Origin of the sequence: Leucothrix arctica (genome assembly GCF_003172895.1) — a bacterium.
GTDB lineage: Bacteria > Pseudomonadota > Gammaproteobacteria > Thiotrichales > Thiotrichaceae > Leucothrix > Leucothrix arctica.
The window spans coordinates 170,732-228,402 of record NZ_QGKL01000039.1; the positions used below are offsets into that span (position 1 = coordinate 170,732).

Below are 57,671 nucleotides of genomic sequence, written 5' to 3' on the forward strand. Positions count from 1 at the left end.
ATGTGGTTGAAGACGTTTATCTTCGCGCTGAAGGGATGCCTAATATCAAAGTTGACGGTATTGATTGCCACATTGGTTCTCAGTTGACAGAAGTTGCGCCATTTTTAGACGCGTTAGATCGTGTACTTGATCTTGCTGATCGCTTGAAAGAGAAGGGTGTTGAGATACATCATCTTGATCTAGGTGGCGGATTAGGTGTGCGTTATAAAGATGAAACGCCACCACTGCCTGCTGAATACATGCAGAAGATGATGGAAAACACACGTCTAAAAGACTACCAAGTATTGATTGAGCCAGGTCGTGCGATTGCGGCTAACTCTGCGATTTTGGTGTCTCGTGTTGAGTACTTGAAGCCGGGTGAAGAGAAGAGCTTCGCGATTATTGATGCAGCGATGAATGACTTGATTCGTCCATCACTTTACCAAGCTTGGCAGAATATTATTCCAGTAGTTGAAGTCGCGGAAGATGCAGCAACGTCTTGCTACGACGTGGTTGGCCCAATCTGTGAGACAGGTGACTTCTTGGGTAAAGATCGTGACTTGAGTCTGAAGCAAGGTGACTTGGTAGCAATTCGCTCATCAGGTGCTTATGGTTTCACTATGGCTTCAAACTACAACACTCGTCCACGTGCCTGTGAAGTGTTGGTTGATGGCGATCAGGTGCACCAGATTCGTCGTCGCGAGACGATAGAAGAGTTATTTGCTGGCGAAACATTACTACCTTAATTTAGTTGCCTTTTATTGGTACAAACCTGTTTAACAAGAAGATCAAGTCATGAAGCTAAAACGAGAAACGTTAGAACTTGGAAGTAATATTCAACATGCCGTGATTTGGTTGCATGGCTTAGGTGCGGATGGGAATGATTTTGTGCCTATCGTGCCTGAGTTGGGTTTGCCAAAAGATGCAGGTGTGCGGTTTATATTTCCACACGCGCCATCACGTCCAGTGACCTTAAACAACGGCATGTCTATGCCAGCTTGGTATGACATTATTTCGCTAGACCGAACCAAAAATGTTGAGATGGATGACCTTTTGGCGACTGTTGATTGGATCAGTGTTTTGATCGATGAGCAGGTTGCGTTAGGTATTGATCCTGAGAATATTATTTTGGCGGGCTTCTCTCAGGGTGGAGTGCTTGCACTGCATACTGCGCTGCGTTATTCAAAACGTTTGGGCGGTATTGTGGCGCTGTCTACATACTTCCCGTTTGCAGACGAGACAATTGCAGAAATGCCTAAGGGATATGAGCAGATCCCTGTGTTTACTGCACATGGTACGCATGACCCTGTTATTCCTGTGACATGGTGGCATGATTATGCGCCTAAGTTGGAAGAACAGGGTTTTTCTGTTGTTGCAAAGAGTTATCCTATGGAGCACTCAGTGCATCCGCAGGAGATTGTGGATTTGGGTGCTTGGTTTAAAGACCAATTGTAAGCTCGTTAATTGTACAAGTTGGTCTGTCTATCTTTCGAGAGATTGCAAGTTTTCATACTTATGCGCATAATGGTGCGCATGAATATGAAGTAGGAGAAAAGTAATGGACTTTCTATATGATATGCAGGCTCCAAAAAAGGCGACTAACTTAAGTATCAACAGCGACCTTTTGAGCCGAGCGCGTTCGCTTAATATCAATCTATCTTCCACACTTGAATCGGTACTTAAGCAGTTATTGGCTGAGGAACAAGCTAAGCAATGGAAAGTTGAAAACCGTAAAGCCGTTCAAGCCTACAATCATTTTTTAGAAGAAAATGGTTGTTTTAGTGATGAGTACCGTACTTTTTAATGTCTCAATTTACTGTTTACCAAAACCCGAATGCTGCATCTCGCAAAGCGTATCCGTATATTTTAGACGTACAAAATAGTGTGATTGATGAGCTTTCAACTAGAATTGTGATTCCGTTAGGAAGGTTAAATGATTTCGGGAGTCAGCAAATGAAAACGCTATCGCCAGTTGTTGAGCATGACGGAGAGAAGTTTGTGCTGCTGACTAGTCAAATCACTTCTATTCCTTTGCGGCTGCTTAAAAAGCCAGTTGGCTCATTAAGTGTTATGAGGTCAGAAATTGTTTCTGCGATTGATTTCGCTATTACTGGAATTTAAGAACAACTAAGTTGTAAATTACTATCTAGTTCTTCGTTTAAAATCAATGTACTAAATTTTAAACGTCTGGATCTTTCACAAATCGTGTTTTTCGCTTTTTCGGTAATAAAGTACTTACTATGATATTCGGCATTAAAAACCGCTTTATCTGCTTGAGTAAACGACGCTAAGCGTTCGCATTCCTCATATTCAAAGCACTGCTCGTTGACCGCAAAGTCAAAATGACCCACCAGCTGCTCGATTTGATCTAAATTGTTTTTCAAGCCAATAGCCAAGCCTCTTTCATGGGCTTGTTCAGCTAGCCATTTGTTGTAGTTGAGTTGGTCATTTGCGGTGAGCTTGAAGCCAGATTCATTTGCATAGCCATCGACATTATCAGGCTCAACCCCATCACAGTCTTTCTGCTTAGCAAGGTCTAGCCTTGCAGTCATGATTGGTTTTAAGCTATCCGAGCGAACGTCTAGCCACTGCTCATCCTCCCAACCATCTAAGATAGAACCGAGCGCGGCTTTATCAAATTGCTGTGCATCATCTCGCCAGTTTTCATAAGAGCCAGCAGAGAAGTAGCAAATGACTTTTTTGCCGTTGCCGTGAAGGGTGTTGATTAAAGACTTTGGAGAGTCGAAGAGGTCTATATCATAAATATCGACGGGCAAGTTTGGATTGATCTCTCCCTGTAACTGCCAGTGCCAAGTACTTGATGTAGTAGGTTGATACCATGAGGTTCTAGCATCGAGATTATTTGAGTTTTCTTGCGCGTTGCAGGCACCAATCATTAATGTGAATAAACACACGAGTATCTTTTTTAGTCTCATATAGATTGGCCACTGATTTGTAGAGGCCAATGATTCTATCTGTTTTCACCTTAAGTAATAAGCCTACAACGGACGGTAGGCTTATATAGTTACTCACTTACAGGTGCTGCTTTCTGAAATGCATCAAGCTGTTCACATTGCTCGGTTATAGCGACTAATCTAGGATAAGGTGAAAGGTTGCATTCAAAACGTCGAGCATTGAACATCTGCCCGACTAAACAGACATCCGCCAAGGTGGGACTATCCCCAAAGCAGTAGGTGCTTTGAAGACGTTGCTGTAGTAATGCTTCCAAAGCAGTAAAGCCTTCGGCAACCCAGTGTCGATAAAATGTGAGCTTGGTACTTTCCTCTGCTCCCATTTCATTCACCAGATACTTCAATACCCGCAGGTTATTCAACGGATGAATATCGCAGGCAATGACTTGAGCAAAGGCGCGTACCTCTGCTCTTTGTATCGGGTCGGCAGGTAATAAGGCGTTTTCTGGATATACCTCTTCCAAATATTCACAAATTGCCAGTGACTGAGTCAGTACCTGACCATTATCCAACCGTAGCGCAGGCACTAAGCCTTGAGGGTTGAACCGTAAGTAATCACTACTGCCTTCCTCGCCTTGCAATAAGTTAATTACCTGAGTTTGGTAGTCAATACCTTTGAGGTTCAAAACTATACGAACGCGGTAGGCAGCAGTAGAGCGAAAGTAGTCATATAAAAGCATCTGCTAGTCCTTACTGAGAGCTACTTAAAAGTGTCATAACTTTGGTAGTACTGTACTTTCGACACTTCCCAAGCCAATTCGACGCTTGCCATCTTGCTCACACCAAGCACGCATAATGACTTTGTCTCCATCTTCTAGGAAGGTACGCATTTCTCCATTGCCTAGATCAACAGGCTCTTTACCGCCCCTAGTTCGCTCAATTAAAGCACCTTCCTGACCAGTATCTGGACCAGACATAGTCCCACTACCAAGGAGATCACCTGCTCGCAGATTACAACCGTTGACGGTGTGATGTGCGACCATCTGAGCCACTGTCCAATAGGAGTAGTCAAAGTTAGTCAGTCCTATGCTGATTGGTGCTGTGCCTTCATTGCGCATTTTTTTAGTTTCAATAAGCACTTCTAGTTTCAAGTCAAAACCACCCTGTTGTCGGTTTTGGTCCGAATCAAGGTAATCTAATGGTTGTGGGTCTTCCTCAGGGCGTGTCCAATTGGTTCTGAATGGCGCGAGCGCTTCCGTGGTGATAATCCACGGTGACAGTGTCGACGCAAAGTTTTTGGCTAAAAATGGCCCTAGTGGCTGGTATTCCCATGCTTGCATATCGCGTGCTGACCAGTCATTTAAAACACATAAACCAAATACATGGTCTTCTGCTTTATCGATGGTAATTGCTTGGCCTTGCTTATTACCCTTACCAATGTAAATACCGACTTCTAACTCATAATCCAGACGTTTAGAGGCAGCGTAAACGGGTATATCAGCATCTGGTGCTTTGATCTGACCACAAGGTCGAGGGAAATCAGCGCCTGAAACATCTAATGATGAGCTACGACCATGATAACCAATAGGTACCCATTGGTAGTTTGGAAGCAGTGGGTTGTCTGGGCGGAACAGGGAGCCAATGTTTCTGGCATGATGAATCGATGCGTAAAAGTCTGTGTAATCGCCGATTTGAGCAGGTAGTGCGTACTCAGCGTCAGCTTGTGCAACTAAACATGTTTCAAGTTGTGACTGTTCGCTAGCGCCTTCTCGTAGGGAGCGTGAAAGTGCTAAACGTAATGCTGACCACGTCTCTTTACCCATATCCATGAAACGGTTTAAGCGACTTTCGGCAGCAGCGTCCAGTGCTTTGCCTGCGAGTCCGTCGTACAGGCCTGTAGTCTGAAGCGCAGCTAAATCAACGATTTGATCGCCAATGGCAACACCACCACGAAAAGCTTCGTCAGTGCCTTGGCGACGAAACGCTGCAAACGGCAGGTTTTGAATCGAAAAGTCAGTGCCTGATTCGTTAGCAGAGGCAACCCAGCTTTGTAGGCTAGGGTCATGTGTTTCATTAAGCATTATCATTTTAGTCGTGACTCCCATCATGTAACCATGACGCATGTTTTGGGGCGCGTTTGGTTTCTGCCCATTCGTTTAACATATTCCACTTAACCACATCCAATTTGGCATTCATTTCAGCGGTACTAGTATCAACTGCAAGCTCTAGACGGTGACCATTTGGGTCAAAAAAGTAGATGGATTTAAACAGTACGTGATTTGTTGGCCCAATGACTTCGATGCCGTCTGCTTCGAGTAGTGCTTTGGTGTTAATTAAATCGTCCAAGCTATCTGCTTTAAGCGCTAGGTGCTGTACCCACGCAGGTGTGTTTTCATCGCGCCCCATCTCTGGCTGCTCTGGCAGCTCAAAGAATGCCAAGACATTGCCATTACCCGCATCTAAAAACACGTGCATGTAAGGGTCATAAGCACCTGTTGAAGGGACGTGGTCTTCTGCAAAAGCCAGTTGATAGTCCATGTTTAGATACTTTTCGTACCAAACTACGGTCTCTTTGGCATCCTTGCAGCGATACGCTACATGATGCACTCCCGAAAGTTTCATTGGGTTGTTCTCCATTAATAATATTAGGCGCGGTATGCGGGCAGCGGCGCACGATCTTGTAATTCAATCATTTGACGAACCATAGTTTCCATCAGCTCGTGTTTCACCGATTGGCTATCAGGGTCATCAAATAAGTTATTCATTTCATCTGGGTCATTTTCTAAGTCATATAGCTCATGCCAATCTTCACCTTGTCGTAATGACATTCGGTAACGTTCAGTGACAACGGTACGTACCCGCTGAGGCTTATCAAAGCCTGTCATGGTGCGCTGGCTATCTTCTTCAACAATTGCAGCTAATGGCGGCTCACTGTTAAATAAGTCACGCCCTTGGATGCCGTTGTAAGCTTGAACGCCTGCGCGTGCCAGGATGGTGGAGGCAATATCAATCGATGAAGCAAGTTCAGAGCATAGTGGTTGATCAGCTGATTGTGTTGGGTCAGACCAAATGAATGGCACTTTGATTAAACCTTGATAGTGCATTAGTAACTTCAACATCAAACCGTGATCACCCATGTAATCGCCGTGATCACTAGTAAAGATAACGATAGTGTTATCGGCAACGCCGAGCGTTTCTAGCTGTTCCAAAACGCGACCGATTGCATCGTCGACCATCGTGATTAAGCCGTAAGTGAGGGCGAGAATATTGCGTGTTTCATCTGCGGTGACGGCAAAAGGGCTTTGGTTATCCCGAGGATCTGTACCGTTTTCCATTGCTTCACGCATTGCGACTAGTGGCGGTAACTCTCCTTTTCCAAATGACGCGGGTAATTCCATATCTGCAGGGTCATACATGTCCCAGTATTTTCCTGGTGGATTAAATGGGTGGTGTGGGTCAGGAAACGACATTTTCAAAAAGAACGGCTTGTCGGTTTTTGTTTGATCGGCTAGCCACTGCTCTGATTGTTGGGCAATCCAGTTAGTTGAATAAAGCGCCTCAGGAACAGCAGTTCGCCATGCTTGAGGTGCTTCCATGCCTTCAAAAGGTAGTGCATTTTCTTTGCCGACAAGAGACTCAAAGTCAGGGTGTTGCTGTTTCGCCCACAGTAAATAATCCCCACCGGCATGATCGCCATGGTCAGTCGCTACTTCCACATGCTCAAAGCCGTAGAAGTTGTCGTCTATTCGTTCGGCTAGGGGGCGCTCCCATTTTGTAGTGTCTTCAAGGTCATATTCGCTTCCATGACGATTATTTTTAAAGGCATCACGCAGTGGTGTTGGTGGTGTGTGTAGCTTTTCATTAGGTGTGTAAGCGTTGGTTGCGGGTAGCCCTGTGAAGCTTTGTAAGTGCGATTTTCCGATGAGTGCGGTGCTGTAACCCGCCTCTCTTAGTAGCTCAACAAAGGTTGTATGGTCGTGAGATAGTGGAATACCGTTATGCCGTGAGCCATGCAGCGACGACATACGACCTGTCATTATCGACGCACGATTGGGCATACAAATAGGGTTCGCGACATAAAAGCGATCCCAGCGGGTTCCCGTTGCAGCAACCTTGTCGATATTCGGCGTTTTGACTATTTTATTGCCATAGCAACCTAGATGATCCGCACGATGCTGATCGGTCATGATGAACAGAAAGTTAGGTTGTTTTTTCATGACTGTGGCTCCTTATTAGCAGCGACTGCTACATGAGTGGGTATTAGCTTCTTGGCTCGGTTGACGTCGAAATAGATCAGTGCTGCACCTATTAATATGGCAGGGATATGAAATATTGGATCTGTCATTAACATGACAAAAGCAGCCGTAAAGCGCAGTACAACTTCAGGAATGCTGAGCTTTACGCGGTCATAAGCTGATAGTGCGGATGAGAATAGCCAGATGCAGAACATGGTACGGAGGACGATCCATACAAAGCTCAATAGGTTAAATTCTTCAATAATCAATAACGTAGGGTAGAACGCAAAGATGAATGGAATAATGAACTTTGCCATACCTAGTCGGAATGCCATGAATGAAGTAATGAGTGGATTAGCCATCGCGATAGGGGCGGCGGCGTAGGCGGCGATGGCAACCGGTGGGGTCAAGGAAGAAGCAACACCATAGTAGAATACGAACATATGTGCCGTTAGCATTGATAGGCCGAGTTCCTGAATCGCAGGCCCCATGACTAATATGATAATGAGGTAAGCCGGTAGTGTTGGCATACCCATACCTAGTACTAGTGCGCCACACATCGCAACTAATAAAGCAGAGAATAAGCTTTCACCGCGGATGGCAGCGATCACATTGGCCAGCTTTAGTCCTAGCCCTGTTGAGTCAAGTGCGCCCACCAAAATGCCGATGGCTGCGATTGCGATGAGTAGTGTCGCACCTGATTCAGCACCCTTTAAAAACGAGTGCCAGAGACGTATTGGATGTGCTCTAACTTTAGGGTTAATGACCGATAGAGCAACTAACACAATGACGGCATAGAAGCCGGCAGCAGCCGTTGAAAGCCCCATTAGCATGGTAGTAATAACGGTTGCAATAGGCGCGACGAATAAGATGGAGTTAATCATATCCACCCGTGTGATCTTGTCATCGGTAGTCATGTCCTGAACTTCGATGCCTTGGCGACGTGCTTCAACGGTAACTGCCGCAAATAAACTGAAATAGTAAAATAGTGCAGGTACTAGCGCCGCAACAATGATGCTGAGGTAGCCGACACCCGTTAGGTCTGCCATGACTAAGGCAGCAGCCCCCATAATTGGCGGCATAATCTGTCCACCTGATGATGCAGTTGCTTCAACACCCGCTGCAAACTCCGGTGAAAAACCACGCTTTTTAATCATTGGAATGGTGAACGTTCCCGTACCAACAATATTGGCAACGGTCGAGCCTGACATTGTTCCGAATAATGATGACGCTACAATGGCGGCATGTGCTGGGCCACCACGGGTTTTACGCGTCAAGAGAAATGCGAATTTTAGGAGTGTGTCTCCTGCTCCTGTACCTTCGAGTAGCACGCCAAAGATAATAAAGATAAAGACGGTGGCAAGTACGATATTAGTAATCGAACCAAACACACCCTTGTTGGTGTTGTACCAAAGCGCTTCAGACATCTCAACGACTGAAAAGCCGGAGTGTGCCATGATGCCCGGTAGATCTTGCCCGAATATCAAATAAATGACGGCAAGTGATCCGACGGCAAACAGTCCCCAGCCCCATAAACGACGAGTCAGCTCTAAGAAAACAACGAGTCCTGCGATGGCAGGCCATGCATCAGCATTGCTTACATCGTACAAGAACTCTTCCATTTGAGTCTGCACAGAATAGAAAGACCATATAGACCATAAACCCGCGATGAGTAAGATCGCATCAATGATAATGTGCATCTTTGCCTTGGGTACCCCGTCAGGGTTGGCAATACGACGTCGCGTATGTGCTGCCGCGATACCTGCGATTAGCGCGAGGGCAAAGCCAATAGCGCGATGCCACTTTGGGTCTACGAGGCCCATGCCTGAGCTATACAGTGCTAACACGCCGAGTAGCGCGCAGGCACAGCCAGCTATAATGTAGTACAGGCGTGTGACGCCTTCAGTATTGTTAGTCACTGTGGTCATAATGAAACTCTTTCAATGAAGATGATATTGAATGACTGAGGTGCAGAGCCTGAACGGCAGGCTCTGCGAGTAACGATCAGAATTTAAGGGCGAAGGTTGTCAGGAATCTCAAAGCCTGCTTCTTCATAGTAACGAATAGCGCCTGGGTGTAATGGCACATTGATTGCTGTGAAAGCCGTTTCTTTGGTGACATCTTTCAAGAAGAAAGCGGTGTTTTGTACTTCTTTGATGTTGTCCCAAAACCCTTTGGTTGCCTTATACACAACATCATCGGATAAACCAGAATGTGTACCCACAAACTGGAAGAAACCAAGCGAGTTAATATTGCCCTTGGTTAGCTGGCCTTTGTAAATTCCACCATCAAACTTAGTCATGCCTCGTCCTGCGGCACCCAGCTGTTTTTTCATGCCTTCTTTTTCCATTGATGCTTCAGGGATAGATAGCACTCTGAACTCACCCGATAAACCAAATTGCTCAATACGTGATGAGCCAATTTCTGCAGGACGAATCATCATGTCGATTTTCTTGTCAGATAGTGCGGCAATTCCTTCACCCCAACTTAGACGAACGGCTTTGTAGTCTTTGCCCGCTTCATAACCAGTAATATTTTTGATTAATGCTTCTGAAGTAGCAGAAGCTGAGCCTGCTGGTGGACCTGTAAATACGGTCTTTCCCTTGATGTCTTCCCAGTTCTCAATGCCGGACCCTGCAAGTGTTACTGGGTGGTAAGCGCCTGCTTCAAAGCCAAAAATAGATCTTAAGTTTTTAGATAGCTCAGGTGCTTCATCGATTTTTGCGTACATTCTTTGCTGGCCAGCCATAAGGTTGACTAGACTAGGTACAGTGGAGAAAAAGTCGATTTGACCTTTAGCGCCTTTAAGCATGGATTTTGTTAATGTCTGTCCCGCATTAACCTGAATTTCCACATCGTTTTTACCCGCTTGGTTGCTGAATGAAACGAATACAGTATGGACTGGGTCACCAACACCTGCTGTCTCACCTTTGTGAATTTCAGCATTAGCAACGTTATGGCTTAGCGCTAGGACTAAGGCAGCACTGGCTAGTCTCTTTAGTAAAATCATATAACCTCCTCAATTGGTTATTTCCAGTATATACAAGTAGATGTATAAGATATAATACCAGTTCACAAGTAACTCATAACATTTTGGTATGAAACTAGATCCCCGCCACTTAGCGCAACTGTCGGTAATTCTTGAAGCGGGTTCTTATCAACTTGCTGCGGAAAAGTTGGGCGTTACGCAGCCTGCGCTTAGTCGAAATATTAAAACTTTGGAAGAGCGTTTAGGCGGTGCTGTTTTTGATCGATCAGGTCGAAAAGCAGTTCCTACAGAGCTAGGGCGTCGTCTCGCGCGGTCAGGTTTTTCTATTCGCATCGCGGAAGAACAGGCGAGTGCTTACGCTGCTTTAGTTACCGAAGGCACGGCTGGCGAGCTTCGTATTGGTGCTCCACCCATTGTGGCGGGCCGCTTTATACAGGCACGCTGGCAAAACTGTTGAATAACAACCCAGATGTTATTACAGAGCTTCGTGTGGGGTTAGTGCATGAATTACGTTCGTTATTGGAGCGTGGACGAATAGATTTAGTGATTGGTCCGCGTAGTTTGGCGGAAACAGAAGCAGGCTTAACATTTGAGCCGATTGTGGATGACCGAGTGGGAATTTGGTGCAATGTGGAACACGAGTTAACCAAGTGTCAGGATTTATCTCTTAAGCAATTAGAGCGTCAGCGATGGGTGATGCACTCTAGGGGGAGTATGTTACGTCAGCAAACTGAAACGGCATTGATTTCGATGGGGCTTGAGCGGTTTCATATTGGTTGCGAAACGGATTCTATCCGTACGGTACTAGAGTTAGTTGAGAAAACCGACATGATCACAACCATGCCGAGAGAGTCAACCACGCCTTATATTGAAAATAAGCTGGTCTTCTTGGACTTTGATCAGTCTCAGTTTCATCGACCTATTGGCGCAATCAGTCGACGGGATCAAGAAGTCAGTCAGTTGGGAAAACGATTTATTGCGATGTTAAAAGAGCGGCGGTGACGTGATTTTAACCAGCTGTAGGAAAAGCGTTTTTAAGAGATAGTCGCTTACTTTTTACCTTGAGGCGCAGGCTGTGGACGCTCAAAGACCCACTTGTTGTCAGTAGAAAGACTAGGCGCATATTTATAACCCGCCGTATCAAAGTCCTGAATACCTTCTGGTGTTTCAATACGATTCCGCAAGATAAAGTCAGCCATCATGCCGCGTGCTTTCTTCGCATAAATTGCAACAATGCGCGTTTTACCCTCTTTCGTTTCTTTGAAGTCAATATTCAAAATACGGCCTTTTACCTGCTTAGGCTTGACCGACTTGTAATATTCATTGGAAGCAAGATTAACCAATACCGCTTCCTGCTGTTTCGCAAGCTCAGTATTCAAGCTATCAGTGATTTGATCACCCCAGAACTCATACAAGTTAGCACCACGAGGGTTCTCTAACTTAGTCTTCATTTCTAGACGATAGGCTTGTATCAAGTCCATTGGGCGAAGCGCGCCGTATAGGCCAGACAAAATACGTAGATGATCTTGAGCATAAGCCAAGTCATCAGGTGTCATCGTTGCAGCTTCAATACCGCTATACACATCACCTTTAAACGCAAACAGCGCAGGGCGTGCATTGTCTGGGTTAAAAGGCGTGTGGAACTGCTGAAAACGCTCAAAGTTTAACTTTGCAAGGTTTTCACTAATGCTCATTAACGACTCAATACGAGCAGGTTCGTAGTCACGTAACTGGTCAACCAGTAGTTGTGATTGATCTAACTGCTTAGGCAGGCTGAAATCACCATTTGGCATGGGGATATCAAAGTCCTGACCTTTTGAAGGAGAGAGAGTAACGAGCATTAGCGTATTCCTGAGCGGTTTATTCTTTTAACCTTACTTTGCAGCCATTAATGCTTCGTACTTCAGCATTAGTTGACCTTCATTTTCGACATTGTTGTCGTCTTTTGGAATGCAGTCTACTGGGCATACTTCTACACATTGTGGCTCGTCGAAGTGACCAACACATTCAGTACAAAGCGTAGGCTCGATCTCGTAGATTTCGTCACCCATAGAAATAGCATCGTTCGGGCACTCTGGCTCGCAAACATCGCAGTTGATGCATTCGTCAGTGATGATTAAAGACATGGTTGTTTCCTGTTACAAATTCAATAATGGGGCTAAGTCTAACAGTGCAGCGCGGCAAAAAACATTATTCCCTACAGACTACTGACCAAATACATCCATTTGGCGCTGAGTAAGGCGCTCAAACGAGGTATCTAGAAAATATAAAATGCTGTCTGCAACAGGCTGTAACTGCTTATCTTGGTAATGCTGATAATCGGGGATGGCCGTAAGGTTTTCAAGAGGCTCAGGGCCATTCAGGGTCATTACGTACTGTATACGCCGACCGGGGTTCTTCATTTTACGTGCCGCTTTAACTTGTGGTGGCTGACTGCTGACGTAACTTTCGAGCGGGCGCCTTAGTCGTTTGGTATAGGTTAGTTGGTCGTCAAATTTGCCAGCGTACAGCTGTTCACTAATTTCACGCACATAGTCCGCATAAGGTAAGTCGTTAAATATTCGTCGATAAAGCTCTTGCTGAAAGACCTTGGCAAGCATGGTCCAATCGGAGCGAACGGTTTCCAGTCCTTTAAACACCATTTCAGTGTCGCCATTTTGACGAATAGCACCTGCATAGCGTTTCTTACTACCCGCTTCACTGCCGCGAATAGTGGGCATTAGAAAGCGTAAGTAGTGTGTTTCAAACTCGATTTCTAAGCATGACTCAATTTTAAAGCGTTGTTGCAGTTGCTCCTGCCAAAATATATTGAGTTTTCTCGCCAGTTCATCACCAATGGCTTCTGATTGAGGCTCATCTAAGTCGTCATGGAGGTGAACAAATACTGAGTCAGTATCACCATAGATTACCGAGTAACCTTCCTGCTCAATAAAAGTGGCGCTTTGCTGAATGATTTCATGACCGCGTCGAGTGATACTGCTGGCTAGCTGAGGATTGAAAAAACGACAGCCCGATGAACCAAGGACACCATAAAATGAATTCATAATGATTTTTATGGCATATGAAAGTGGCGCGTTTTTAACCTTCTTTGCTGCGTCTCTATCCTGCCAAAGTTGCGTGACTAGCTCAGGTAATATGTGCTGCTCTCGTGAAAACTGAGCGTTCAAAAATCCCGGAATAGTGTTGGTCTCGTCACTGACTAAGCCGACTGACAAGCCCATTGGGTCAATCTTAAACGTGCGAATAATGCTTGGGTATAGGCTCTTGAAGTCTAGAACCAATACGTTCTTATACAAACCTGGCGTTGAGTCCATGACGTAGCCACCGGGGCTACTGGTGACGTTACTTTGACTCCCGATGTCTGGTGCAACAAAGCCTTGGCGATGTAGGCGAGGCAGGTAGAGGTTATCAAAGGCTGCAGTAGAGCCACCTTGTCTATCTATCGCTAAGCCGGTCATTCTGGCACGTTCTAGGGAAAAGTTGATGAGGTCTTTTTCTTCAAATATGCGCGCCACTAACTCACAATCTTGCAGGTTATAAGCGGCTAAGCCCACGGGGTCTTCAAGGTATTGTCTGCGAATCTCTTCTAACTTATTTCCTTCCTCTATCAGCTTGTCTTGTCCAAGTATGTGTTGTGCAACAAAACCCAGTGCGTAGTGGTCGAAAAACATGAAGGCACTTTTGAGCGCTGCAATGCCGTCTAACACAATGCGCCCAGGTACTCGGGCTACTGCAATTTGGCCAGCCATTTGTGACTCTAAAACGGTCGCAGTTTCACCGCCGCGCCCTAAGGCAAAAGGAATTTTAAGTTCTTGGCATTTCCACTTAAGAAAACTCAGGTCAAAGCCGATGACATTCCAACCAATAATAACGTCAGGATCGTAGTTTCTAATCCATGATAAGCTTTGCTCAACGGCACTTTGTTCGTCGTCGCACCATGTGATATTCAATTCGCTAGCTTTCGCAGGCGCTTGGTCAGGGTGTTTTACCATGAATATTTGGTGACTATCGACAGTACTCACAGCAATGGAATAGAGTTGCCCACGCAGATCGTGCGTTTCAATATCTAAAGAAATCCAGCGTAGTGACGGTGTATATTTTGCCGGTTTGAGTTTTGGTTGACGTATCTCTCTAAAGCTATCGCGCTGGATAACCTGACCTTGCACGGTCATTGGTGCAGTGATAAACCGCTCCATCAAGTAACGCTCAGTTGGCTTTACCTCAGACTCATAGAGTTGGGATTTGTCATAAGCTAAGTGGTCGCGTATCGCTTGTAAATCACGCTGTTGACGGAAGTAGAGACCATCCATGTCAGCATGGTCAAAGTCTTTGAGTGCGAGTGCTTTTCGATGTGCAGTGTGCGGAATTTTGAGCAGGTTATCTCGTCGCACAAAACAAACCGCGCGTTCGTTTTCAATGACTAGGCGAACAGGGTCTTGATCAGTGGCTAGCCAGAAGCTTAGCTCAATACCGTTTTTGGTATCTCGCCACTGTCGTGAAAGTAAAAAACCGTCAATCAAAGAAGTCATGCGGTCAGTTTACCCGTTAAGCCTCACTGGTATAAAGGAATAGGTTGGATCGAGCCTTTGCGGTTAATCCTGATGCTACCGTCAGCTGATGGCTTGCTACCACCTGCGGCATTACGTAAGACGTTATTAATCAGTGGGTTTAAACCCGGCTTAGCCTTGGCTAAAATATCCGCTTCGTAAACCCATTCATTAGTAATGCTCGCTAAGCCACTCAGGTCAATAGGGCCGTCAGAGGCGCTAATATCAGCGGTCAACTTGTCTTTAGAAGAACGAATGTCAGCACGATAATTTGCAGGGTCTAATCTAAGCGGAGAGGTTAGGCTGCCTTGTGCCCAGTTTAAAACACCGTCAATAATTGGGAATACATTGGGCTCTAGTTCAGCTGATTGGATCAACCCTTGAAAGCTACCGCCAAGACGGAAGTTTCTCTGAAACTTAGAAGCGATACTCGCGTCTGCTTCAAACGTTGTGTCAGTTAAGCGGATAGTGCGATCTAAACCGTAAGCGGCTAAACCTTCTGCTGTTAACTCTTCGCCATTAATATTAAAGTCAGACACAAGAGACAAACTCATCAAGCTCTTAAGTGGGCGTACTTTCCACTTAACACGGCCAAGGTTTAAGTTATCAATGCGTAAGTTGGCCGCTTGGCCATTCCAGATAGTGCCAGTGCTATTATCAATAACGATATTAGGTGCTGCCTTTTCTAAGTGCGGCTCTACGAAGGATACGGGTGTTAGTGCAAACGCTGTTACTAGAAACGTAACTAGGCCCAATAAAATTAGCTTAAACGTTTTCATTTTGCCTCCAAAGTAATTGAGGCGTTGGCGATACCAATGTCCTTAGTTGGTTTTAGCGAGAGTAATTTAACCGCTAAACCATGTTTGTTTTCGATGTCATACAAAAAGCGCATGATGTTGTCCGCTTCTGCATCTCTCAAATTCAACTTCACTGTTGTACTGTTTGGTGCGCTCATCACCCCTAAGTTTGGTCTTAGTCGCCATGTTCGAAGGGCACTCTCAACTTTCTGCTGAGGGTTTCCACGACTGACTTTAGGTGCGTTGCCACCGGTACGTTTTAGCAGTTTTATTTCACCACTAAGGCCACGCATTTGTTGCAGCATTTCGCTACGGTCGGTGATCTGAGAGTCGAGTACCTTGCGTTTATTCATCGTTGGTTGAAGTAGTACCAACCAAAATAGCAGAATAGGGACAACGACAGCGGCGATACTCACCAGTGTTTTTTCGCGCGAACTTAACATCATAAACCACTGTTTCATTCTGCGGTTTCCTCAATAACTAGGGTAGATGCGACACTGTCGGCCGTTGTTTTTGATGAGCGAATAGACACGCTAAGTTGCGCCTTTTCAGCTGTTTGTTTGAACTGGTCAAGCATGCCTAAGTTAGGTGCTTCGACTTTAAGCTCGATTTTGTTTTGTTTGAACGCTACTTCTTGGATTTCCATTTTAGGAAAGCGCTTTAACTGTGGTGCTAAGCGAGCAATGATAGGTAGAGGCGACTTATTTGCGGAGTCTGGATTACCTTCTAACTGTCTGCGTAAACTTCTCATGGAAGATAGCTGTGCGTCTGCATCGGTCAAGCTGCCATTCGCAACGGCAGAGCGGTAGACCTTAGTGATCTCACTTTCAATAGCGGTAAGCTTTTGCTCAGACTGATGGTTATGCCACATAAACATGCCTAACCACGTTGCCAGTAATAAACCCGCAATAACCCCGACAGGCTTCCAAGGCGACCAGTTAATAGACTTAAGCGCACTCTCACCACGGTTGTAGTTATTGAGTAAACTCAGTGGAAGTGTTGGCTGCAAGTCTTTCAGTTGAATCAGTGATGGTGCGTTACCCGCACGTATTTCAATATCTTGGCCTTGAAGCAGGCGCGTCATTCGTAAACTATCGCCACTCACGTCGATGACTTGTGGTGAGTGCTCTTCAAGTTGACTAGGTAAAACATAGTCCAGCACATCTAAGTCACACGCAAAGCCGCTAAACATGCCTTGACGTACTTGCGCTTCGTTTTCGGTGACCGCAACAGACCAGCCTTCGCTCGCGACAGGTAGGGCGAACATGGCGGGTAAAATATAGTGAACATTGATGTCATGTTCCTTAAGAAGGTCAATCCAAAAACCTAAACGTTCATGGTTGATGATCGCTGCTTTGACGGGTAAATCATCTGACTCACGCAGTGCGCTGAAGTGTAGTTTTTCAACATCTTCAGCAAGGCTTTCTTCTAAGGCAAACGGCAGTGCTTGCAGCATTTGCTTTTTATTTTTACTAGGAATGATTGTTTCGGCAAGCGAGACTTCATTGTCCGGAATCAGCAGTACGACTTTCTGACCACGCTGTTTACTACGGACAGTAGCCCAGTCTGAACTAACAAAATTGTCTTCAGTAATTTTGTCCCCAATACTTGCAACAAGTGGGGGAGCGTCTGGCGATGTAAGTTTAATTATTAGCAGCTTCATTTATCTTATTTATCTACAACTGTTGATTACTGAAATCTCTAGAAATGACGGTCACTTTAGCACCATCTCTATGCAGAATACTATTGATATAGAGCCGAGCGGCACCTATGTTGATCTCGCCTTGAAGAAGGAAGTATTGGCTAGTGACAGAAAGTATCTGTTCAAAGACGGCTGGTGTCTCTTCGCCTTCTGCACCATCAGGGTCTTCTAAAGCAACTTGAACGACTGCTAGCTCCTTAAAGTCAGCTAGTGACGCAAAAGATGATTCATTACGTACTTCGAGAATATTTTCAGCTGCCTCTGCGGTAAAACCAATTGCTTGTAAGGTTGTTCCATCCGCGGTGTTTACATTGACAAGGGTATACTCTGGCAATGTTGAAAAGTGTTGCTTAAGTAGTGCGTAATTGTCTTTATCAATATCTTTAAGTAAGTTGATCTCAGTCGGGCTAACCATCAGAGTATTCGCCGCATTATAGGCGGGATCTTCAATTTGGTAGTCTGACGACTCTGCACCGCCACTACTGACTGTTGAGTCACTATCTATCCAGTCTTTGGCAATATCTACAAAGCTTTCAGGTGAGTTTACTTCTTGGTCAGGGTCTATAACGAGTAGTAAGGCTTGGACATTCGCGCTAGCCAAATCGAAGTAAAACTTATCATCTAATAGTTGGTTTTGGGCTTCAGTCAGTGCTGGTGTTGTTTGGTCAGGGTCAATCGAGTCTGCAGCCGGGTCATAGGCCATGAGGTTGTTCAAGTTCAACTTCGCTTGCAGATCAGTTAACCGTCCCGATATTGTGCCGCCATCGATAGGAGTGTTAACTGGCGTTGACCATACATCATCGATGAGGTCATCTTTATCGGGAGAGTCCTCGTAGTCCCGTTTAAGCACGCTACGTGCATAATCCTCAATCCCGGTGGCGAAAGGGTAAGCGCGTTCTAAGTTACCAATATTACTAGATAGACGCGTGCTCAGTTGCTGGCGAAACAGAATGTTCGTCACAATCGCCATTGCAATGCTCATAATAACCAGAGCAATAATTAACGCAGCACCTTGTTGTTTAGACTGAGATTTCATTATTTAGGGTGTGATAGGTTCTAGGCGCTTACTTAGACGTGTCACCATTGACTCAGAACGCTTCAATTTGTATTCATAAATAGTCATATAACCGAGAACCGCTTGCACATAATTACGAGTTTCGTTGTATGGAATACTCTCAACCCAACGAGCGGCTTCCAAAGGATAATCAGGTCTCCAGCGAGGCATACGGTGTGGACCTGCATTGTATGACGCAGTCGCTAGCGCATAGTTGCCATTAAATCGCTTGAGCAATGTTTCTAAGTAAGCAGCACCTAATCTAATATTAGTCTGTGGATCGAATGTTTGCTTCTTAGATAAACGTTTAATACCTAGCCCACGAGACACTTGTTTAGCCGTACCTGGAATAAGCTGCATCAAACCCTGCGCTTTTGCATGGGATACAATGTTAGGGTCAAACGCACTTTCGCGTCGAGCGACACCATAAATCAATGCAGGCGATACGTTTTGCTCAACCGCAGCTTTACGTATCATGCTTTCATAGGGCATTGGGAAGCGTAGACCAACTTCGTTCCACGCTTTAGCACGTGATAACGTCAAAATCGCAGTGAAATGATGACCTCTATCTTGAGCAAGTTTAGCCGCTGCCATAAGCTGAGTTGGATTACGGTCTTTCAATGCGAAGAACCACTCTGCGCGGGCTTCTTTTTTCATATCTAACGCTAACAACTCAAATGCTCGTTGTATTCCAGGTTGTTTAAGTAACGCTGGAATATAATTTTCAATCTGTGGCGTTGGCTTTGCCAACATACGATAAGGTTGGCCAAGCTTATCGGCGGCTAAAAAGCCATAAAACGATGCATTTTCTGTTAGTGACTGATAAAGCGGACGTGCTTCAGCTTGGCGATTAGTTGCTTCTAGCGCTCTAGCCTTCCAGTATTTCCAACTACTATCGTCTTGCTCTTCAGTAGACATAGCGTTGACGGCATCCAATAATGTTGTCCAGCTGCCTTGGCGTAGCGCGATTCTAGCCAGCCATTCATTAGCGTCTTGGTCGCGGAACTGTGCGGGAACAGAAGCAAGCGTCGTTAGCGCGTGTGGTTTGTGATCCTTAGCATCACTCACGCCAATGTAACGGTTTATTTCTGCCTGCTGTGCACTGTCAAAGTTGTATTTTCGAAGTGCTGCTTGTAAGTAAACTCTAGCCTCATCAGTATCTTTTCTAGCGATACGTTTAATCGCATATTCAACAATATCACGAGTGTGAGCGCTGTCACGCTTCATCGCTGATTTTTTGAGAGAGTCACGAGGGTTGCTTCTAGCACCAATCCAAATGTTAGCTAATGCTCTGTCACTAGCATTTAACTTTTTAGACAGGCTTTTAGCTAGGCTTGTAGCGCCACGATTCATTGCAAGCTTAATGCGTTGCCAATAATCTTCGTAGCTAATTTGTTTGTTATCGACTAAGTGCTTAAATAAAGGGTCACATTGCTTAGGACGATCGCGGCCGGACATCCACACTTTTTTTCCATCAGCCAGCGCGTTTTTCTTATCACCAAGCTCAATACGAGCGCGTAGTTGTAAACACTCTGCTTTTAGAGAGTCACCATCCTGATAAAGGGTAAATGTTTGCCCCCATTGCTGCTCTTCATTATATCGAGACATCAACGTCTCACTCATTTGCTTACTCAATGGTGAGTCTGAGTTTTCACGCACAAACTGCTCTAACGTTTGAGTAGAGTACAGCGATGGGCGTTTACTAATGAGTTGATACTCAAGATACGGAAAAAGTTTGTACTCTCGTAGAGTACTGATTTCAGCTGACTTTCCGGCTTTAATTTTGGCGGAAAGTGTTTTGAATGTTGCTCTATCGCTTTGCTCCCCAGCAAAAACAGATGAGCTAGCGGCAAAGAAAACGCCTAGCAAAGCAAGTCTAGAAACAAGCATTTAGCACCCTATTATTATAATAACTATAGGGCTATCATCGCATTAGTGCTAAAACTAGGCAACCTACGAACGATTACAAATTATTCAGAGCATCTAAGTAACGTTGGTATCGGTTTGGCGATATTTCTTTGTCTTCAACCGCTTGTCTGATTGAGCACTGTGGTTCATGGTTATGAGTACAGTTACTAAAGCGACAGCTGTTTAAGTAAGGAATAAATTCACGGTAACCGTTAGCCAATTGAATAGCATCAAGATTATCAGGGACATAGTCTCGCACCCCTGGAGAATCCATTAAATAGGCTTCGTCAGCAAGCTCATATAGGTTTGCAGTCGTGGTGGTGTGACGGCCTTCACCAGACGTTGAAATATTGGCAGTCACAATCTCTGCATCTGGCATTATTTGATTGGCGATAGATGACTTACCAACACCCGAGCGCCCCAATAAAATATTGGTTTTGCCACTCATGGTCTTGTGAAGTTCATCAATACCTTCGCCGCTCATACCACTGACGTGTAATACTCGGTAGCCGATGTGCTCGTATTCTTTGAGCGCTTCCCAATCTTCTGGAGTGGCGTACTCTTCTGCTAAGTCAGTCTTATTGATCACAATAAGTGCTTCGGCATTTAGTCGTTCTGCGGCAATGATGTAGCGATCAACCAAGCTCCAGATAGGTTCTGGTAGCCATGAGCTAACGATGATCAACTGATCAACATTGGCTGCGATGGTTTTAGGTCTGCCTCGATAGGTAAGACGGGTGATGTCATTTTTGCGCTTGTGGATTTTGTCGATACGAGCGGTGCCCGTTTCGTTACGTTGCCAGTCGACCCAGTCACCGCAAGCCGCGTTATCAAGCTTGCGCTTGGTTGTGCATCTCAGTGTGGTCTTGTCTGCACACTGTACTAATAATTCGGCACCAAACCGAGTGATAACTCGGCCGGTGCCTTTTGTTGCTACATGAGTCTCATTGCTCATGTGTTTATATTTTTATGCATGGCGTTTTAAGCACATTATTGGGTAGCCTCAAGGCGTAGGGAACTTGTAGTACTGCTCATTTAAATAAGCCACTACATCGTGAATGTCTGTATCAAACCAGTTTGTAGGCAAGTTTGTGTCGTCTAGTCTAACCTGTGCTTCTAGCGCTTTCAAATCCTTAACTTTTTTATCTGGTGCTGTGTATTTCTCAACACCATGGCAAGCGGTGCCGCACATAGAGTCGTTGTATAGCTTCTCGCCATTTCTAGCATCGCCTGCGGCGATTACCGTTGAGCTTGCTAATACAAGAACGGTTGCTGCAATAATATTTTTGTACATGTATATCTCCCAATAATGCTGACCACATGCCGATCAACACTATTGGTTGAATTCAACGCTACTGCTTTCTTAAATGAGCAATTCGAATTGAGGCAGGTGGATGTGAATCGTAAAACGCTGAATACAGTGGATCAGGTGTCAATGTACCCGCGTTCTTTTTATATAGACCGACTAGGGCGTTAATGAGTTCCTCAGAACTTGATTCTTTTGCTGCAAAGGCGTCTGCTTCGAACTCATGTTTACGCGACCACCATGCCATGCAAGGCCCAATAAAAAAAGTAAATACAGGACTAACGAGGATAAATAGCAGCAGAGCCATGTGTGTCGATTGAGATTCGACGCCAAGTGAGTGAAAAAACCACGGTTGTTTAATAAGGAAGGCTAACACTGCGAATCCGATAAGGGTCGTTAGCATAGAAACAATCATGCCTTTGAAAACATGCTTATGCTTGAAGTGGCCTAGCTCGTGAGCCAAAACAGCTTCTATTTGAGTAGGTGTTAATTGTTTTAACAAAGTGTCAAAAAACACGATACGTTTTGTCTTACCGAAACCAGTAAAATAGGCGTTACCGTGACTAGAACGGCGTGAGCCATCCATCATAAATACACCGTCAGCATTGAATCCGCTGCGTTCTAATAGTGTGGTGATGCGATCTAGTACTTCACCTTCTTCTAGCGCTGTAAATTTATTGAATAGAGGTGAAATAAACTTCGGATAAGCCCACATCATTAGTATGGAAAAGGCAGTAATAGCTACCCATGCGTAAATCCACCACAGGTCGCCAGCAGTATTCATTAACCATAAAATCAACATGATTAACGGTACGCCAATCACGAGTGATAACGCAGAGCCTTTAATCATGTCGATAAAGAAGATTTTAAGCGTCGACTTATTGAAGCCAAACTTCTCTTCAAGCACAAAGGTGCTGTAAAGCGAGGTTGGAATGTCGATGATGCTAGATAGCAGCATAAAACTTAAAATAACCGCAGTACCCGTGATTAGCTCGCCATAACCTGAGTCAGCCCACAAGCTATCGACCCATTGTAAACCACCGCCTAGTGTCCATATGAATAACAAGACTGTGCTGACGATTAACTGCTTACGACCAAAACTGCCTTTGGCTGCTGTGTAGTCAGCGGCTTTTTGGTGTTCTTCAAGCGTGATTGAGTCTGCAAACTCAGCGGGTACAGCAGGGCGGTTTTCCATGACATGTTTTTTCTGGCGAAGAGATAACCAGAGTTGAGTGCCGATGGTAACAATTGCTGCTAAGATAAATATCAACGTAAAGGTGGGCATTTGTTAAGATAAGTCCTGAATTCAAATTTAGAAGAAAAGTATAAACCATGAATGTAGACAACAATAATTTAATCTGGATTGATCTTGAAATGACGGGCTTAGATACCGTTAACGATCAAATTATCGAAATTGCGACGGTCGTGACAGATAAAGACCTTAATATTTTGGCGAAAGGACCAGTGATGGCCATTCATCAGCCAGATGAGATTATGGCAGGCATGGATAACTGGAACACCAAGCAGCATGGCAAGTCTGGTTTGACTGAGCGTGTCCGCGTGAGTGAATTCAGTGAGCGAGATGCAGAGATTGCAACCATCGAGTTTTTAAGTCAGTGGGTTGATAAGAGCAAGTCACCTATGTGCGGTAACAGTATTTGCCAAGATCGTCGTTTCATGGCGCGTTGCATGCCAGAGTTGGAAGGCTACTTTCATTACCGCAACTTAGATGTCAGTTCACTTAAAGAGCTAGCCGTTCGTTGGAAGCCAGAAGTGACTAAAGGCTTTAAAAAGCAAGGCTCACATCTTGCGATGGATGATGTTATTGACTCTATTAATGAGTTGATTTATTACCGCAAAGAGATCATGTCTATCTAATGCTAGTTTTTTCGGATATTTCCCTTCGCCGCGGCGGACGGGAGCTGATTGGCGACAGTAGTTTTAGTATTCATCCTGGCCAAAAAGTGGGTTTGACGGGTGCTAATGGTACCGGTAAGTCATCGTTATTTGCGCTGATTCGTGGTGAATTGGGTTTAGATGGCGGGCAGTTTAATATGCCGCCAAACTGGGTCATGGCGCACGTTGCTCAGCATACGCCTGATAGCGATCAGTCTGCTTTGAGCTACGCTTTAGAAGGCGATAGCGAGTTTACGTCTTTGCAAGAACAGATGAAAACGGCAGAAGGGGAACATTTAGCGACATTGATCGGTCAGTTAGACGCGATTGATGGATACACCACTGAGAGTCGTGCAGCCTCGTTACTTCAAGGTTTAGGGTTCAAAAACGAACAAATTCATAACCCCGTCAGTAGTTTCTCGGGTGGTTGGCGAATGCGTTTGAACTTGGTTCAGGCGCTTATGTGTCGCTCAGACCTTCTGTTGCTGGATGAGCCAACCAATCATTTGGACTTGGATGCAGTGATTTGGCTGCAGCAATGGCTGATTCAATATCAGGGAACATTAATACTGATCTCGCATGACCGTGAGTTTTTGGATGCTGTGACGACCCATGTCTGTCACCTTGAACACCACAAGCTGACTCTATATACGGGTAACTACTCGGCGTTTGAAAAAGTACGTGCAGAGCGTTTAGCGCAGCAGCAAAGTACCTTTGAACGTCAGCAGCGTGAAGTGGCTCATATACGTAAGTATGTAGACCGTTTCCGCGCACAAGCAACTAAAGCACGTCAGGCTCAAAGTCGTTTAAAAGCACTTGATCGAATGGAGTTGGTTGCTCAGGCGCACATTGACTCACCGTTTAAGTTTGGTTTTTTTGAGCCTCGTAAACTGCCCGACCGCTTATTGAATATTACTGAAGCATCGATTGGTTACGGCGACACGCCTATCGTGACTAAGGTTGATTTTGAGTTAATGCCGGGACAACGCATTGGTTTAATTGGCCCAAATGGTGCGGGTAAATCAACACTGATTAAGTGTCTAGCAGGTGAGTTACCTGTTCAGGCGGGTGAGTTATGGTGTGCGCAAGATTTGCATATTGGTTACTTTGCTCAGCATCAGGTTGAGCAGTTACACCTTGACCAAACACCGCTGGAGCATATGCGGATATTGGATAAAGAAGCGCGTGAGCAGGATTTGCGTAACTATTTAGGTGGCTTTGGTTTCCAAGGTGAGCGTGTCGATGAGGCTGTTGCACCATTCTCTGGTGGAGAAAAAGCCCGACTGGTTCTGGCATTATTAGTCTATCAACGTCCAAATCTGTTACTTTTAGATGAGCCGACCAATCATCTTGATTTAGATATGCGCCATGCTTTAAGTATGGCATTACAGGTATTTGAAGGTGCTATGGTCATCGTGTCGCATGACAGACATTTGCTAAAGTCAGTGACTGATGAGTATGTGATTGTCGAAGGTGGTTTTGCGAAAGAGTTTGACGGTGACTTGGATGATTATTCTAAGTGGTTGAGCAATCGTGAGAAGGAACTAGCGGCAGTAGATAAGGTCGAAGATAAAACAGTTAGTCGTAAAGATCAGCGTAAACACGAAGCGGATATGCGTAAGCAGCTACAACCGTTGAAGCGAATCGTTGATAAGCATGAGAAAGAGTTAGATAAGTTAATTGAGCAAAGCGCGGCGCTTGAAAAGCAACTTGCTGACCCCGATATATACTTAGATGAAAATAAAGAAGCACTTAAGTCACTCTTGTTGAAAAAACGAGATGTCGACGCCGGTGTAGAAAAAACGGAAGCAGCGTGGTTAGATGCTTCTGAAGAATACGAACAAGCAATGTGTTAAAGTATGTTCATCGAGAAATGTAAATTGCTTGTTATAATAAAGATACTTACATCACAAATTTTAAGTTTAATTTTAGGAGAAAGACTATGAGTTTTATGGATGCTGGCACAGGGCAAATTGTTGCCAACGCTGCTGAAAGCGAACGCGCCGCGTTTATCAAACGCACGTATGTTCACCTTGCGGGTGCTATTGCGGCTTACGCAATTGTTGTTAGCTTTTTTATCTCAACTGGTATTGCTAATGCCTTCATGGGTGTTTTAGCAGGTAGTTCATGGATGTGGCTGCTAGTTATGGGCGCTTACATGGGTATCTCAGTACTTGCTGATAACTGGGCTCGTTCTGGTGTATCACGTGAACGTCAATACATGGGCCTAGGTCTATACATTGTTGCTTTTGGTTTTATTTCTACAATCCCAATCGCTCGTGCTGTAATGATGGACGGTAACATCGTACTTCACGCTGCAGGTATCACAGCGGCATTAGTAGCGGGTTTAACATTCACTGCATTTTCAACAAACATTAACTTCTCATTCATGGGTCGTTTCCTAATGATTGGTGGTTTTGTTGCAATGGGTATCATTGTTGCAGGTATCATCTTTGGATTCTCACTAGGCCTTTGGTTCATGGGCGCGATGATTATCTTTGCTGCTGCTTCTGTACTTTACAGTACTTCAAACATCATTCATGAGTACCACACTGATCAGCACGTTGCTGCTTCTTTGTCTTTATTCTCAAGTGTTGGTTTGTTGTTCTGGTATGTGATTCAGTTCTTGATGGCTTTCACTAGCGGTGACTAGTCTGTTGCTTAGATGTTTTAAGTAAAAGAACAGTAGTAAAAAAAGCCCCGCATTGCGGGGCTTTTTCTTGTCTGACATATCTAAAGTTACTCAGCGCTAACTGCCTGAGCTTAAGATAGTTAACACTTAAAGATCGTAACCACGCTCTTCGTGATCAACGATATCAAGACCTTGCGACTCTTCATCTTCCGTTACACGTACGCCGTTAGTCATCATGCCAACGAGTTTAAACAAGATGTAAGTAACGATAGCCGTATAAACGAAAGTAGCAACGATACCAATGACTTGAACACCTAGCTGCTGACTGATGCTTTCAATGCCATCAGCAAAGCCGTGTCCGCTGAATAAACCTAGCTCAGTTGAAGCGAAGATACCTGCTAGGAACGTTCCTAAGATACCGCCAACACCATGTACTGGGAATACATCCAGAGAGTCATCAATTTTGAACTTCTGTTTGATCAACAGTGTTGCGTTGAAGCAAACAATACCCGCTAACAGACCGATAACAAGTGCACCTGCAGGGCCTACGAAGCCAGATGCTGGAGTGATAGTACCTAGACCTGCAACCATACCGGTTACTGTTCCTAGTGCTGTTGGCTTGCCATATTTGACCCACTCATAACACATCCATGTCAATGCGCCTGTTGCCGCAGAGATATGTGTCACAAGCATTGCCATTGCAGCATCGCCGTTTGCAGCCAGTGCAGAGCCACCGTTAAAGCCGAACCAACCCACCCATAACATACCTGCGCCAGTGATGGTCATCGTCATGTTGTGAGGTGCTGTGTTACCACGAATGAAGCTCTTACGAGGGCCAATCATGATCGCTGTTACAAGTGCCGCAACACCCGCGGTGATGTGTACAACTGTTCCACCTGCATAGTCAAGAAGACCCATGTCTTGCAGCCAACCGCCGCCCCATACCCAATGAGTAATAGGTGCATAAACGAAGAATAACCAAAGTATGCTGAAGATCAGTACGCTTGAAAATTTGATGCGCTCAGCAAATGCACCAATGATCAAAGCGGGTGTAATCACTGCGAATGTCATTTGAAATAGTGCGAATAGTGGCTCAGGAATATCGCCTGATACAGAGCCTTTCGTGACACCGCTAAAGAATGCTTTAGATAGGTCGCCGATGAATGCGCCATCGCCACTGAAAGCCAGGCTGTAACCAGCAACCAGCCAAAAAATAGACGCGATTCCGGTAATTGCAAAACATTGCATCAGTATCGATAGAATATTTCGGCTCTTGACTAGTCCACCATAAAACAAGGCTAGACCGGGTAGCGTCATAAACAGAACAAGTGCTGTGGATGTTAAGATCCAAGCAGTATTTGCACCATTAATGAGTGGCTCAGCGTCAGTTGCGGACGCAGTTAATGGTAGCAGCGCTATTGATAGCGCCGCTAATGTGGCTTTTTTCATTACAATATTCCCCCTACAGAATAATGTTAAGTTTTAAAGTGCGTCTGGCCCTGTTTCTCCAGTACGAATACGCACAGTTTGTTCTACGTTTGTCACAAAAATCTTACCGTCACCAATTTTGCTAGTGTTAGCAGCTTTGATAATTGATTCGATAACAGCATCAACACGATCATCAGCGACTGCTGTTTCGATTTTTACCTTAGGTAGAAAATCAACCACATACTCAGAGCCGCGATAAAGTTCAGTGTGGCCTTTTTGACGACCAAATCCTTTGACTTCGGTAACTGTTAAGCCGTAGATACCTAGTTCAGATAGTGATTCTCGAACATCATCAAGTTTGAATGGCTTAATGATAGCTGTGATTAGCTTCATTGATACTTCCTCTTTTGTTGCAGTTGAAAAGCGCCCAAAGTGATAGTTTTGAGCGGATAAGACATTTTAGCAGATTTTGATGGGCTATTGAGCCGATGCTTTTGTATTTAGGTATGTGACGGGCGCGCGTCGGTCTGTCGACAACGTTGGGGTAATGAGGCCGTCAATCTGCCATTCCTCAGGAATCTCTGAGGCAGTGATGAGAAGATAGAGATGTTCTGACGCTCGAGTCATTGCCATGTGGAGTAGGTGAGTGTGCTCTACTTTTAGACTGCGACGGTCGTGTGCGTTTGCATTTGGGCTGTTTTCTAAGTCCATCAACTCTTCTATGCCGGTGATGAAAACCACTCGGCTTTCTAGGCCAGTAGCGCTTTCCATGTCGCAGAGTTTGATGCTCTCGTTATTTACGATCATGCTTCCAGTAAGAGCAGTTGCAGGAATGTTTATTTCCTGTTTTATCTCTTGTGCAAGTAAGCGAGAGACTTGTTTACTCGCGCATAAAACCAAAATCTCTTGTGGTGGTATGCCTTTGTTGACGAGTTGATGGATCTCACTGAATAGGCGACGTTTTTGGTCTTTAATACTAGGGAACTGCAGTAACTTAGGCTGCGTTTCAGTGTCTAATAATTCGAGTCTATTGGTTAAACAAAGCGGGTTGTTCAGCGTTTGCAGGCTGCGGTTAACACGAAAACCATCGGCGACTTTGCATATTGCTTTATTGCAGCGGTAGGTTTTGTTGAGGTTAATTGTATTTCCTCTAAGCTCAATGCCTGTCTCGTGCCAGCTAAGTACGCGGCCAGAGAAGTTATAAGCTGAGTCTGCGGCTAAAAAGAGTTGACTGTTGTTTGCCATGACTCGCTGTACTAGTTTGATCCACACCTGTGCAAAGTAGTGGGTTTCATCAATAAGTACATGTGTATAAGGCTCAAAAATTTTGCCATCATCCAACTCATTGATTAGCATGCCTGGCGCGTTAGACCATAAGTACCGTTTGCGATCTTTCAGGTGAGTATCTATGTCTATGCAAGTTTGCCAAATACGTTTACGTATCGGGTTAGCGAGCGCGTAACTACTATTCGATGATAGTGAGTCAATGTACTCAGACTCACTGGCTATAGCGTGGTTTTTGATGAAGTTAACTTCTCTTACTAAGCTATGACGATTTACTTCACCTCTAGGGAAATGTCGTTTGACCATTAAATCAAATAATTCAGTTTCTTGGTCATCATAAACAAACTGCCACGTTCCACCGAGGAGCTTTCGGCACCACTCCATAAAAGGGTGGCATTGGATGTTGTTATTTTTCCCTGTCAGGGCAGTAATATTTTCTTTTAAAACATTACTCATGGCTTTGTTATGACTTAATATCAAGATGCGAGCATTTGGATTGAGTGAATGCAACAGGGCGGCACGTTTAACGAGTACGGTACTTTTGCCGCTACCAGCCACACCGAGTAATAGTTTAGTACTGTGGGTCGTCTCACTTTGAGCGCTATTATTAATTAAGCCTGCTTTTAGGCTTTTTTCTTGTTCAGGGTTGAGCGTTATCTGCTGACCATTTTGTGTGTTAAGGATGATTTCAGAGCAAAAGTGAGTATGGATAAAGTCTCGAACCTTGTCGGAACTGGCAATACCTAAGTAGCGATCAAGTACTTTCCCCAACGCATCAGTCAGTAGTACGTCACCTATCGCGAGTAGTCCTTGATCTTTTAAATGGATCGTTTGTTTAGACTCAAGTGTTTCAGGTAACAGTAAAATGATGGGTAGTAGGTGTTGCGCGTGATCTTGCATTAATGAGGGTAGCAAGGCGTTGCGTTCTTGAGTTAACTCAAAGATGGCGGGTAAGTGGCGCAGGGTATGCTCTGTTATGTCAGCTTTGGCACTAATGCTATTATCAGCTAGCGTCGCAATCAGTACTGACTGCTTGCCTTGGATCACCCAATACTTGAGCCCAGAGTCATCTGTATTAGCGTTGAGTTGTTGGTAAACTGTGACCGAATTAGGAAGTTGTGCAAGGCGGGTATGCAATTGAGGGCTAGGGTAGATGGCAGTTAGCGAACCTTCTGGTATGATCTGTGCCATAAAATAGTATGCTCCTCAATGCTACAGTTTTAATATTTATGCTGACTCGGTCTAAAGTGACACGAGATTAAAATTTTACCATAAAGACTGCATTGGTATAATACCGTTGATTTATTTTTACGAATGCGTCGTTTCTCTTATTTAAGGACATCATAATCTTATGGCCGTGTATGCAATTGGTGATTTGCAAGGGTGCCATAAGGCGCTTCAGCGTTTATTACAAAAGGTAAACTTTTCTGCTGATAATGATCGTGTCTGGCTGGCGGGAGACTTGGTGAGTCGTGGACCCAAGTCGCTTGAAGTGCTGAGGTTTGTGAAGAGCCTAGGTGACTCTGCTGTGTGCGTCTTGGGTAATCATGATATTAGCTTGATTGCCGCGCATTATGGGGTAGCTAAACCACACTCGACATTAAAGCCTATAATGAAAGCGCCTGATCGTGAAGAGTTGGTTGATTGGTTACGCAAAAAGCCGCTGCTTCATGTGGATGATGAGCTTGGCTTTTGTATGGCTCATGCGGGTGTTTTCCCTCATTGGAATTTAAATCAAGCTCAGCAGTTTGCTAGCGAGGTTGAAATACCATTACGTGGCGCGACGACTCAGCGTTGGTTGGAAAATGTTTATGGGGATGAGCCTTCTCAATGGAGTGACTCTTTGCAGTCTTATGACAGGCATCGTTTTATTTTAAATACCTTTACGCGGATGCGAGGTTGTAACCCGGACGGTTCGCTAAACCATTTGGTAAAAGGAACAGCTAATGACCTTCAAGCTAAGGGTTTGTATCCTTGGTTTCAACTGCCGACCAGAGTATTGTTGTCTCAGCGTATAATTTTTGGACATTGGTCAGCATTGGGTTATCACAAGGATAGCCAGGTGGTTTCTTTGGATACGGGCTGTGTGTGGGGGCGAAAACTCACTGCGGTTAGACTTGATGGTGATACAATTGAGCCTATTCAGGTTGCCTGTTAAGCAGGCTTGGATGTGAAGTAAACAGGAGTATTTGGTGTATTGACATGGTTGCACAAAGGAAAGCCTTCAGAAGGGGTAGAAATGGAGACCTTTAGCGAGTCAGAAGAGTCTGCTATGAATGAGCAAGAAACAGCAGGGAAAGCCGTTTTGGAAAGAAAAACAAATATAACAGTGATGCAATCAAACGGTACGCTTAAAGCCTATGTTCGCGGAACTGAGTATAATTTGCGCGTTATGAAGCCTTCACATGGCGTTGGGGTGATTGAGCTCAAGCGTTCACTTGATCGCAACCGTGAGATGATCGAGCAAAGCCTTGCGAAGATGATTGAGATTTATCGTGAGTTTAGGTTGAGTGAAGATCCATTAAAGTTTGAATCTGATGATGACTATCGTACTGCTACTAAAAATGCTTTGGTTGCCCGTGCAAATATAGATGTGTTAATACCGTTGATTAATATGCGTGGTGGTGATGCGGAGTATGAAGGTAGTGGGGAAGGGTTACCGATAGAAGAGCATGTTGAAAAATTACGAAATATTGCTGAGGAGGTTATAGATGCGGAGCTGTATGTGTATGTGCCGCCAGAGCCTGTTGTTGAGGTAAATGATGGGATTTCTTGGCCGTCGTTTTTTGTGGTTGGATTGATTGTGCTGTTGGTGGTTTTGTTTTTGAAGGTGTTTTTGTAAGTGCTTAATAAAAAAATTGTTTTAGCAATATTTACGCTACAAGGCAGCGGAGCTGAACGGTTTGTTCTTACGCTAGCGAAAGCCTTCCTTGATCTTGGTTATGAGCCTCACATCATTATTTTTAAAAATGTGATTGAGCTCCCTGTCCCTGCAGGGGTCAAACTACACGTATTCCCATATCAAGCATTGCGAATATTGCCTAAAAAAATACGAAGACGGGTCGCATCGAAATTATTTGATCAGTTTGTTTTGAGGTTTATAGGGCAGCCGAGTTTAATCCTTTCGAACTTATACCCAGTTGACTTTATTCTGAGTCAGAGTGCATTAGAAAACATACATTTTGTTATTCATAATACAACTTCAAAAGAGTTGGGGTGTAATGACTCTGACACGAGTAGTATCGATAATACGTTGGCGATTTATGATAACAAGTCATGCGTCAGTGTTAGTGATGGCGTTGAGCAAGACTTACTGACAATAATGAAGGGTGATATCGAGTCTAGAGTCATTCATAACCCTGTTGATATTGATTTAGTTCGTGATACGGCCCTGGAATTTACCCCTGAACAAGTCCCTTATATTCTCCATATTGGTAAATTCAAAGAAGCCAAACGGCATGATATTTTATTGCGTGCTTACGCGCATAGTCAGGTGGAATATCCTTTAGTTTTGATCGGTAAAGGACCGCTTGAAGAAGAAATAAGAGCGCTTTCTACTGAGCTTGGGATAGCGGAAAAAGTCTTGTTTCTAGGGTTTAAGAGTAACCCTTATCCATATATTAATAATGCAGAGTTAATGGTAGTTTCATCTGATTTTGAAGGCTTTAGTATCGCTATTTTGGAAGCGGTAGCACTCACTACACCTATCGTTAGCACGGATTGTCCTTCAGGTCCAAATGAGCTATTGGAACAACATCAGCTTGTTTCTGTGGGTGACTATAAGGCGCTAGGAGAAAAAATGGCTACTGCGATAGAGAATAAACAAGATTATATAATTGAACTAGACCAAGCGTATCTTCCTGTGGAAGTTGCGAAAAAATACTTGGCACTTATCTAAAAAAATAAATGGGGGAATAAATTGATTACTTTATACGACACCGCTTGTGGGTCAAAAAACCTTGGTGATGAAATCATCATGGATGCGGTTAGCCTAGAGCTGGGGGAGATGTTTACTAATAAGCTGAAAATTCGTTTTCCAACTCATCACTCAATGAGTGGGTCAGCTAAGAAAGTCGCATGGAATAATGAATTAGGTTTTGTCGGGGGAACGAACCTACTTCGTAATTATTGGCGGAATCGTGCGAGAAAAAACCAATGGTCTCTTTCGTTACTAGACTCTTGGAGAATGACTCCTGCAATACTGATGGGGGTAGGTTGGAATGTCTATGCTGATGAGCCTGAATTCAAGGCTAAGTTATTTTATAGAAAAGCCCTCAGTAAGCATTGGTTACATTCTGTTAGAGACGCTTACACGTTAGAAAAGTTAAAACAGTGTGGTATCACTAATGTAATCAATACTGGCTGTCCTACTTTATGGAGACTATCGCCTGACGTCTTATCAAAGATTCCTAAGACTCGAAGTACTGATGTTGTTTTTACATTGACAGATTATAGGCAAGATTCGTCGCTAGACTCAGTGATGATTGCTCAATTGCTTAGTGGCTATGAAAAAGTTTATTTCTGGCCTCAAGGCTCAGGAGATTTGGAATACTTTTCTGCTTTATGTAAAAGTAATCCTTCATTTGAAGCTGGGGTTACCTGTCTCGGTATGAATTTGCACTCCTTTGATACATTTATAAAGAACAATGCTACCGATTATATTGGCACTAGGCTTCATGCTGGGGTTAGGGCGCTACAACATAGTCGACGTTCGGTTATTATCAGTGTGGACAATCGCGCAGAGGAGATGGGTAGAGACTTTAATTTGCCAGTATTGAAGAGAGAAGAGGTTAATAGTTTGTTAGAGCATGCCGACAACGTTAACTGTAGTGCTGTTTCTCTACCTCATGAGGAAATTAGACGATGGAAAGAGCAGTTTGTTAATGCTTAAGTTAAATCCATTGGTTCTTGCGAATAATTTTTTAGGAGTATTCGATGTCAGCTTATGAAGTGAGTATCCTCATGCTTACGCATGGTGCATTTAAATATACACATAAGACACTATCTACACTGCAAAAAACAAAAGATGTCAGCTATGAAACCGTTGTTGTTGATAACTTGTCGGGTAATATTTTAAAGCACTTTTTAATACGTTGGCAGGCGAAAGGTTGGCTTGATAAGTTATGCTTTCTTAACTATAACTCTCTTTTTGCCGAGGGGAATAACATTGCATCTAGGCTAGCAGATCAGAATTCAAAATATTATTTACTATTGAATAGTGATGTTGAAATTCATGATCCGCTTTGGTTACGAAAGCTGATTGATAAGCATGAGAAAGGAATGACATCTTATGGTTTGGTGAGAGATAACCCAATCACGCGAGTAGATGGCTATTGTTTGCTTATTGATAGTGATCTTTATAGAAAACATCAATTAAGTAGTGACTACCAGTGGTGGTGGTCAGTTACTAAGCTTCAGGCTGAAGTGCTAAATGATGGCCATACGGTTAAAGGTTTTGAAGAGCATGAGGACCAAGTGCATCATTTTGGTGGTAAAAGCGGCCAAGACTTCCGTAAAGCTAAGGGCCTTCAAACGGACCCTCAAGAGATTGTAGGCTGGTTTAATGGCAAGTCTGTTAAAGCACTCAATTCAATTGATGATGCCTAGTCTGTGTCCGAATAAAACTCGTTTGAATTAGGATAAATGTATTGCCTTGTACTTTTGGCTATCACCGATAATTGCCTAAATGCCATACGTAGTTGTGAGTATATTCGTCGTCCTTTAAAGCGAATATAACTTAGTTTACTTTTATAAATTGGCTGAGGTTTTACTTCTGATGATATTGTTGAGTCTGGCTTGAAGCTATTATTGGTGACTGAGTAGTTGTCACATTGGTCTAGCTGAATAATAGCCGCTGGTTCGATTTGGTAAGCGTTTAGGTTGTAGCTACTAGATATAAAAGCGTCTGCGAGTGCTGGGCTACGTTTTCTAGACTCCTCTATGAGCTTTTTAGCGCCTGATGGCCAGAGAACATAACCTGCTGCCCCTGTCCGATCTTGGTAAAGCTCTCTAAGATTGATACCCGAAATAACTTCGGTAAAAGCTTTGCTTACTATTTTTTTGCGACTGCGAGTTTCTAGAGTAACTAAATCTAACGGTTTCTTTTTAATGTTAAATAGCGACACTAAGATTGCAGCTGTTTTTACAGATAGAAGAGCGTCATCTTCTAATACAAGCATTGGCTTGTTTTTTTTGACCACTTCGTTCCAAGCCTTTAGGTGGCTTAAAAAACAAGCAACTTCAGCCTGTCTTAGAGGTCGCTCCCATCCTTGCGATTTTTTTTCATATTCGTCGTGACTTATATCGTTGGTGGATACGGCTTTTAGTACGTCGAATGGAATCCCTAGCTTTCCCAGTTGCTGAGTTTGGAATTGTAATCTATCTTTAGAGCTTTCTAGGTTTATAAGTAAGGCTTTCATTATTTTACCACCATGCTGTTTTTTGTCTAACATGTCGTGTTCTAAATCGCTTATAGACAGTCTCTTCACTTTGTAGACGTAGGAATATTTCTTGAAGTATAGCCCCTGATATTGTGTCATTTTCACAAATATCATCGAGTCGCCAGCGCATATTTCTTAAAGTGTCATCCGTGCCTACTGCTAATGCGGAAGTACCATCAAATAGTGCTATGCGCCCATTCTGGAGTGCTTCTTTACGCATTTCATCGTCAGTAAGAGATTCTGCATGTTGTAGATATCGCTCTGTTTCATTCAACTTTATAGTATTAACTAGTAAAGAGATCGAAAGTGATAAAGCACGCTCGTTTGCGTCACTTGAAAAGTCAGTAAACGTATCCGCTGCTGATACAAGCCATCGAGTATTTAAGTGTTTGATGAGAAAGTCTTTCTCTCTCTCCCAAAGTTCTTGGAAAGCTTTAAATTGAGAGGATGTTTTATATTCTCTTCGGATTAAAACTATGAGCTTGGCATGATAATAAAGAAGCTCTGATTGACCTGCGAACTCATTTAGTAAGTTAGCTAAATGTTCTTCTAAATTTTTTGATGAGCCATGGGTGTAGATGAGTTCATCCGCATTGACTATCTTCGACTTCAGTTCGTCATAATTTATAGTAGATGTATCCTGAGAAGCCTTTGATGCACCTTTTCTTTTTCTATATTGATTGAATGATAGTAAGCGTTCAATCTTAGATTTTTTACGGACAGGCATATGTTATTCGCACCAATAGTTTTCAATCCAACGAGTCGGTCTGACATGCCGATACCACTTATGCGTAACACCTTTAACCGCTTCATCAGGCTCCGGGTGACCATGAAAGATAATTATCTTTGCTCCCTTAGGGATAATCGCATCTTTAAAGTAATTCATCGGCCAAGGTTGCATGCAGTGATACTTGAAACTAGGGCACCATTTTTCAGGCCAAAACGTTAACAAGTCTTTTTTATTCACTTCAGCAGATAAGTAAGCCTGCTCATTACGGTGAGTTTTTTGCACAAGGTCAAAATCCTCCGTAAATTTATCCAAAATATCTTGGTGCGCGCCAACCCTAAATCGATAGACCGATGAGTTACCAATCATCTTACGTTTAAGTTTCACATCTTGAATAATCAAGAACTCAGCAGGGTGGTCAAATAACTCGTCTATAGTGTCAACTATCACCACATCAAGGTCTAAGAAAAGTACATCACCCTCAAAACCACCTAAGCCATCTTGTAAGGTACTTAGCTTGTTCCAGCCTCGTTCAGGGATGTTGTCTGGCAGACCTAGAAACGGTAATGGCTTAATATCAATAGAAGGTAAGATGCCCTTATCACTATCAGTGAAGCAGGTTAGCTTGAACGGCAAACTCAAATTTTTCGAAATCATGCCATGCAGCTTATTTACATATTCCGCACCGTATTTATCACCCCATTTCATACAAATAATATTAACGGGTTGATCTGCATTAGCAGTGGCAATTTTAATCATGAGTGAGTCATATCCATTGAAGGTCTAGCGAATTCTTTGAAGTGTAATGATACTTATGCCAAGGAATATCAGTGCAGGCGAAAAGGCACTTAGCAGTGGCGTAACACCATAAACAGACCCTAGCTGATTAAGTACTTTATTGATTAAGAAAAATGCTATCCCCGCAATAATTCCTATAAACACACGTTGACCAGCACCACCGCCACGCTGCGAGCCAAACAAAAACGGCATGGCCAAAAATAGCATAACTAATGCAGAAAAGGGTGCTGAAAACCGCTTCCAATAAGCAAGCTTAAGCTTATCAGTATTTAAGTTATTTGACTGCTGGTATTCAATCAATTCAGAAAGCTCCGAAATCGATAACTGTTCTGGCTGTACAGAAGCAATACTTATGAACTTTGGGTTTAGCAGATTCGCATCAACTTTTTTCTCAAGGAACTGAGTATCTACTCCAGCCTTAGAAAATGTTTGCTCAGTCGTTGCTGACATTTCCCAGCCTTGGTCACTACTAGTGATTGTCTCAACGTGTGTCTGTGACTCTAGCCCACTATAATCCGACTTAAGCGTGTAAATGGTGACGTCAGTTAATTTGTCTTCAGACCAGACTTGTCCAATATGAATAATGCGGTTTTGGTCCTTAATCCAAAGGCTTGCACCTTGGGTCATCACGATGTTTTTATTGCTAAGGGATGACTTAAAATTTCGACCTGCTAAGTCAGCTTTAGGAACAACATACTCACCCATTAAAAATACAAGACCCACAAGTATGACGCCCACTTTCAACACAGAAAAAATAATGTTGCCTACTGAAATCCCTGCCGCTCGCATGGCAATAAACTCGGAGTTTGCAGCCAGTGTACCAAGCCCAAGCAAAGTACCAATAAGCATAGATGTAGGAAATAACTCATAAAGACGGCTAGGTATAGAGTAGAGCAAGAAAATAAATGCTTGCAGGCTGTTATAGTTTTCGTTTAGGTCGCCAGACTCCCCAATAAAGTCAAAAAATACGACGAGTAATGTTAATGCAAACCAGGCCATTGCTAGGCCGACAAGGACTGACTTCCACAGGTAACGGTCAATAATATTCATCGAAGCCCTCCGTAGCGTCGCCAGACCATCCAGAGCGAGAGCAGTATGAAGGGAATATGTACCCACCATAGCCCTAGCAATGTTGGTATCTTTCCATCTTCCAGCATCGACTTACCCGTAATTAGCAGATTTGCATAAACGGCATATAACAAAATTCCAATCGCCAATTTACCAAAACGGCCTTGTCGAGGTGTTGTATAACTTAGTGGGAAGGCTAGTAAAGCCATTATAGGCGCGGATAAAACCACCGCAAAACGCCAATGTAGCTCGGCTTGTCGAGCAGGGTCACTACTACCTATTAAAGCAAGTGTCGGCTCCGCGCTGAGTTTTTCACTCATATTAGTCATCAATGATGGTACCCGAATACCATGCTCACTAAAGGTAAATAAGGTAAATGCACCAGTCGATTTTTCTTTATCATAACGACTGCCATTGTTGACTTGAAGGACACGTTCGCCGCTCTCTTGGTCGACAAAGAGTAGTGCGCTCTCTGCCATCATGACTTGGCTATTTTCTGGGTTTTCTGTTTGCATGAAGAAGTTCTGCATGACTACATTTTTCTCATCCAGTGTTTCTACAAATAGCGTAAATGTCTTATCACCCGAACGACTCTGCATGAACTCACCAACAGGAATACCGGATGATTCTGGCCGTTGTTTTATTTCAGTGGTGATTTCTTGTCTCGTTAACTCTAGCTGGGGAAGCGTGTACAAAACGAGTGCAGATAGAGCGATTGTTATGGGTAGGAGTAGCCAAAAAATGGCCTTAAAAAACAGTTCAGGACCTATGCCTGATGCGTGCATCGCTGAGATTTCATTGTCACGATACATGCCGCCAAATGCCAACATCATGCCAATAAGTAAGGCGATGGGAGCAAGTTGGATAGCGCCTTTCAATGAACCAATAAGTATTAGAGCGCCTAGCGCATCAAGAGGCAACTGTCCCGAGCTGACGCTACCAAGTAGTCGTGCAACCGTATTGCCGACAATAATGAGTAAGAGTACTAGCAATGTGGCGACAAAGGCCTGCAGCATCTCCTTAATGAGGTAGCGATTTAAGATCATTTAATTATTATTTGCTCAGGCGTTATAGATGTCGCGACCGTCTACCTGACAGCCTTTATAGCGCTTATGTGTCCAAAGGTATTGTTCAGGGTAAGCTCTAATCTGCTGCTCAATTACCTGATTAATACGGAGTGTATCATTATTGATATTATCACTTGGGAAATTATCAAGAGCATGCTGTATGTGTAATGTATAACCTTCGTGTTCGCCACTCTCACGCGTGCAGTAGATTGGTATCACGAGTGCATTTGAAAGTTTAGCGAGTCTAGAAGTAGCTGGGTTTGTTGGCGCATCAGTACCAAAGAATGGCACCATAATATGGCCTTTACCCCTGAAGTTTTGATCAGGTGCGTACCACACGGCTTTACCTTGTTTGAGCTGGCGTACCATGTCACGAATATGATCTTTAGCAATTGTTTTGCCAAAACGTGACTCACGTCGGTTGATACTGATGTGGTTTAGCAGTGGGTTTTGGTGTGGGCGAAACACGAAACAAGACTCTAAGCGATCAGCAATAATGCTACCGCTGACTTCGAGGCTCGTAAAGTGAGTACTTAAAAATATAATAGGGCGTTCTGACGCGATAGCTGCGTCGAGGTTTTCAACACCGATTATGCGTGAACGCTTTAATAGTGATTCAGATGAACCCCACCAGCTAAATGAAGCATCCATTAACCCTTTGCCGAGTGAGATAAAGTGCTCTTTGCAAAGCACTGCTCTCTCTTCTGGGCTTTTCTCTGGAAAAGCTATTTCCAGATTTCGAATACAGATGTCCCTACGTGATTTGACCAGTGAATGTAGCAACTTGCCGATGCTTTCACCAATCGCCATTTGCCAACGCCAAGGGAACTGACTAATGGCCCACATAAAGAAGATGCCAATCCAGCTTAACCAATACTTAGGGTGTAAAAATTGAGTCATATAGAGATACTAAAGTCAGTAATCTCAAGCATACACTGTGAGCATAATGAACTCTATATTAAACCGTACACTCGGTTATAGGCCGTTGTCCTTCATCAGGCTGTAGTCAGCCATTATTCGTTTGACGTAATTACGAGTCTCACGAAATGGCGGAATGCCTCCGTATTGATCAACCCTTCCAGGCCCAGCATTGTAAGCTGCTAACGCAAATTTCTTGTTGCCGTTAAAACGCTTAAGCATCCAAGATAAATACTTTACACCACCATGGATGTTTTGTTCAGGATTCCAAGGGTCTTTTACTTTCAAGTGTGCAGCGGTTCCTGGCATGAGTTGCATCAATCCCATCGCGCCAACACGAGACTTTGCTTTCTCGTTGAAGCATGACTCTTGTTTCACTACAGAATGAATCAACGCTTCTTCAACGCCATATTTGGCAGCATAAGTACGTATAATTTGCCGGTAATGACGCTGCTGCTTCTTTATGAATGCTTTGTTTCCACATTGGAAAACGTTTGCCGCAGAGCTAGCCGCTTTTGTTGCTTTTGCGGGTTTAGCTGTAGATTTTTTGAGTGAAACTGGCCTTACCTTTTTTGGTGTTTTGTAGGTTTTAACTAGGCGAAAGTTTTTATCATTAAGTCGCTTATCAGTAAGAATTCTCTCACCATTGGCGCCATGATAGGCGTATACGTCAGCCAGCGCAGTTTGTACGCTCGCAGCCGTAATGATCAGTCCCGTCAGGACGGATAATACAGGTAAATTAAACTTCATCAGTCAGTGACACGCTCGCTCAACCATGAAATAGAGTCAATCGGGGCCTATTTCGCGCTGAAAACGAACTTCCTTTATAAGTTTTTATTATTCATTGAACACGGGGGTTCATGACCGTTTATAGAAACAGCTTATGGACTTAGAGGGGGATTGACTAGTACCAATGGACGGGTGGTCTATCTTTGAAACAGTACCGTTACTCCTTGTGTCGGTGGAGTATTAACGTATGCAAACCTAGTATGGGGTCATTGCCATTGCAACCCAGTGGCTCGAAAGCTTGTGGTTACTCATAAGGATTTGATGACCACAACCCCCTAGGGCTATCTTTACGATAGCTCTTTTTTTAGTGCAATATACCAGGAATGGCGAGGGTAAATGGCGCGATAATAGCGTCAAATGTATACCCATCATCTGCAATCATCTGGTAACTTCCCTGCATCGACCCAACTTGCGTTTCTATCATTGTGCCGCTGGTGTAGCTAAATGACTCGCCTTCTTTAAGGTGAGGTTGTTCGCCAATTACGCCTTTCCCCTTCACTTCTTGAATGCGACTTTCAGCATCTGTGATGACCCAGTGGCGAGATAATAGCTTTGCCGCTTCGCTACCGTGATTTTCTACCGTTATTGTGTACGCAAAAACAAACCTATTATTGTCTTCATCAGACTCAGAGGGTAAATATTCAGTTTTTACGTGAACACGGATGTCGTATTGTTTTATTTCATTCATGGGAGTGAAGTATAATACGTTTCAATGAATAATTTTACTCTTTCAGCCATCGGCTATATATCTTCTTGTTTCAAGGAGAAATTCACCATTCCTCGACAACCTCGCTTGTTGCCATCTACGGTTGCAGAGTTGGTATTAGAAGAGCCTTACTCTGCGCCAGAAATTGTCCGAGGGCTGGAGGGTTTCTCTCATATATGGATTATATTTGCATTTCATGCCGTGCCTGTAGGGCAGTGGAAACCAACAGTTAGGCCACCTCGGCTGGGTGGCAACAAGCGAGTAGGAGTTTTTGCTACTCGCTCAACGCACCGTCCGAATCCTGTCGGTTTATCTGTTGTGGACCTGTTAGATATTCAAATTGATGGGGGTAAAGTTAAGTTGATCTTAGGTGGTTGTGACTTTTTAGACGGCACTCCTGTACTTGATATCAAACCTTACCTTCCCTATGTTGACTCCATTCCTGAGGCACAAGGCGGGTTTGCACCTGACTTGCCTGAGAAGTCATTGACAGTTACCTTTAGCGAATCTTCAGAAAAACAGTGTACATTGGCTTCCGAACGCTTTTCTAAAGACGTAAAAGTACTGATTTCAGAATTACTTGCACTTGATCCCCGTCCTGCTTACCGGGTAGGTGAATTTGGTGAGCGCATTTACGCGACTCATTTATATGATTTTAATTTGCGTTGGCGCTACCTTGAACAAGGTGTCGTTGAGGTTGTTGACTTAGATGTTAAGGAAGATTAAACCAGTGATTACTGTTGTCCGACCATTATTACTGCTGTCACTAGTGTTTCCCTCATTGGCGGTTAGTGACACTCTGCCGAAGAGTGAGCCTAGTCCTGCGCTCGTCCATCAAACTGTTCAAGAGCAAACAATTAGGCAACTACCAGCACCTGTACTGGATATCCTTAAAAAGAATAACGTTCCGGGCGAAAACCTCAGTGTTTATATTCGAGATCTAAACGCAGAAAAACCGATGTTGAGTCATAATATCGATGCTTCAAGAGCACCGGCCTCTACCATCAAGTTAGTCACAACTTATGCAGCGCTTAAGCAGTTAGGCCCTAATTATTCTTGGAAGACAGAGGCTTGGACTCGCGGCGAGATCAAAAACGGTGTTTTACAAGGTGACTTAATTCTTAAGGGGCATGGCGACCCATTTTTAGTTTATGAGCGCTTCTGGAAGTTTGCTCATGAGTTACGTGATCAAGGTTTGACAGCGATTACGGGTGATATCATTATTGACAGTAGTTATTACAACATACCTGCACACAAGCGAAGCGCGTTTGATGGTCAAGGGTTTAGAGTGTACAACGCTGGCGCTTCGCCACTGATGTTTAATTTTCAAGCGTCACGTATACGGCTCGCGGCCCCTGATAATGAGGAAGCAACCAAAGCTGATGTTGCTCACTTTCCCCCTTCTAAAGGTTTGAAAGTAGATAACCAAGTGCGGTTGGTCGCCGGTCGTTGTAAGCGACAACACAGTCGGCCAAAGTTAAGTTGGAAAACTGATGGCTCGTTGCTGGTTAAAGGTACATTTTCAAGAGATTGTCCTGCACGGTTCTTAATGCGTTTAGTCTCAGAGCCTGATCAGCATGTGTTTGATGCGTTTACACAGTTTTGGCAGGAGTTGGGTGGCGTGTTCAGCGGTCGATTAAAAGTTGGCAAGATAACCGATGGAGACGAACTTTTTTATAGTTATGCGTCACCAACTCTTGGAGACCAAATCCGTTTGATCAACAAGTGGAGTAATAATGTCATGACTCGCCAGTTGTTTTTAACAACCGGTGTGAATTATTTTGAGGCGCCTGCTACTGAGCAAAAGTCACGAGATGCTATAAAAGCCATTATTGAACAGCAGGGTGTCAATACTGACGGCATGATTGTTGACACGGGCTCCGGCCTGTCTAGAAAGACGAGAATTACTGCCCGACAAATGGCACAATTACTGGAACTGGCTTATCGTGATGCCTTCATGCCAGAGTTTTTATCATCTCTATCCGTGCCTGGTTTGGATGGAACGTTAGCGTCACGGTTTAAAAATGAAGATTTGAAAGGCAGAAGTCACTTAAAAACGGGTACGTTAAATAATGTGACTGCACTATCTGGTTATATGTTGAATCGGAAGGGACGACGGTTGGTCGTTGTTATTCAACATAATGGTAGAAAAGCATCCTCTTCAGCGGGCGCTAAAGTACAAGATGAAATACTTCGCTGGGCCTTTGAGCAGTAGTGAAAATGAATTTACGGGGAAACTGAATGATTGCGCTAAAACAGAGACGATTAATCTCATTGGTAGGAGCTGTGGCTCTGTGCTTATTTGGACCTGTACAGGCTGCTGAAGATGAGCCGTTAGCTAAGCTAGCGATTACTGGTTTATCCGCTGAGTTAAAGGCAGGGCTTGAAAAGCATCTGCCCGTAAATCAACCAGCCTGTAAAGCATCTAAAGCTGAGGTGAGTGATTACTTTCTGTCGCTAAAATCTGGCTTTCGTAAAGGTGCTCGTGCGCTAGGCTACTACGATGCTGAGTTTACGTCTGGCGGTAAAGAGGTCAATGGTTGCTGGGAAATCACATTAAGTGTTGTACCCGGTGAGCCTGTCAGAGTCATTAGTCAATTTATTGAAGTTAAAGGAGCGGGTCTTAATGAGCCACTCTTTAGAAAGGCGCTCGCAGAGCCGCCTTACAAGCAGAATGATATTCTTAATCATCAACTCTACGACGACTACAAAACACTACTCACGGAATCCGCTGAAACACTGGGTTACCTAGATGCCGTTTTTGAGCAAAAGGCAGTCACCGTAGATCCGCTTGCCTATCAAGCCAGTGTTAATTTAGTGCTAAACACTGGCCCTAGATACACCTTTGGTGAGGTTGTGATCGAGCAAAATATCTTAAATGATGATCTTATTACTCGATATATAAAAATAAAACCCGGTACCCCTTTCAGTACTGAAAGCGTCATAGACCAGCAGCAAATTTTCCAGCGTAGTGGTTACTATTCAAAAGTTAATGTTGATGTAAATGTTAAAAATGCTAAGAACCTGCAAATACCGGTCTATATCAAACTAACGCCGGCTAAGCGTAACAAGTATAAATACACCGCAGGTTATGGAAGCGATACGGGGGCTCGTGTTAAAGCTGAGCTTCTACGTCGTTGGACTGGGCCAAAAGGGCGACAAGTAGATGCCTCTGCTCAGGTAGCGGAAACGTTATCGTCCATTAACTTGGAGCTCACTGAGCCTAGAGAGAATCCAGACTATGATTCTTTAAAGTATCTAACGGGTTTAACGTATGATACGTCTAATGATGTAGAAAGTACTGCGTTTAATTTCGGTAGCACTTATAAACGAAAAGTGACTGACGACTGGGTACAAGAGTTGTATGTCAACGTACTGTTTGACCGTACGCAAGATGATGGTGATGAGCCTGATGATTCCATTTTAACCTTGGCTGGCGGACGCCTGTCTAAGACTAAAACGAATAATGAAAAATCAGCGACAACAGGTTGGAATGTAAACCTTCAGTTACAAGGTGCGCTAGATGGTGTGCTAAGTGATCAAAGTCTTGGGCAGTTTAAAGGCAGCGGTAAATATATATTCCCAGTCGGAAAGGGGCGTTTAGTTAACCGCATGGAAGTGGGTTATACGTCAGCTGGCGACTTGGAAGATCTACCGAAAAGTCTTCGTTTCTTTGCCGGTGGTGCGAACAGTGTACGTGGTTACGACTTTGAAGATATAGGTACAACCAATAGTTCAGGCTCTGTGATCGGTGGTAAGCACTTGCTCACGGCTTCTGTTGAGTATGAGTACCCTATCAAAGACGAGTGGAGTATCGCGGGTTTTGTCGATACGGGCGACGCATTTAACAACTGGGATGACCGAGACATGAAGTATGGTATCGGCTTTGGTGGACGTTATCGCTCGCCTATCGGACCTGTACGTTTAGACGTCGGCTTTCCTGAGGGCCACTCCGGTGATGCAACGTTTTACTTAAGTGTTGGGCCTGACTTGTGAGTGCTAAGCGATCTATTAGCGATTATATTTTTTCGCCATTAGTATGGATTCAAATCATCATACTTTTTGTGTTGATGACATTGCTGGCGTTGGTGTTGACGCCACTCGGTCCACTGATTGGTGCATGGGCAGGTAATACTTTTGTTAAAGAATTAAAAATTGAAGGAGTCAGCGGGAGCTTACTTACCGGTATTAATGTCGACAAGGTTAACTATGACGATGGTCAAGTACTGACTAGTCTTAAGGGGATCGACATTGATTTTGGCGGGCCTGACTTCTCCAATAGTTTGGTCAATGTCGATAGCTTGAATATCTCCAGCTTTGACATAGTGCTGTCAAAGTCAGAGACGTCTAGAGCGAGAGGAGAGCCAGTAAATATTGGTGACTTTGGTATAGCGCCTATTAATTTGAATGTTCTTAAAGGTAGTCTTGGTCAATTTAATGTCATTGAAGAAGGTCAGAACTTATTTGGTTTAACTGGCCTCAAGTTAGATAATACAAAGATCATTGATAATAAGATTTTGCTTGATGGTGTCACAGCTAACATGGCTATGCAGCCTACACCGATAAGTATCGCAATTAACTCGGCATCATTGGATATGCTTGAGCCTCATGCATTAGATTTAAAGGCTAATATGGCTTGGTTGCACCCTGATATAGGGGATGTGAAAGCGGATATTACCGGTACAGGGTTGTTGCAGGCGTATGAGTTAACGGTTGACGGAGATATCGATAACTCTGAGCTAGGTAAGCAGGTAATAAGCGCTGAAGCATCGGGTAACTTTGACTTTATTGACTTCAAAAAACTAAGCCTGACGGGTGACAGTGGCAATGTTCAAGCGATTGGTGAGTTAGCATGGGTGCCTGCCTTATCAACAGATTTGGCGATTAATGCGAAGAGCCTAAATGCCGCGCAATTTGTGCCTGAGTGGCCAACAGATATCACGAGTAAGCTGCAATTAAAGGTTGGTACTACTGAAGGAAAGACTCGCATAGGCTTAGATATTGAGGACTTGAACGGCACAGTAAGAGGGTATCCGTTGACGGCCACGGGCGAAGTCTCAATGCTCAATGAAGAGTTGTTATTTGACAAGCTAGAGATTAAGTCGGCAAAGAATATTATTAAGGTTAATGGTCGTGGTACCGAGCCGTTTGACTTAAGTTGGGATGTTTATGCACCTGACTTATCGAGTTTAGCCGCTGGCGTTAAAGGGCGTGTTTCAGCTAAGGGTACGTTAACTGGAAACATGAAGCAGCCTATTATAAACGGGACGCTTGATACGACGCGTCTATCGTTTCAAGGCAGTAGTTTAGATAGCGGAAAGCTAGACATTAAAACCAGTAATGGTGACTTACAAATAGATGGAAAGCTACAAGGCTTAACGGTCAATAATGAGCGTATTCGAAATGCGACATTATCGGGTCGCGGTAATATTGAATCACACAAAATTGATCTTTTAGCTAATCATAGCCAAGCAAAAGTAACGGCTTCACTTGATGGTGGTTGGGACGGAACGGCTTGGCAGGGTTTGCTCACTAAAGCAACGGTTGATAATAGTGCAGCAGGTAAGTGGGCACTGCAAAAACCAACTAACATTAAGCTATCCGCGGCAGGTATTGCTACTGATGAGTTATGTATGGCGTCGAGCAGTGGCTCCGCTTGTACAAACATAGATTACAACGATCAAGATGGCTTTAGTACATCTGGTAAGTTAGCAAACACACCATTGGATATTCTGAATCCTGTACTTCCACAAGGGCTAGCGCTAAAAGGGCTGGTTGGTGGTGAGTATAGCATCACTATAAACCCAGACTTGAAAGGACAGGCCAACCTTAACTTTTCAGCAGGTACGGTTAACCTCACTAAAGATGGAAAGCTCGAACGCTTTGCTTATCGCTCGGGCTCATTGGTTGCGGATATTAATGGTAATGATATCAAGGCGAGTACCTCACTCAAATTAGCGGATAAAGGTGCTATTGATGCAAGCGCAGATATTAAACTGTCACCGAGTGACGGGAAGCATGTAATAGATGCTAAAGGTGAGTTTACTGAGATTCCACTAGGATTAGCGCAGGCCTTTTTACCGGCTGAAATTAGCGCTACTGGTCAAGCAAGTGGTGCGTTCAACGTCAACCAAAATGGATCAGCTAGAACAGGAACGCTAGTATTATCAAGCCCTGATGTCCAACTTGTCTATAAGGATAGTACCGCCGGAAATCAGCGTTATAACTTTGATGAAGTAAAGCTCAATGCCAAATTAGACAATGACTTAATTAACGCTGATGCAGCGTTAAGTCTCAAAGGTGGCGGTAAGTTGAATGCGGTTGCTACTGTTGATCTTTCTCAGTCAGACATCATTAAAGGGATTACAGCACAAGGTAAGGTAGAGGCAATGCCGTTGGCGTTAGCACGCCCTTATTTACCCAAAGAGGTTGATGTTGACGGCCTTATAAGTGGTGATTACCGCCTAACACAAAGTGCTAATGGGCCAGTGGGTCAGGTAGACCTAAGCGCAACCGATGGCAGCTTCACTTACAAAGCGGAAGGTGTTGACGCTCAACGTTACCGTTACACCAAAGTCCAACTGAAAGCGTCTCTGCAAGATGAAAAGATATTGGCTGATGCGGGTATCGAGTTGCAAGGTGGTGCGGTGCTAACTAGCAAAGCTACTGTTGACCTTTCTCAGAAAGACATTCTGAAAAGTATTACGGCTGAGGGGCAAATCAAGTCGATGCCTTTAGCATTAGCTCGCCCGTATTTACCTAAAGATATCGATGTTGATGGTGTGATTAGTGGTGACTATCGACTGACGCAAAATGCTAATGGGCCAGTGGGTCAGGTAGACCTTGAGGCAAATGATGGGTCGTTTTCTTATAAAGCCGAAGGCGTAGAGCGCCAACGTTATCGCTATACCAAGGTACAACTCAAAGCCACAATGCAAGATGAAAAAATCTTGGCTAATGCAGGTCTCGAGTTACAAGGTGGTGCGGTTTTAACGAGCAATGCGAGTGTTGACCTTAAATCGTTAAGTGGCGGCGGTAAGCCAATATTTTCAGCAGAAGGTAAAGTAAACGCTATTCCATTGGATATGGCACAGGCCTTTTTACCAAAAGGACTGATTGTTAAAGGTAACGTCAACGGTACTTACCAACTGCAACAGCAGACACAGTTGCAAGGTAATGTGGCATTTGAATTTGACCAAGGTTCTGTCAGTTACGACGATGGTGTCACTGGTGCGCAGTTGTATCGCTTTAGTTCTGCCAAGGTTATTGCCGATATCCAAGGTGATAACGTGACTACCGACTTAAACTTAGCACTTCAAGACGGTGGAACATTTAGCACAAAGGGTCGTTTGAACCTTGCGAAACCAAATAACTTGTATGACTTCGAGGGTGATGGTCAGTTAAAAGCATTCCCACTGGCGCTAGTGCAACCTTACTTACCTTCTACGATAAAAGTAAAAGGCGTCGCTGAAGGTAGTTACCAACTGACACAAAGAGGCGGACAGCAAGGTAGAATCAACCTAAAACTTCCAACAGGTAGTGTGTCTATTCTTGATGAAAAGGGTGAAGCGCAGACTATTTCGTATGAGTTAGCTGAGCTGAATGCGACGGTCAATGGCAAAAATATTGTAGCGGATACACGTATTACCCTAGAGCAGGGTGGTGTGATTGACGGTAAAGGTACGGTAGTACTCGGCGCTAATGCCAATGCGCATCGTATTGATGTTGAAGGGCAACTGATCTCTGTTCCACTATCTATCGCTAAGCCTTATTTACCAGAGGACTTTGGCCTTCCTGGTAAAATAAATGGTACTTACCGTTTAAGTCAGCGTAATGGGCAGCAGTCGGGTAATGTGAAATTAAGTCTGCCTAATAGCTACTTTACCGTTGCCACAGCTTCTGGCGAGAAGCGTTCATTTCCTTACCAAGACGGCATATTAAATGTCACCTTAAACAACAAGCAGATTGATGTTGATAGCAGCTTAGACTTTCAAGGTAGAGGAACGCTGAAGTCACGTGCTCAAGTAGTATTACGCGATAATGGCTCGCCAACGATTAATGGTGTTTTTGAAGTCAACATTCCGAATATTTACTGGGCACAAAGTTATGTGCCGTACAGTCGTGGTTTACGTGGTCAGGTAGTCGGTAAGGTGAGTGTGAGTGGTGTCATTGATAAGCCAAGAGTGACCGGTCAGATTGCATTAACAGACGGATACTTACGACTACCACAGGTAGGTACTGAGTTAACGGATGTGAATGTCCGTATTCAGGCTGATCAGTCAAACCAAGCACGCATTGTCGGTACGATGAATTCGGGTGGTGGAATACTGACAGCGACGGGTAGTTTGTCGTTACAAGATATAAAAAGTTGGTCGGCACAAATGAGCTTGACAGGTAGTAACATTAAGTTTGTTGATACCAATGAAGCTGAAGCATTCATGACGCCTAACTTAGAAATTACTGCGAACGCTAGTGCGATTGTGATCAATGGAACGGTCGATATTCCTAAGGCGTCCATTAACTTAAAAAATGTGCCAGAGCTGAGTATCGATGAGTCTGAAGATGTTATTGTTATTGGTGAGACAGCGAAGGGTGAAGATATTAAAGCGGTACGTTTGCAACCCAATATATTGGTTCGCTTAGGTAACGAGGTTTTCTTTAAAGGTTTTGGTTTTAGTACGCAGCTTACTGGTGGTATTCGTGTCACCAATAGTCGAAATACTATTGTGACAAATGGAACGATGCAGATTGTTAATGGGCGTTATCAGGCCTATGGGCAGGATCTAAAAATCGCTAATGGTCGTTTAGTATTTAATGGACCACCTAAGAATATCGGTGTGGACGTAAAAGCGGTTCGTGAGATTACAGATGGTGAGGTAGGTATACAGTTGTCAGGTACGCTGCAAAAGCTGAAGTCTACAATCGTTTCTGATCCCGTACTGGATGATACCGATGCCTTGAGTTACCTGCTTACAGGAAATAGCTTAAGCTCCGCTACAGGGCGTGAAACTGCGCTGCTAATGCAAGCGGTAAGAGGTTTGGGTATTGATGGTAGTGATGGTTTGGTGCAAAAGATTGGTAAGTCGCTGGGTCTTGATGACTTGAGTATCGTGACACGAGATGACTTTAGAGATAGTGAGTTGCAGCTAGGAAAAAGGTTAGGGCCTAAGTTGTACGTGAAGTATTTAGTAGGAATCTTCGACTCTGCTCACCGTATTGCGGTTGATTACAAGATTAATAAATACCTTAATCTTGAAGTGCAAGCGGGTGAAGAGCAGAGTATCGACTTGATCTATGAATATGAACGAAACTAAGGGCGAATAACCGCTCCACCTGAGTGGTGCCAAGCAATGATGCCACCTTTTACATTGATCGCTGTGATGCCTGCGTGTTCTTCTAAAAACATGCAGGCTTGTGCAGATCGCATGCCACTACGGCAATAAATGATATTGGTCACATCATTTGAAAACTCATCAAGGTGAGCAGGTACAGTATCTAGTGGCATAAATTCACCATTTTCAATAATGCCTTGATCCCACTCTGCTTGAGTACGGACATCAATTAGGCGGATTTTTTCACCGCTAGCAATGCGAGTTTGAAGTTCCGCGACGTCTATTTCTTCGATCATTGGCATGTGACTGTTACCTTTTGAGTGGAGCGTTGGATAGTAAACTCGCCCCATAAATCCGTCAAGCGGCGGTAAACCACGACCTTTACCAAAAATTAATGGGGTGTTTGGGTGAATAAGTATTACGGTATCTTTATGAAAGAAAGTGAGGCCTGTGTTTGTGAAGATTAAAACCTTGTTATTAAGTGCTGCATTGGGGCTTTTGCCTATCGTTCATGCCGAGCTTAATTTAGAAATACCAGAAACGATATTATCATCGCCTAGTATGGCACCTGCTTCCTCAGCTTCCGTCAATTTTAGTAGTGCAGGACTGCGACGCTTACGTGCGCTGCGTAACCGTGGAAGAGTGGTTGAAGACCCTGAACTTAATGCTTGGATCAGAGGCCTCGGCGTACGCTTACTCGCGCAAACGGAATATAAAGGGCGTCCATTTTACTTCGCGATTGTACGTGATGAGCAAGTGAATGCTTATGCCACTCAAGGTGGTTTAATTGTAATTAACTCAGGACTTATCTTACGTTCTAGTTCCGAAAGTGAGTTGGCTGGCGTTATGGCACATGAGATTGCTCATGTCACTCAGCAGCATATCGAGCGAATGATTGCGCGTTCAAAAGGGAATGCCTACAGCAATACCGCTGCGGTGGTCGCTGGGTTATTAGTAGGGTCACAAAATCCCGAAGCAGGACAGGCAATCGTTTCTTCAGCTTTAGCGATTGATGCACATAACAGTTTAAAGTTTAGTCGTTCTGCGGAAACTGAGGCTGACCGCGAAGGTTTACGTATTCTTGTTAATGCAAAGTTTAACCCGAAAGGCATGGCTGACTTTTTAGGTAAGTTAGACGACGGCGTGGATTCTAATTATGCAGATATTGGGCAATATTTAACGAGTCATCCGTTATCCGCTCAGCGTGTCAGTGATGTGAGCCAGCGAGCGGCACGTTATGGAGTGTTCCGTGGAAAAAGTAATCCTAGTTATGATTACATGAGGCAAAAGTTGCGGGTACTGACTCGAAGCCCTGCGGCTCTGGATAACACACCGCCTTATGCGACACGTTATGCAAAAGCTTATCAGCTTTATCAGCAAGGTAATTCAGCAGCGACGGTTCAACAGTTAAAGTCGGGTACTCAACAGTTTTCAGAGGCCATGCTACTTGCACGTGCCTATCTTCAACTTAACCAACATCAGCAAGTGGTTCAGCTACTGCAGCCTTTATTGACACGTTATCCTGCCGAGGGAAGCCTAATTATGCCAATGGCTGAGGCGTTGGTCGGGTTGAAGCAATACGAAAGAGCATGGCAGCTGATGTCTAGAGTGAGGTTGGTTGAGCAAACAAGCTTAGACTTTCTCGCGCTAAGGCAAGAGGTAGCAAGATTGTCTGGACGATTGGGACAAGCTTATCTGTCCGTTGCTGAGCGTAATATTCGTATCGCTGAATATAAGCACGCATTAACTCAGTTAAACCTAGCTTCACGCACGCCAAAGCTGACTCCACTAGAAGGGCAACGTATCCAGCAGGCAATTTATCGAGCGAAGCGCTTTAAAAAGTGATATCCCTATCGAGAAAAAACATATTATTTTGCTGTTTATAAGTCCAACCCGTTCCTGATAGCTTTGCCTCCAAATGCCTAATCCGTTACTCTTAGTGGGTTAAGGTGAGGTCTTTTCGCAGTCTATGCATTGCGTCCATACCTTAGATAAAAGTTTTGGAGGAACCAAACTATGCAAAATTTATATCGCGCATTGTCTGTCGCCGCTTTATTTGGCGCGCTGATGGCCCCGATGGGTCTAGCGACAGCTGATGAGGCTCAAGTGATTAAAGAAGGTAAGGCAATTGCTTTCAATAAGACAAAGGGTAACTGCATCGCTTGCCACATGATGGATGGTGGTGACATGCCTGGAAATATAGGCCCTCCATTAATCGCAATGAAGGCGCGCTTCCCCGACTTAGCTAAACTCCGTGAACAAATTTCAGACGCCCGTGGAATGAACCCAAATACCATTATGCCTCCATTTGGCACGCACGGTATTTTGACAGAAGCTGAGTTAGACAAGCTTGTTGTCTATATCCAAAGTTTGTAAGTATTGAATTTAAAGGACAATACGAATGTTAAAACGTAGAATATTTTTGAAAAACACATTGGTTGCCAGTGCAACGGGTGCAGTATTGAGTTCAGGTTTGATGACGTCAGCGAGTGCTAAAGAAGAAGCGCCGGCGATGAACCCATTTGAAGCAGATAACCTAAAAGATGCATTGAAAGCGGCAGGCATCACCGACTATGAAATAAGTGATGATGTCGTTGTTCATGCGCCCAGCATTGCTGAAAATGGTGCGGTAGTAACTATCAAAGTGGAAGCGAAATTAGACAATGTGTCAGAAATGGCTGTTTTGATTGAGCAGAACCCAACACCTTACGCTGCTAATTTCTTTATTGGTGAGGGTGCTACGCCATTTGTAACGAGTCGTTTCAAAATGGGTAAGACAAGTGACGTTTATGGTGTGGTCAAAGTAGGAGATAAGTACTACGCGAATAAGCAATTTGTCAAAGTAACAAAGGGCGGCTGCGGCGGTTAAGGGGATAATTATGGCTAAGCAAGAATATAGAACACGTCTAAGAGCTAAAGAAAAGGATGGGATTGTCAATGTGAAAGCACTTGTCGCTCATCCAATGATTACAGGTTTAACGAAAGATGCAGATGGAAAGATCATTCCTGCGCACTTTATAAATGAAGTCATTGTGACCGCTAACGATAAAGTAGTGATGAAGGCACTTTGGGGCGCAGCAGTCTCGAAAGACCCTTATATTTCATTCGACTATGCAGGTAAGTCAGGTGATGTTGTTAAGTTTTCATGGACTGACAATCAAGAGAATACAGGTAGCGCCGATATAACGGTGAAGTAAGCTGTAAATAAAATGTATTCAGGAGGTTTTCTATGAAAAACAATATGATGACGGTGGTATTAGCCTCGGCTTTTTCCATGTTAGCGGTCGCAAGTACAGTGGTGTTTGCAGGGCCAGCAGAAGATCAGGCATCTTTTCAGAAGTACTTTAAAGATCGTTTTAAAGAGACTGAGTTCGGTGACTTTCAGAACGGTGTGTATTCTATTCATGAAGATTCTCGTCAGCAATGGGAAGATATTGAAGAGTTTCCACCGTATGAGTTAGCGATTGAGCGCGGCGAAGAGATGTGGGACGAGGCATTTAAAAACGGCAAAACGTATGCTGATTGTCTTGGGAAAGAAGTGTCAAAAATTCGTGCACGTTACCCGCACTATGATGAAAAGAATAAGACGGTAGTGACACTGGAAGGCGATATTAATAAGTGCCGTGTAGATAACGACGAGAAGAAGCTAGGCTGGAAGAAAGGCGCTATTGCTGACTTGTCTGCGTATATTGCTTTTGAAGGCCGTGACGAGCCTGTTAACGTCAAGCGACCAGAGTCTGAGGGTGAGCTTGAGTGGTATAACAAAGGTAAGCAGTTCTTTTACGCAAAGCGTGGTCAGTTAAATATGGCCTGTGCGGATTGCCATGTTTATTACTCTGGTCGTCGCGTTCGCTCTGAGACGTTGAGTCCAGCATTGGGTCATACGACGCATTGGCCGGTGTATCGCTCAAAGTGGGGAAGCATGGGAACATTGCACCGTCGTTATGCTGGGTGTAATAACAACATTCGTGCAAAAGCTTTTGATGCGCAAAGTGATGAGTATAAGGCTTTGGAGTATTTTCAAACCTTTATGTCAAATGGCTTAGCATTTAATGGGCCGGGTGCTCGTAAGTAAGCATTGATATAGTGACAGGCACAAAAAAGCCCAGTTCTACTGGGCTTTTTTTATGAATCGCTTTTGAAAAAATAATTAAAATTTATTGAAAATCCACTCGTTTCATCTTCATTGACGAAATTGATGAACTTCGTAAATATACCCTCAAGACTTTGCTTTATCGATTCGTCATCTTCAGCGATCTTAAAGTCCATGTATAAACCCTGACTGTAATATCCATCACTTAATCCATAAGCAGTGTTAGTCAGTGCCACAACTGATACGAACAATATTGCCCTAAAATATTGCATACAGCCCCCTGTCATTTGTAGTTATCTTAGCCCTAGCTTAAAAATTCCACATTACTTCTAAACAAGGAAACTTTATAACACGAGGGCTTATTGTCGTGTCAATAAAAAAATCCATAAGGGTATGTTTTTAATGAATAAATGATTGTTTTTATTACAGAATAAGGTTTCTGAACTCCGCAACGGCAGGCGCGTGGTCTGAAGGTCTTTCCCACGTACGTGGTTCTTTGTCGACATAACTTGCGGTGCATTGTTCGGCCAATAAAGTACTCGTTAAAACAAGATCGATTCTTAAGCCTTTGTTGTTGTCGAAACCACCACTACGATAATCCCACCAACTCCAAAGCTCATCTTCTTGTTCGAACATGCGGAATGAATCTACAAACCCAAGGTCGCAGAGTTTCTTCAGTGCGGTACGTTCTTCGGTAGAGCAGAGGATTTTTTCGTGCCACGACTTAGGGTTGTGAACATCACGATCTGTTGGTGCGATATTGAAATCCCCAAGAATAATGAATTTCTTATTCTCCTTAACTTGCTCGGCAACCCACGCAGTCACTTTTTCCAACCAGTCTAACTTGTACGCAAATTTCTCAGACCCAACCTCTGAGCCATTCACGACATAGAGGTTAAGTATTTGCACATCGCCAATTTTAGCAGCGGTAATGCGGCGCTGAGGGTCTTCAAGGCCCGGTAAGTCAAACAGCACATTTTCAGCTTTTACTTTGCTGAGCACGGCCACACCGTTATATGTTTTCTGGCCGTTGTAAACGACTTCATAACCAGCAGCCCGTATTTCAGCTTCTGGAAACACATCATCCGTTACTTTGGTTTCTTGCAGCGCCAAAATATCGGGTTGAGCGGTCTCTAGCCACGAGAGTACATGTGGCAACCTGACACGAAGTGAGTTTACGTTCCAAGATGCGATTTTCATGCAGCATCCTCTGTCAAGCCACTGTGACGCAGTAGCGCATCAACGTTTGGCTCTCTGCCTCTAAACGCTTTGAATGACTCCATAGCAGGACGTGAACCGCCTTGCTCTAGTACTTGCTCTAAGAAGTCCTTACCGACCTGCTTAGTGAATAAACCTTCTTCTTCAAAACGTGCAAATGCATCAGCAGACAATACTTCAGCCCACTTGTAGCTGTAATAGCCCGCAGCATAACCACCTGCAAAAATATGACTAAACCCATTCTGGAAGCGGTTAAAGTCTGGAGCAGGGATAACGCCAACTTGCTGACGCGTTTCATTCAAAATAGTTTGAATGTCATCTGCTGAGCTGATGTTACTCATGTGGATACGCAGATCAAATAATGAGAACTCAAGCTGTCTAACCATGCCCATCGCAGACTGGAAATGTTGCGCTGCCTTTATTTTATCGAATAACTCATCAGGGATTTTTGCGCCTGTTTCGTAGTGAGCGGCAAATAAGTCTAGCCCTTCACGTGTCCAGCACCAGTTTTCCATGAACTGACTTGGAAGCTCTACAGCATCCCACTCAACGCCACTGATACCTGAAATATCTAGGTATTCAACTTTTGTGAGCATGTGGTGTAGGCCGTGACCAAACTCATGGAACAAGGTAATCACTTCGTCGTGAGTAAATAGCGCAGGCTTGTCACCTGTTGGAGAAGAAGAGTTGCACGTCATAAAGGCAACGGGTACTTGTACCTCTGTTTCACCTTTGAATCGCGTTGCGCAATCAGCCATCCATGCACCACCACGCTTGTGTTGACGGGCGTAAAGGTCGAAGTAGAACTGTGCAACTAGCTCCCCTTGTTGGTTCTTAATGTCATAGAATCGAACGTCTTTATTCCAGACATCAACGTCAGTATTTTGCGTGATCGTAAGGTCGTAAAGTGATTCTGTTAGCTTAAACAAACCAGCAATTACCTTGTCCGCAGGGAAGTAAGGCTTGATGTCTTCACTGTTGAAATCAAATAGTTTTAACTTTAGTTTGTCACTAGCGAAACCAACATCCCATGCTTGTAAGTCAGTAAGGCCTAATTCATTAGCAGCAAATTCTTGTAGCTCGCTGTATTCTTTTTTTGCATGAGCGTGTGACTTTTCTGCAAGCTCTTCTAGGAAGGTAATGACGTGAGCAGGGGAGTCAGCCATTTTCACATCAACGGAGAAGTCTGCGTAGTTTTCAAAGCCTAAAAGCTGTGCTTGTTCTTGACGTAGGTTTAAAATTTCAACCATCTTCTGACCGTTGTCAAAAGAGGTGTCATCCGCTTGGTCAGATGCACGTGTAGTAAATGCGCGGTATACAGTTTCGCGTAGTTTACGATCAGTCGCATAAGTCATGATGGCATGGAAAGACGGAAATTCTAATGTAATCAGCCAGCCTGTTAACTCACGTTGTTTTGCACTTTGCGCGGCTGAGTCCAGTGCGCTTTGTGGTAAGCCATCTAACTCATTAACGTCAGTGATTAACTTTGTCCATGCGGTAGTCGCATCCAGTACATTGTCTGAAAAGCTCGACGTTAAGCTAGACAGCGATTGGTTGATTTCTTTATAGCGTGTTTGTTTCTCTTCATTTAAGTCGATACCTGAGCGTTTGAAACCTTTTAATGTGTCATCCAAGCTTTTGCGTTGAGCATCATCCAGCCCTAGCTCATCTTGTCTTTGTTGAATCGATAAAATAGCATCGAAGTAGGCTTTATTTTGTCCTCTCTCCGAGCTGAACTCACTTAGTTTTGGTAGGCATGCATTGTAAGCTTCGCGAAGCTCGTCAGTGTTAACCACACCATTCATGTGGCTTACTGGTGACCACATGCGGCTCAAGCGATTCTCAG

At 44.0% G+C, this 57,671-nt stretch carries 55 protein-coding genes (2 of these 55 running past the window's edge); 23 read left to right on the forward strand and 32 right to left on the reverse strand.

The annotated features are described in order from the left end of the window. From lysA to DKT75_RS14995, 4 genes are all read left to right on the forward strand, one after another. A protein-coding gene (gene lysA, locus DKT75_RS14980) for a diaminopimelate decarboxylase (RefSeq protein WP_109824246.1) crosses the window boundary here: on the forward strand, positions 1 to 725 show its 3' portion. The gene continues 526 nt to the left of window position 1, outside the view; the window shows 725 of its 1,251 coding nt (coding positions 527–1,251); the start codon falls outside the window, past its left edge; it ends in the stop codon at positions 723 to 725. 49 nt (positions 726 to 774) lie between these two features. Further along, entirely contained in the window at positions 775 to 1,434 is a 660-nt protein-coding gene (locus tag DKT75_RS14985) for an alpha/beta hydrolase (RefSeq protein ID WP_109824247.1), read from the forward strand. 103 nt (positions 1,435 to 1,537) lie between these two features. Continuing rightward, positions 1,538 to 1,783, forward strand: coding sequence for a type II toxin-antitoxin system CcdA family antitoxin (locus DKT75_RS14990; protein ID WP_109824248.1), 246 nt, complete (start codon positions 1,538 to 1,540; stop codon positions 1,781 to 1,783). Next, positions 1,783 to 2,100 (forward strand): CcdB family protein, encoded by a 318-nt coding sequence (locus tag DKT75_RS14995; RefSeq protein WP_109824249.1) that lies wholly within the window; start codon positions 1,783 to 1,785, stop codon positions 2,098 to 2,100. The genes DKT75_RS14990 and DKT75_RS14995 overlap by 1 nt, the downstream gene beginning before the upstream one ends. Here DKT75_RS14995 and DKT75_RS15000 read toward each other — a convergent pair. The 7 genes from DKT75_RS15000 to DKT75_RS15030 form a co-directional block, all read right to left on the reverse strand. Next, complete coding sequence (locus tag DKT75_RS15000; protein ID WP_109824250.1) at positions 2,097 to 2,915, reverse strand: endo alpha-1,4 polygalactosaminidase; 819 nt, start codon at positions 2,913 to 2,915, stop codon at positions 2,097 to 2,099. The genes DKT75_RS14995 and DKT75_RS15000 overlap by 4 nt on opposite strands. Positions 2,916 to 3,004: 89 nt before the next feature. Continuing rightward, positions 3,005 to 3,631 (reverse strand): maleylacetoacetate isomerase, encoded by a 627-nt coding sequence (gene maiA, locus DKT75_RS15005; protein ID WP_109824251.1) that lies wholly within the window; start codon positions 3,629 to 3,631, stop codon positions 3,005 to 3,007. A gap of 33 nt (positions 3,632 to 3,664) precedes the next feature. Then, positions 3,665 to 4,978, reverse strand: coding sequence for a fumarylacetoacetase (gene fahA / locus DKT75_RS15010; protein ID WP_109824252.1), 1,314 nt, complete (start codon positions 4,976 to 4,978; stop codon positions 3,665 to 3,667). A 1-nt stretch (position 4,979) separates the two neighbouring features. Next, on the reverse strand, positions 4,980 to 5,513 hold the full coding sequence (locus DKT75_RS15015) for a VOC family protein (RefSeq protein ID WP_109824253.1): 534 nt from the start codon (positions 5,511 to 5,513) through the stop codon (positions 4,980 to 4,982). Positions 5,514 to 5,536: 23 nt separating this feature from the next. Then, positions 5,537 to 7,108 carry a sulfatase family protein gene (locus DKT75_RS15020; RefSeq protein ID WP_109824254.1) on the reverse strand — a complete coding sequence of 524 codons (1,572 nt, stop codon included), beginning with the start codon at positions 7,106 to 7,108 and terminating at the stop codon, positions 5,537 to 5,539. Continuing rightward, positions 7,105 to 9,054: a TRAP transporter permease gene (locus DKT75_RS15025; RefSeq protein ID WP_109824255.1), complete on the reverse strand. Its 1,950-nt coding sequence runs from the start codon at positions 9,052 to 9,054 to the stop codon at positions 7,105 to 7,107. Before DKT75_RS15025 ends, DKT75_RS15020 begins: the two co-directional genes overlap by 4 nt. A gap of 83 nt (positions 9,055 to 9,137) precedes the next feature. Further along, a complete protein-coding gene (locus DKT75_RS15030; protein ID WP_109824256.1) occupies positions 9,138 to 10,136 on the reverse strand; it encodes a TAXI family TRAP transporter solute-binding subunit in 999 nt (332 codons plus the stop codon). An 88-nt stretch (positions 10,137 to 10,224) separates the two neighbouring features. On the opposite strand from DKT75_RS15030, the gene DKT75_RS15035 reads away from it, so the two are divergent. Together DKT75_RS15035 and DKT75_RS15040 are read left to right on the forward strand one after the other, a co-directional pair. Beyond that, positions 10,225 to 10,572: a LysR family transcriptional regulator gene (locus tag DKT75_RS15035; protein WP_109824257.1), complete on the forward strand. Its 348-nt coding sequence runs from the start codon at positions 10,225 to 10,227 to the stop codon at positions 10,570 to 10,572. Then, positions 10,569 to 11,117, forward strand: a complete 549-nt coding sequence (locus DKT75_RS15040) for a LysR substrate-binding domain-containing protein (RefSeq protein ID WP_158278885.1) — start codon at positions 10,569 to 10,571, stop codon at positions 11,115 to 11,117. The genes DKT75_RS15035 and DKT75_RS15040 overlap by 4 nt, the downstream gene beginning before the upstream one ends. A gap of 47 nt (positions 11,118 to 11,164) precedes the next feature. On the opposite strand, the gene yaaA is transcribed toward DKT75_RS15040, so the two are convergent. The 11 genes from yaaA to DKT75_RS15095 all read right to left on the reverse strand — a co-directional run bounded on the left by yaaA (position 11,165) and on the right by DKT75_RS15095 (position 22,714). Beyond that, the gene (yaaA, locus tag DKT75_RS15045) at positions 11,165 to 11,956 is read right to left on the reverse strand and encodes a peroxide stress protein YaaA (RefSeq protein ID WP_109824259.1); all 792 of its coding nucleotides are present in this window, start codon (positions 11,954 to 11,956) and stop codon (positions 11,165 to 11,167) included. A 33-nt stretch (positions 11,957 to 11,989) separates the two neighbouring features. Continuing rightward, positions 11,990 to 12,241, reverse strand: coding sequence for a YfhL family 4Fe-4S dicluster ferredoxin (locus tag DKT75_RS15050; protein WP_109824260.1), 252 nt, complete (start codon positions 12,239 to 12,241; stop codon positions 11,990 to 11,992). A gap of 78 nt (positions 12,242 to 12,319) precedes the next feature. Next, positions 12,320 to 14,644 (reverse strand): DNA polymerase II, encoded by a 2,325-nt coding sequence (locus tag DKT75_RS15055; protein ID WP_109824261.1) that lies wholly within the window; start codon positions 14,642 to 14,644, stop codon positions 12,320 to 12,322. A gap of 23 nt (positions 14,645 to 14,667) precedes the next feature. Continuing rightward, on the reverse strand, positions 14,668 to 15,441 hold the full coding sequence (locus tag DKT75_RS15060; RefSeq protein WP_109824262.1) for a type II secretion system protein N: 774 nt from the start codon (positions 15,439 to 15,441) through the stop codon (positions 14,668 to 14,670). Next, positions 15,438 to 15,920 (reverse strand): type II secretion system protein GspM, encoded by a 483-nt coding sequence (gene gspM / locus DKT75_RS15065; protein WP_109824263.1) that lies wholly within the window; start codon positions 15,918 to 15,920, stop codon positions 15,438 to 15,440. The genes DKT75_RS15060 and gspM overlap by 4 nt, the downstream gene beginning before the upstream one ends. Beyond that, entirely contained in the window at positions 15,917 to 17,122 is a 1,206-nt protein-coding gene (gene gspL, locus DKT75_RS15070; RefSeq protein WP_109824264.1) for a type II secretion system protein GspL, read from the reverse strand. Before gspL ends, gspM begins: the two co-directional genes overlap by 4 nt. Before the next feature lie 13 nt (positions 17,123 to 17,135). Continuing rightward, a complete protein-coding gene (gspK, locus tag DKT75_RS15075) occupies positions 17,136 to 18,197 on the reverse strand; it encodes a type II secretion system minor pseudopilin GspK (protein ID WP_109824265.1) in 1,062 nt (353 codons plus the stop codon). A gap of 3 nt (positions 18,198 to 18,200) precedes the next feature. After that, on the reverse strand, positions 18,201 to 20,105 hold the full coding sequence (locus DKT75_RS15080) for a transglycosylase SLT domain-containing protein (RefSeq protein WP_109824266.1): 1,905 nt from the start codon (positions 20,103 to 20,105) through the stop codon (positions 18,201 to 18,203). Positions 20,106 to 20,178: 73 nt separating this feature from the next. Next, entirely contained in the window at positions 20,179 to 21,078 is a 900-nt protein-coding gene (gene rsgA, locus DKT75_RS15085) for a ribosome small subunit-dependent GTPase A (protein ID WP_109824267.1), read from the reverse strand. Between the two features lie 48 nt (positions 21,079 to 21,126). Further along, positions 21,127 to 21,417, reverse strand: a complete 291-nt coding sequence (locus DKT75_RS15090) for a hypothetical protein (RefSeq protein ID WP_109824268.1) — start codon at positions 21,415 to 21,417, stop codon at positions 21,127 to 21,129. A 58-nt stretch (positions 21,418 to 21,475) separates the two neighbouring features. Then, on the reverse strand, positions 21,476 to 22,714 hold the full coding sequence (locus DKT75_RS15095) for a M48 family metallopeptidase (RefSeq protein ID WP_109824269.1): 1,239 nt from the start codon (positions 22,712 to 22,714) through the stop codon (positions 21,476 to 21,478). Between the two features lie 47 nt (positions 22,715 to 22,761). Between DKT75_RS15095 and orn the strand changes: the two genes are divergently transcribed. The 3 genes from orn (at position 22,762) to DKT75_RS15110 (ending at position 25,978) form a co-directional block, all read left to right on the forward strand. Next, positions 22,762 to 23,307 (forward strand): oligoribonuclease, encoded by a 546-nt coding sequence (gene orn, locus DKT75_RS15100; RefSeq protein WP_109824270.1) that lies wholly within the window; start codon positions 22,762 to 22,764, stop codon positions 23,305 to 23,307. After that, positions 23,307 to 25,181 carry an ATP-binding cassette domain-containing protein gene (locus DKT75_RS15105; RefSeq protein ID WP_109824271.1) on the forward strand — a complete coding sequence of 625 codons (1,875 nt, stop codon included), beginning with the start codon at positions 23,307 to 23,309 and terminating at the stop codon, positions 25,179 to 25,181. The genes orn and DKT75_RS15105 overlap by 1 nt, the downstream gene beginning before the upstream one ends. A gap of 86 nt (positions 25,182 to 25,267) precedes the next feature. Beyond that, positions 25,268 to 25,978, forward strand: a complete 711-nt coding sequence (locus tag DKT75_RS15110) for a Bax inhibitor-1/YccA family protein (RefSeq protein ID WP_109824272.1) — start codon at positions 25,268 to 25,270, stop codon at positions 25,976 to 25,978. Between the two features lie 126 nt (positions 25,979 to 26,104). Here the strand turns inward: DKT75_RS15110 and DKT75_RS15115 are convergent, their stop codons facing one another. The 3 genes from DKT75_RS15115 to DKT75_RS15125 form a co-directional block, all read right to left on the reverse strand. After that, positions 26,105 to 27,406: an ammonium transporter gene (locus tag DKT75_RS15115; RefSeq protein WP_109824273.1), complete on the reverse strand. Its 1,302-nt coding sequence runs from the start codon at positions 27,404 to 27,406 to the stop codon at positions 26,105 to 26,107. 33 nt (positions 27,407 to 27,439) lie between these two features. After that, positions 27,440 to 27,778, reverse strand: a complete 339-nt coding sequence (locus tag DKT75_RS15120; RefSeq protein WP_109824274.1) for a P-II family nitrogen regulator — start codon at positions 27,776 to 27,778, stop codon at positions 27,440 to 27,442. Positions 27,779 to 27,862: 84 nt separating this feature from the next. Next, positions 27,863 to 29,860: a UvrD-helicase domain-containing protein gene (locus DKT75_RS15125; protein WP_109824275.1), complete on the reverse strand. Its 1,998-nt coding sequence runs from the start codon at positions 29,858 to 29,860 to the stop codon at positions 27,863 to 27,865. 160 nt (positions 29,861 to 30,020) lie between these two features. Between DKT75_RS15125 and DKT75_RS15130 the strand changes: the two genes are divergently transcribed. From DKT75_RS15130 to DKT75_RS15150, 5 genes are all read left to right on the forward strand, one after another. Then, positions 30,021 to 30,827 carry a symmetrical bis(5'-nucleosyl)-tetraphosphatase gene (locus tag DKT75_RS15130; RefSeq protein ID WP_109824276.1) on the forward strand — a complete coding sequence of 269 codons (807 nt, stop codon included), beginning with the start codon at positions 30,021 to 30,023 and terminating at the stop codon, positions 30,825 to 30,827. Between the two features lie 81 nt (positions 30,828 to 30,908). Then, entirely contained in the window at positions 30,909 to 31,511 is a 603-nt protein-coding gene (locus DKT75_RS15135) for a hypothetical protein (RefSeq protein WP_109824277.1), read from the forward strand. Beyond that, positions 31,512 to 32,567, forward strand: a complete 1,056-nt coding sequence (locus DKT75_RS15140; RefSeq protein ID WP_109824278.1) for a glycosyltransferase — start codon at positions 31,512 to 31,514, stop codon at positions 32,565 to 32,567. A gap of 21 nt (positions 32,568 to 32,588) precedes the next feature. Next, complete coding sequence (locus DKT75_RS15145; RefSeq protein WP_109824279.1) at positions 32,589 to 33,560, forward strand: polysaccharide pyruvyl transferase family protein; 972 nt, start codon at positions 32,589 to 32,591, stop codon at positions 33,558 to 33,560. 44 nt (positions 33,561 to 33,604) lie between these two features. Next, positions 33,605 to 34,276: a glycosyltransferase gene (locus DKT75_RS15150; protein ID WP_109824280.1), complete on the forward strand. Its 672-nt coding sequence runs from the start codon at positions 33,605 to 33,607 to the stop codon at positions 34,274 to 34,276. On the opposite strand, the gene DKT75_RS15155 is transcribed toward DKT75_RS15150, so the two are convergent. The 8 genes from DKT75_RS15155 to apaG form a co-directional block, all read right to left on the reverse strand. Beyond that, positions 34,273 to 35,088 carry a glycosyltransferase family 25 protein gene (locus DKT75_RS15155; protein ID WP_109824554.1) on the reverse strand — a complete coding sequence of 272 codons (816 nt, stop codon included), beginning with the start codon at positions 35,086 to 35,088 and terminating at the stop codon, positions 34,273 to 34,275. The genes DKT75_RS15150 and DKT75_RS15155 overlap by 4 nt on opposite strands. 4 nt (positions 35,089 to 35,092) lie before the next feature. Beyond that, entirely contained in the window at positions 35,093 to 35,836 is a 744-nt protein-coding gene (locus DKT75_RS15160; protein WP_109824281.1) for a hypothetical protein, read from the reverse strand. A 3-nt stretch (positions 35,837 to 35,839) separates the two neighbouring features. After that, entirely contained in the window at positions 35,840 to 36,595 is a 756-nt protein-coding gene (locus DKT75_RS15165; RefSeq protein ID WP_109824282.1) for a glycosyltransferase, read from the reverse strand. Between the two features lie 24 nt (positions 36,596 to 36,619). Next, on the reverse strand, positions 36,620 to 37,684 hold the full coding sequence (gene lptG / locus DKT75_RS15170) for an LPS export ABC transporter permease LptG (protein ID WP_158278886.1): 1,065 nt from the start codon (positions 37,682 to 37,684) through the stop codon (positions 36,620 to 36,622). Further along, positions 37,681 to 38,748 carry an LPS export ABC transporter permease LptF gene (gene lptF, locus DKT75_RS15175; RefSeq protein ID WP_109824284.1) on the reverse strand — a complete coding sequence of 356 codons (1,068 nt, stop codon included), beginning with the start codon at positions 38,746 to 38,748 and terminating at the stop codon, positions 37,681 to 37,683. Before lptF ends, lptG begins: the two co-directional genes overlap by 4 nt. Positions 38,749 to 38,763: 15 nt before the next feature. Continuing rightward, positions 38,764 to 39,669 carry a lysophospholipid acyltransferase family protein gene (locus DKT75_RS15180; protein ID WP_109824285.1) on the reverse strand — a complete coding sequence of 302 codons (906 nt, stop codon included), beginning with the start codon at positions 39,667 to 39,669 and terminating at the stop codon, positions 38,764 to 38,766. Positions 39,670 to 39,744: 75 nt separating this feature from the next. Beyond that, complete coding sequence (locus DKT75_RS22385; RefSeq protein ID WP_109824286.1) at positions 39,745 to 40,437, reverse strand: lytic transglycosylase domain-containing protein; 693 nt, start codon at positions 40,435 to 40,437, stop codon at positions 39,745 to 39,747. A 343-nt stretch (positions 40,438 to 40,780) separates the two neighbouring features. Continuing rightward, positions 40,781 to 41,164 (reverse strand): Co2+/Mg2+ efflux protein ApaG, encoded by a 384-nt coding sequence (apaG, locus tag DKT75_RS15190; RefSeq protein ID WP_109824287.1) that lies wholly within the window; start codon positions 41,162 to 41,164, stop codon positions 40,781 to 40,783. Between the two features lie 24 nt (positions 41,165 to 41,188). Here apaG and tsaA point away from each other — a divergent pair, with 24 nt between their 5' ends. From tsaA to DKT75_RS15210, 4 genes are read left to right on the forward strand one after another with little or no spacing between them, the layout of a single operon-like run. Next, positions 41,189 to 41,908: a tRNA (N6-threonylcarbamoyladenosine(37)-N6)-methyltransferase TrmO gene (gene tsaA / locus DKT75_RS15195; protein WP_109824288.1), complete on the forward strand. Its 720-nt coding sequence runs from the start codon at positions 41,189 to 41,191 to the stop codon at positions 41,906 to 41,908. A gap of 4 nt (positions 41,909 to 41,912) precedes the next feature. Next, the gene (dacB, locus tag DKT75_RS15200) at positions 41,913 to 43,397 is read left to right on the forward strand and encodes a D-alanyl-D-alanine carboxypeptidase/D-alanyl-D-alanine endopeptidase (protein ID WP_158278887.1); all 1,485 of its coding nucleotides are present in this window, start codon (positions 41,913 to 41,915) and stop codon (positions 43,395 to 43,397) included. Between the two features lie 26 nt (positions 43,398 to 43,423). Then, positions 43,424 to 45,178 carry an autotransporter assembly complex protein TamA gene (locus tag DKT75_RS15205; protein ID WP_109824290.1) on the forward strand — a complete coding sequence of 585 codons (1,755 nt, stop codon included), beginning with the start codon at positions 43,424 to 43,426 and terminating at the stop codon, positions 45,176 to 45,178. Then, positions 45,175 to 50,496: a translocation/assembly module TamB domain-containing protein gene (locus DKT75_RS15210; protein ID WP_109824291.1), complete on the forward strand. Its 5,322-nt coding sequence runs from the start codon at positions 45,175 to 45,177 to the stop codon at positions 50,494 to 50,496. The genes DKT75_RS15205 and DKT75_RS15210 overlap by 4 nt, the downstream gene beginning before the upstream one ends. Here the strand turns inward: DKT75_RS15210 and DKT75_RS15215 are convergent. Next, positions 50,493 to 50,816, reverse strand: a complete 324-nt coding sequence (locus tag DKT75_RS15215) for a rhodanese-like domain-containing protein (protein WP_109824292.1) — start codon at positions 50,814 to 50,816, stop codon at positions 50,493 to 50,495. The two genes, DKT75_RS15210 and DKT75_RS15215, sit on opposite strands and share 4 nt — an antisense overlap. 154 nt (positions 50,817 to 50,970) lie before the next feature. On the opposite strand from DKT75_RS15215, the gene DKT75_RS15220 reads away from it, so the two are divergent. The 5 genes from DKT75_RS15220 (at position 50,971) to soxA (ending at position 54,589) form a co-directional block, all read left to right on the forward strand. Beyond that, complete coding sequence (locus tag DKT75_RS15220; RefSeq protein ID WP_146201393.1) at positions 50,971 to 52,359, forward strand: M48 family metalloprotease; 1,389 nt, start codon at positions 50,971 to 50,973, stop codon at positions 52,357 to 52,359. A 171-nt stretch (positions 52,360 to 52,530) separates the two neighbouring features. Then, entirely contained in the window at positions 52,531 to 52,890 is a 360-nt protein-coding gene (soxX, locus tag DKT75_RS15225) for a sulfur oxidation c-type cytochrome SoxX (RefSeq protein WP_211665452.1), read from the forward strand. Between the two features lie 25 nt (positions 52,891 to 52,915). Beyond that, complete coding sequence (gene soxY, locus DKT75_RS15230; protein ID WP_109824294.1) at positions 52,916 to 53,383, forward strand: thiosulfate oxidation carrier protein SoxY; 468 nt, start codon at positions 52,916 to 52,918, stop codon at positions 53,381 to 53,383. A gap of 10 nt (positions 53,384 to 53,393) precedes the next feature. Beyond that, positions 53,394 to 53,711, forward strand: coding sequence for a thiosulfate oxidation carrier complex protein SoxZ (gene soxZ / locus DKT75_RS15235; protein WP_109824295.1), 318 nt, complete (start codon positions 53,394 to 53,396; stop codon positions 53,709 to 53,711). Between the two features lie 32 nt (positions 53,712 to 53,743). Beyond that, the gene (soxA, locus tag DKT75_RS15240) at positions 53,744 to 54,589 is read left to right on the forward strand and encodes a sulfur oxidation c-type cytochrome SoxA (protein WP_245923231.1); all 846 of its coding nucleotides are present in this window, start codon (positions 53,744 to 53,746) and stop codon (positions 54,587 to 54,589) included. Positions 54,590 to 55,030: 441 nt separating this feature from the next. On the opposite strand, the gene xth is transcribed toward soxA, so the two are convergent. Both xth and DKT75_RS15255 read right to left on the reverse strand, forming a co-directional pair. Further along, entirely contained in the window at positions 55,031 to 55,807 is a 777-nt protein-coding gene (gene xth / locus DKT75_RS15250; protein WP_109824297.1) for an exodeoxyribonuclease III, read from the reverse strand. Then, a protein-coding gene (locus tag DKT75_RS15255) for a M3 family metallopeptidase (protein WP_109824298.1) crosses the window boundary here: on the reverse strand, positions 55,804 to 57,671 show its 3' portion. Its footprint extends 175 nt past the window's final position; the window shows 1,868 of its 2,043 coding nt (coding positions 176–2,043); the start codon falls outside the window, past its right edge — the gene reads right to left on this strand; its stop codon occupies positions 55,804 to 55,806. The genes xth and DKT75_RS15255 overlap by 4 nt, the downstream gene beginning before the upstream one ends.

What these genes read in the sequence shown, in the direction of transcription:
- DKT75_RS15135 (WP_109824277.1), top strand. Translation starts at nt 30,909, where the DNA reads ATGGAGACCTTTAGCGAGTCAGAAGAGTCTGCTATGAATGAGCAAGAA.
- rsgA (WP_109824267.1), bottom strand. Translation starts at nt 21,078, where the DNA reads ATGAGCAATGAGACTCATGTAGCAACAAAAGGCACCGGCCGAGTTATC.
- DKT75_RS15165 (WP_109824282.1), bottom strand. Translation starts at nt 36,595, where the DNA reads ATGATTAAAATTGCCACTGCTAATGCAGATCAACCCGTTAATATTATT.
- lptG (WP_158278886.1), bottom strand. Translation starts at nt 37,684, where the DNA reads ATGAATATTATTGACCGTTACCTGTGGAAGTCAGTCCTTGTCGGCCTA.
- DKT75_RS15110 (WP_109824272.1), top strand. Translation starts at nt 25,268, where the DNA reads ATGAGTTTTATGGATGCTGGCACAGGGCAAATTGTTGCCAACGCTGCT.
- DKT75_RS15180 (WP_109824285.1), bottom strand. Translation starts at nt 39,669, where the DNA reads ATGACTCAATTTTTACACCCTAAGTATTGGTTAAGCTGGATTGGCATC.
- DKT75_RS15125 (WP_109824275.1), bottom strand. Translation starts at nt 29,860, where the DNA reads ATGGCACAGATCATACCAGAAGGTTCGCTAACTGCCATCTACCCTAGC.
- DKT75_RS15155 (WP_109824554.1), bottom strand. Translation starts at nt 35,088, where the DNA reads ATGAAAGCCTTACTTATAAACCTAGAAAGCTCTAAAGATAGATTACAA.
- gspL (WP_109824264.1), bottom strand. Translation starts at nt 17,122, where the DNA reads ATGAAGCTGCTAATAATTAAACTTACATCGCCAGACGCTCCCCCACTT.
- DKT75_RS15095 (WP_109824269.1), bottom strand. Translation starts at nt 22,714, where the DNA reads ATGCCCACCTTTACGTTGATATTTATCTTAGCAGCAATTGTTACCATC.
- DKT75_RS15130 (WP_109824276.1), top strand. Translation starts at nt 30,021, where the DNA reads ATGGCCGTGTATGCAATTGGTGATTTGCAAGGGTGCCATAAGGCGCTT.
- DKT75_RS15115 (WP_109824273.1), bottom strand. Translation starts at nt 27,406, where the DNA reads ATGAAAAAAGCCACATTAGCGGCGCTATCAATAGCGCTGCTACCATTA.
- DKT75_RS15050 (WP_109824260.1), bottom strand. Translation starts at nt 12,241, where the DNA reads ATGTCTTTAATCATCACTGACGAATGCATCAACTGCGATGTTTGCGAG.
- soxY (WP_109824294.1), top strand. Translation starts at nt 52,916, where the DNA reads ATGTTAAAACGTAGAATATTTTTGAAAAACACATTGGTTGCCAGTGCA.
- DKT75_RS15205 (WP_109824290.1), top strand. Translation starts at nt 43,424, where the DNA reads ATGATTGCGCTAAAACAGAGACGATTAATCTCATTGGTAGGAGCTGTG.
- DKT75_RS14990 (WP_109824248.1), top strand. Translation starts at nt 1,538, where the DNA reads ATGGACTTTCTATATGATATGCAGGCTCCAAAAAAGGCGACTAACTTA.
- yaaA (WP_109824259.1), bottom strand. Translation starts at nt 11,956, where the DNA reads ATGCTCGTTACTCTCTCTCCTTCAAAAGGTCAGGACTTTGATATCCCC.
- DKT75_RS15150 (WP_109824280.1), top strand. Translation starts at nt 33,605, where the DNA reads ATGTCAGCTTATGAAGTGAGTATCCTCATGCTTACGCATGGTGCATTT.
- lptF (WP_109824284.1), bottom strand. Translation starts at nt 38,748, where the DNA reads ATGATCTTAAATCGCTACCTCATTAAGGAGATGCTGCAGGCCTTTGTC.
- DKT75_RS15090 (WP_109824268.1), bottom strand. Translation starts at nt 21,417, where the DNA reads ATGTACAAAAATATTATTGCAGCAACCGTTCTTGTATTAGCAAGCTCA.
- DKT75_RS15105 (WP_109824271.1), top strand. Translation starts at nt 23,307, where the DNA reads ATGCTAGTTTTTTCGGATATTTCCCTTCGCCGCGGCGGACGGGAGCTG.
- DKT75_RS15120 (WP_109824274.1), bottom strand. Translation starts at nt 27,778, where the DNA reads ATGAAGCTAATCACAGCTATCATTAAGCCATTCAAACTTGATGATGTT.
- DKT75_RS15080 (WP_109824266.1), bottom strand. Translation starts at nt 20,105, where the DNA reads ATGCTTGTTTCTAGACTTGCTTTGCTAGGCGTTTTCTTTGCCGCTAGC.
- soxX (WP_211665452.1), top strand. Translation starts at nt 52,531, where the DNA reads ATGCAAAATTTATATCGCGCATTGTCTGTCGCCGCTTTATTTGGCGCG.
- gspM (WP_109824263.1), bottom strand. Translation starts at nt 15,920, where the DNA reads ATGAAACAGTGGTTTATGATGTTAAGTTCGCGCGAAAAAACACTGGTG.
- gspK (WP_109824265.1), bottom strand. Translation starts at nt 18,197, where the DNA reads ATGAAATCTCAGTCTAAACAACAAGGTGCTGCGTTAATTATTGCTCTG.
- DKT75_RS15055 (WP_109824261.1), bottom strand. Translation starts at nt 14,644, where the DNA reads ATGACTTCTTTGATTGACGGTTTTTTACTTTCACGACAGTGGCGAGAT.
- xth (WP_109824297.1), bottom strand. Translation starts at nt 55,807, where the DNA reads ATGAAAATCGCATCTTGGAACGTAAACTCACTTCGTGTCAGGTTGCCA.
- DKT75_RS15215 (WP_109824292.1), bottom strand. Translation starts at nt 50,816, where the DNA reads ATGCCAATGATCGAAGAAATAGACGTCGCGGAACTTCAAACTCGCATT.
- DKT75_RS15020 (WP_109824254.1), bottom strand. Translation starts at nt 7,108, where the DNA reads ATGAAAAAACAACCTAACTTTCTGTTCATCATGACCGATCAGCATCGT.
- DKT75_RS15030 (WP_109824256.1), bottom strand. Translation starts at nt 10,136, where the DNA reads ATGATTTTACTAAAGAGACTAGCCAGTGCTGCCTTAGTCCTAGCGCTA.
- maiA (WP_109824251.1), bottom strand. Translation starts at nt 3,631, where the DNA reads ATGCTTTTATATGACTACTTTCGCTCTACTGCTGCCTACCGCGTTCGT.
- orn (WP_109824270.1), top strand. Translation starts at nt 22,762, where the DNA reads ATGAATGTAGACAACAATAATTTAATCTGGATTGATCTTGAAATGACG.
- soxZ (WP_109824295.1), top strand. Translation starts at nt 53,394, where the DNA reads ATGGCTAAGCAAGAATATAGAACACGTCTAAGAGCTAAAGAAAAGGAT.
- DKT75_RS15000 (WP_109824250.1), bottom strand. Translation starts at nt 2,915, where the DNA reads ATGAGACTAAAAAAGATACTCGTGTGTTTATTCACATTAATGATTGGT.
- DKT75_RS15025 (WP_109824255.1), bottom strand. Translation starts at nt 9,054, where the DNA reads ATGACCACAGTGACTAACAATACTGAAGGCGTCACACGCCTGTACTAC.
- DKT75_RS15035 (WP_109824257.1), top strand. Translation starts at nt 10,225, where the DNA reads ATGAAACTAGATCCCCGCCACTTAGCGCAACTGTCGGTAATTCTTGAA.
- DKT75_RS22385 (WP_109824286.1), bottom strand. Translation starts at nt 40,437, where the DNA reads ATGAAGTTTAATTTACCTGTATTATCCGTCCTGACGGGACTGATCATT.
- DKT75_RS15015 (WP_109824253.1), bottom strand. Translation starts at nt 5,513, where the DNA reads ATGAAACTTTCGGGAGTGCATCATGTAGCGTATCGCTGCAAGGATGCC.
- fahA (WP_109824252.1), bottom strand. Translation starts at nt 4,978, where the DNA reads ATGATAATGCTTAATGAAACACATGACCCTAGCCTACAAAGCTGGGTT.
- DKT75_RS14985 (WP_109824247.1), top strand. Translation starts at nt 775, where the DNA reads ATGAAGCTAAAACGAGAAACGTTAGAACTTGGAAGTAATATTCAACAT.
- DKT75_RS14995 (WP_109824249.1), top strand. Translation starts at nt 1,783, where the DNA reads ATGTCTCAATTTACTGTTTACCAAAACCCGAATGCTGCATCTCGCAAA.
- tsaA (WP_109824288.1), top strand. Translation starts at nt 41,189, where the DNA reads ATGAATAATTTTACTCTTTCAGCCATCGGCTATATATCTTCTTGTTTC.
- DKT75_RS15160 (WP_109824281.1), bottom strand. Translation starts at nt 35,836, where the DNA reads ATGCCTGTCCGTAAAAAATCTAAGATTGAACGCTTACTATCATTCAAT.
- soxA (WP_245923231.1), top strand. Translation starts at nt 53,744, where the DNA reads ATGAAAAACAATATGATGACGGTGGTATTAGCCTCGGCTTTTTCCATG.
- DKT75_RS15060 (WP_109824262.1), bottom strand. Translation starts at nt 15,441, where the DNA reads ATGAAAACGTTTAAGCTAATTTTATTGGGCCTAGTTACGTTTCTAGTA.
- apaG (WP_109824287.1), bottom strand. Translation starts at nt 41,164, where the DNA reads ATGAATGAAATAAAACAATACGACATCCGTGTTCACGTAAAAACTGAA.